Source organism: Pseudoselenomonas ruminantium, from assembly GCF_900104055.1.
Lineage (GTDB): Bacteria > Bacillota > Negativicutes > Selenomonadales > Selenomonadaceae > Selenomonas_A > Selenomonas_A ruminantium_C.
This window is the reverse complement of record NZ_FNJQ01000007.1, coordinates 1-57671: the sequence shown is the minus strand read 5'-3', so window position 1 is coordinate 57671 and position 57671 is coordinate 1. Positions and strand designations below refer to the sequence as shown.

The following is a 57671-nucleotide window of genomic DNA, read 5'->3' as shown; positions in this document are numbered from 1 at the left end:
CAGAAATGTCTAATCATAATACATGGGAAAACTAGTCATCTTGTATTAACGAGAGGAGTTGATTGCTATGCTGGTTTGGATTGAGCGTTTGGGGCGCATGGGAGCAGAGGAGCTGTTTGGCTTCGGCCTGTCTCCAGAAGCGGTTACAGGGGAAATATTGCTCGACTCATTGGGGACTGCCAGAATATGCAAGGAAAATCCTGATATGTCAAAAAGCCAGATGCTGGTGGTGCAGACCATGCTCGACGAGTGGATTCGCGACCTGGGCTACTGCCAGCTGTCCTGCATTTCCGCACCGCATTATGTGGAACCTGAGGACGAGCCTGTGCGGAAATGGCGCCCGCGGGAACTGGACCTGCGGCCATTGAACCTGCCGTTGAAGAGCAATCGTCTGGTGATGGTGCCAGAGGAAGAATGGGCCGTGGCCATATAAAAGATGGGACTGCTGAACTGCAGTCCCATTTTCTTTAGGCAGATGTTTTTTTCCCTTGCAGATAGATAAAGGCGATAAAGGCGATAAAGGCCAAAGCAAAGCCAACCGCGCTGGTGGTCTGACCGCTGGTCATAAAGCCCAGCACTTTTTCCGCATAATCGCCGCGCAGGAACTCCAGGCCAAAGCGGGCGGCGCAGTAGAGCATCACATAGAGGGCAAAGCACTGCCCTTTTGCGTGGTTTACCGTGCCGCGGAAGATCAGCAGCAGGGCGAAGATGACCATATCGAGCTGGCCTTCCCAGATCTCGGCGGGCCACAGAGGCTGCGTGCCATAGGTATGTGCGGCCAATGTGGTGGCAGGGTAGACAATGCCGAAATTGCCGCCCGTGGGGGCCCCGAAGGCATCACCGTTCAGCAGGTTGGCGCAGCGTCCCAGCGCCTGACCTAAGATAATGGCCGGTGCAAGTACGTCCATCAGGTGCAGGGTGTCCAGCTTATGATAGCGGCAGTAGGTGATGCCTGTGAGCACGCCCAGCGTTACACCGCCCTGAATGGCCATGCCGCCCTGCCAGACGTTCAATATCTCCGTCAGATGGTGGGAATAGTAATCCCAGTCGAAGAAGAACACATCCCAGAGGCGCGCGCCCAAAAGGCCTGCCAGTCCGCAGTAGATGCCGAGATCGACGATATATTTTTCGACTCCGCGCCCATCCTGTTTGACCAAGAAATAGCCAACACCAGTGGCCAGGATAATGGACAGGGAAATCACCAGCCCATAAGAACGGATGGGAAAGTCGCCGATAAAGAATAAATATTGATGCATGTGCTTCGTCTCCTAAATTCAAATCTGTCTTAAATTATAACCGAATGAAAAAATTTTTTCCATAAATTTTCCAGCTGACAAGGAAAAACACTTGACAGTCTCTTGGACCTTCGCTATAATAGCCTATGTCAAGGGGGAAACCTTGGCACCTAATTTCGAAGCAGGTGATGACCATGATGGAGCAGTTCTTATATTTGTCCACGCTTTTTGACTTGTATGGGGCACTCCTGACGGAGAAGCAACAGGAATGTTTGCGCTTGCACCTGTTTGAGGACTTTTCCTTGTCGGAAATCGGTGAGGAGCTGGGCATATCCCGGCAGGCGGTTTACGACAATATCCATCGCAGTGAGAAGGCGATGGAGTCCTACGAAAAGAAGCTGGGCCTGGCCTCGCGCTATAACAGGGAGCGTCAGGAGCTGGCAAAAATCTACGAGTCAATCAAAGGGCTAAAGCAGCCGGCCAATGCCAAGGCTGTTGATGAAGTCCTTGACCGATTGGAACCCTATATTGGACAGGGACTCGGTCAGGAGGTATCCGTTTGATATTTGAGAGTTTATCCGACCGTTTGCAGGAGACATTCAAGAAGCTTCGCGGTCATGGCAAGTTGACGGAAGATGATGTCAACGAAGCCATGCGGGAAGTGCGGATGGCACTTCTCGAAGCAGATGTCAACTTCAAGGTCGTCAAGAATTTCATCAAGACCGTCAAGGAACGGGCCATTGGTCAGGATATTTTGGAAACTCTGACGCCGGCTCAGGTGGTCGTGAAGATTGTTGATGAGGAACTTACGAACCTCATGGGCGGCACGCAGAGTCGCATCAATATGAGCCCGAATCCGCCCACCATCATCATGATGGCAGGTTTGCAGGGTGCTGGTAAGACCACTTCCGCTGGTAAGCTGGGCTTGTCCCTCAAGAAGCAGGGCAAACGGCCTTTGCTCGTTGCCTGCGATATCTACCGTCCGGCTGCTATCAAGCAGTTGCAGGTAGTAGGAAAGCAATTGGACATCCCCGTGTTCTCTATGGAGCAGGGTACGGATGCGGTGACCATTGCCAAATCCTCGATCGCTTATTCGCAAAGCCATGCCAACGATGTGATCATCATCGATACGGCAGGCCGCTTGCAGATTGACGAAGCCCTGATGCAGGAGCTTCGCGATATCAAGGCAGAAGTCAAACCACATGAGATCCTGCTCGTTGTGGATGCCATGACCGGTCAGGAATCGGTCAATGTGGCGCAGACCTTCAACGAAAGCCTTGGCTTAGACGGTGTCATCATGACCAAGCTCGACGGCGATGCCCGCGGTGGTGCGGCGCTTTCCGTCAAAGCAGTCACGAATGTTCCCATAAAGTTCGTCGGTGTGGGCGAGAAGCTGGAACCGCTCCAGCCCTTCCATCCGGACCGCATGGCTTCCCGTATCCTCGGCATGGGCGATGTACTTTCCCTCGTGGAAAAAGCCCAGCAGACCTTCGATATGGAAGAAGCCAAGAAAATGGAGAAGAAGCTCCGCAAGGATGAATTCACTCTGGATGATTTCCTCTCCCAGATGCAGCAGGTCAAGAAACTTGGCTCGCTGGAAAACATCTTAGGCATGATTCCCGGCATGGGCGGGCTCAAGAAACAGCTCGAAGGTCAGGATATTGACCTCGATGGCAAGGAGATGCGCCAGATTGAGGCCATCATCCGTTCCATGACGCCGAAGGAACGCGCTGATATTTCCATCATCAACGGCAGCCGCCGCAAGCGTATCGCCATGGGCTCCGGCACCAAGGTGCAGGACGTCAACAAGCTCTTGAAGCAGTTTGGCGAAATGAAAAAGATGATGAAGAAAATGAAAAAAATGCAGAAGGGCAAGGGCTTCCCAGGTCTCGGGGCGCTCGGAAACCTTGGTGGTTTCCCGAAGATGCCGTTCATGCGTTAAATTTTAAATCATTACACTTTCGAAAGGTGGTGAAATTTCATGGCAGTAAAGATTCGTTTGAACCGTATGGGTGCAAAGAAGAACCCCTTCTACCGCGTGGTAGTAGCTGATTCCCGTGCTCCGCGTGATGGTCGTTTCATCGAGATTCTCGGTAACTACGATCCTTCCAAGCAGCCGGCAGTTGTCAGCCTCGACGAGGAAAAGGTTCTTGATTGGATGAACAAAGGTGCTCAGCCGACCGATACCGTTAAAAATCTGTTCAGCAAGCAGGGCATTATGGCTAAGTTCGCTGAATCCAAGAAGAAGTAATTGGAGAGAAGCGACATGGAAAAACTTGTTGCAGTAATCGCCAAGTCCCTTGTGGAGCATCCAGAGTCCGTGGAGGTTTCTTCACGGCAGGAGGACGGGCAGACCGTGCTCAGCCTCCATGTGGCAGAAGATGACATGGGTAAGGTCATCGGACGCCAGGGGCGCATCGCCAAAGCTTTGCGCACCGTGGTCAAAGCCGCGGCCACTCGGGAAAATACGAAAGTCACGGTTGAGATTATTTAAATGAAAAGCGGCAGGATTACCTTTGGGTGTCTTGCCGTTTTTTTGCTGTAAAAAAGAAAGAGAAAAGAGGAACTGTCATGGATTCTATTTCACTGAAAGTGCCTGTAACCATTAAGGCAAAATTAACGGAAAAACTCAAGAACAAGATTCTCACGGACCTGACCGAGGGCATCAACCGCGCTGAGCTCGAAGTGCAGCAGCTCAATATCCAGGAAAAGCGTGTGATGCAGGAAAACCAGCCGGCAGATGCTGAGGCACCGACGGCTGAGGAAATCCAGCGTCTGCAGGCCATTCAGGCTCATTTCGGCGAAGAGCGCAACAAGCGCCTGCAGTTCCGTGAAGAGTCCCTGGCCCGCAAGGAAGAGATGGAAAAGATGGTACTGGGCGCAGAAATCGTGCAGGGCACGCTCGAACATCAGGTAGAAGTTCATGTGGGCGACGATATGCGTGAAATCATGAACGTGGAAGTGCTGGTGGAAGATGACAAAGTTATCGCCATTCGCAGCTAAGAAAAACAAGCGCGACAAGAACCGCGTGACCATCGGCAAGGTAGGCGCCCCCCATGGCATCCATGGAGAAATGCGCATCATCCCGCTGACGGACTTTGTCGAGCGTTTCGAGACCATGACGGAAGTCATGGTGGGCAGTGAAATGCTCCATATCGAGAGCTGCAAGTACCATAAGCAGTATGTGCTGATGAAGTTCAAGGAATATCCTGTCCGTGAAGCCGCTATGAGCCTGACGGGCAGATTGCTGACCGTTGACCGCAGTGAGGCTGCTCCCCTGCAGGAAGGCGAATACTATACCTTTGATATCATCGGCCTGACGGTTTATGATAGCGAAGGCAAGGAACTCGGCAAGGTGGAAAATGTCCTGCGCACGGGCAGCAATGATGTCTATCAGACTCGCCGTACGGATGGCGGAGAACTGCTGATTCCGGCCCTCAAGGCCGTGGTCAAGGAGATTGATGTACCTGGCGGCCGCATGGTTGTCGAGATGCCTGAGGAGATTTCCGATGCGCATTGATATGGTGACCATCTTCCCGGAGATGTTCTCTGGCCCATTCGGTGACAGCATCACCAAACGGGCTGTGGATAACGGCATTCTCGATATCCATTTCACCAACTTCCGGGACTTTGCCGAGGACAAGCATCATCATGTAGACGACAGCCCCTTTGGGGGTGGCGCGGGCATGGTGCTGAAGCCGGAGCCGATGTACAAGGCTGTGCGGGACGTGCTCTCCCGTACGGAAGAATACGCAGCCAACCGCCGCGTGCTGATCATGGATCCGTCCGGTCCGACCTTCAATCAGGCCAAGGCCAAGGAACTGGCAGGCTATGATCAGCTGGTCTTTATCTGCGGCCATTACGAAGGATTTGATGCCCGCATCTATAAATTGGCCGATGAAGCCATCTCCATCGGTGATTTCGTGCTGACCGGCGGCGAACTGCCGGCTATGGTCATCACGGATGCAGTATCCAGAATGCTGCCAGGCGTGCTGGGACATGAGGATTCTGCACCGACGGATTCCTTCTACGAAGGTTTGCTGGAATTTCCCCAGTATACCCGGCCCAGAGAGTTCGAAGGCATGGAAGTGCCCGAGGTACTCCTGAACGGTGACCACGCCAAGATCCGCCAGTGGCGCCGCGAGCAGTCCCTGCTTGTGACGAAGAAACACCGGCCTGACCTTCTGGACAAAGCAGAACTGTCGGATAAAGACAGGCAGTTTTTAGCAGAAAATGAATAATATTCTGTGCGTGGGAAATATTCTGAGAGAACATAATTCCTGTAATGTGTGCTGGATATATAACCTCAAAAGGCCGCCTGTTGCAGACGGCCTTTTGAGTTGGGAAAATTATAAATTCTTTTCCGTTGATGTTTGACGGATGTTTTTTCAGATTCGTGTATATTCTTATTGAAAAAATCCTGCCATAATGATAGGATAGTGTAGTGACCAGTCAATTTGACAAGTCAATTGACCGGTCAAATTTTATGGAGAGAGAAGAGATATCGATTATGCTCAAGAATATTTGTGCCGGTTTGGTGGGGGCAGCCTTGTTGACCAGTGGGATAAGTTCCTATGTAGCTGCAGAACAAGCAGATCATGTTCCTACTTTTGCGGATATGTCCGTGCAGATCAAGGAACCGACGATGGAGGAAAAAGCGGCAGCAATAGCTGCGGGACAGGCTCAGGTGGCAGCCCAGCAGCCTAAGGCAGAGCCGGAGGAAAAAGCGGCGCAGCCAGCACCTGCACCTGCTGCTGAAAATAAACAGGAAAAACCAGCTCCGGTAGAAACGGAAAAACAATCGCAGGAAAGAAAGATTTCCATTAACCTTGCAGCCCGTTCGCTGGCATTGTTTGAAGGCAACAAGAAAATCCGCCTGTATCCCATTGGACCGGGCAAGGCTTCCACGCCGACTCCGGTAGGCTATTACAAGATCGAATCCAAGGATTATAATCCCACCTGGACAGATCCTGCTACGGGCAGAAGCATCCCTTCCGGTCCGGATTGCCCGCTGGGTTACCGCTGGATGCAGATTCGGGGCAACTATGGTATCCATGGCACCAACCGTCCCAATTCCATCGGTCATTATGTATCCAACGGATGCATCCGCCTGCATGAAAAGGATATAGAAGCACTGTTTGATCTGGTGAAGATCGGCACGCCGGTAGAAATCACCTACAACCGTGTCGTGGTTGAGAAGCTCGATGATAATACCGTTGTTTACTATATCTATCCGGATGGCTATGGCTGGCAGAACCTCAATGTCGAAGATGTCAATAAGTGGCTGGCCGGTTATGGTGTAGCCAACTTCGTCAGCAACGAAGATATTGAAGCAAAAATCAATGCTTCCGATGGCGAGCCCACCTATGTGGCCAAGGTTTATCCGCTTTATGTCAATGGCGAGAAGATGAAGAACAAGGCCGTTGAACAGGATGGCGTCATGTATCTGCCGGCGATTGATTTGGCCGATGCAGCGCATGTGAACCTGGGCTGGGATGCTGCTGCGCAGAAGCTTATCAGTACGCTGGGAACAGCTCCGGGCGTAGACAAGAAGGATGTGCTCTACTGCAAGGCAGCCGATGCCAAGACGCTCTTCAAGCTCGGCGGTACTTTGGACAATAATAACTATGTCATGAAATTCGTTCCGGTGGAAACGCAGGAAACTGTAACGACCAAAACGGATGAGAAGATCGATGCAACGCAGAAAATCGATCATAGTGCTGAGCAGGCTGAAGCCAAAAACGATGCCAAAGCGGACGTGAAAAAGGAAAGCAAGGCAGAAGTCAAAGGCGAGTCGAAACAGGCTAAGGAAGAAAAGACCAAGTAATTAGCAGAAGTAATTGAATAGGAGGAATTCGCTTGAACCAGCGTTTTGTGATTTTGGACGGCAGCAGCCTGATGTATCGTGCCTTTTATGCGCTGCCTGACTTGACGGATTCCCAGGGCCATCATACCAATGCCATCTTCGGTTTTTCCAATATGCTCACGAAGCTGTTGGGAGAACTGAAGCCGGACAAATTGGTCATTGCCTTCGATAAAGGCAGGAAGACTTTCCGCACGGAACGGTATGCTGACTACAAGGGAACCCGGGACAAAACACCGGAAGAGCTCCTCGCCCAGATTCCGCTGCTGCATGAATTTGCAGCAGCTTTTGGTATCTCATTTATCGAAAAGGAACGCTATGAGGCCGATGATATCATCGGCACATTGGCGACAAAGGCGGCAGGAGCAGGTCACGATGTTTTGGTGGTGACAGGAGATAAGGATGCCCTGCAGTTGGTGCGACCTAATCTGAAGGTCCTGCTGACCAAGAAGGGCATTTCGAATCTGAAAGAATATGATGAAGCCGCTTTTCAGGAAGAATATGGCTTTGAACCCATAAAACTCATCGACTATAAAGGATTGATGGGGGATACCTCGGATAATATCCCTGGCGTGCCCAACGTAGGGCCGAAGACCGCAGGGAAACTCCTGATTGCCTATGGTTCGTTGGAGGGCGTCTATGAGCATATCAACGAAATTTCCGGCAAGAAGCTCAAGGAGAATCTGGTGAACAACCGGGAACAGGCCGTACTATCCAAGGAACTGGCTACCATTGAATGCCAAGTGCCGGATATGGAACTGGCTTGGGACAGCTATGCCATCACCCCCGACCATGAAAAGATGCGTGCCTTCTGTGATGCTTATGAACTGAAGGCCGTCTGGAAGAACTTCACTAAACTCTACGGCGAAGGGGCAGATAATCCTGTGCTGGAGTTCGTTATGCCGGAACCCGTGGCAGCTGATTTAAATTATACGCAGCTGCAGGGCGAGGAACTGCAGAAAGAATTGACAGCTGCAGACAGTCTGGCGCTTAGCGCTATCTTTGCTGCGGAGAAGCCCTTTGCCCAGGTGCAGGCGTTGCTCATCTGTACTTTGCCTGCGCAGAAATTGATCCTGGTGGATAAGGCAGAGGATATGACCTTGGTCAAGGGAATCTGTGCGCAGAAAAATACGGTGGTCTATAACCTCAAGGCCTTCTATCAGGCAGGTTTTGTCCCTGCAAAGTCCTATTTTGATGTGGAACTGGCGGCGTATCTTTTGAATCCGGAGGCCAGCAAATACGAAATGGATCGCCTGATGGCTATGTATCTGCCGCAGGAGACCAAACCGGAAAGCTTTGCCGATGAATACGAAGAAGCTGCCTGGCAGGCGCATATACTGGCAGCCTTGCAGCCTATCCTTATGACTAAGTTACAGGAATTGCAGCTGGACAAACTTTACCGTGAAATCGAACTGCCGCTCGTAGAGGTCCTGGCTGCCATTGAACAGAATGGTATCTATATCAACCGGGATGAGTTGGACAAGAAAGGGCAGGAACTGGAAATCCGGCTGAAATCCCTGCAGGAAGATATCTATGTACTGGCTGGGATGGAATTCAATATCAACTCGCCCAAACAGTTGGGGGAAGTCCTGTTTGAACGCTTGGAACTGCCGCCGGTGAAGAAGACCAAGACCGGTTATTCCACCAATGCGGAAGTGTTGGAAGCTTTGCGGGACAAGCACCCAATCGTGGAGCAGGTCCTGCATTACCGCACGCTGAGCAAGCTCAAATCCACCTATATCGATGGCCTGCGGGATTTGATTGGCCAAGAAGGACGCATCTATACGACCTTTAATCAGACCGTGACGGCTACGGGCAGGCTCTCCAGTTCGGATCCGAACCTGCAGAATATTCCCGTGCGTACGGAGGAAGGCCGAGCCATCCGTGCGCTCTTTGAACCAGGTGAAGGTTATGACTGCCTGTTATCGGCCGACTATTCCCAGATAGAACTGCGCATCCTGGCTCATGTGTCTCAAGATGAACGCTTCATAGATGCATTCCGCCAGGATCAGGATATCCATGCCCGCACGGCTTCGGAAGTATTCAATGTGCCGTTGGAAGCAGTCAGCAGCCAGCAGCGCAGCCATGCTAAGGCAGTCAACTTCGGCATTGTCTACGGTATCAGCGATTTTGGCTTGGCCAAGGATCTGCATATTGCCCGCAAGGATGCCAAGAGCTATATTGATAATTACTTTGCCCGTTATACTGGTGTTAAGAAATTTATCGACGATATTGTGGAAAAAGCGCATGCTGATGGCTATGTGACGACAATCTTTGGCCGCCGCCGGGACCTGCCGGCCATCAACAGCCGCAACTTCATGCAGCGTTCCCTGGCTGAGCGCATGGCCATGAATACCCCGATTCAGGGCGCAGCTGCGGACATCATCAAACTGGCCATGATTGCCGTCTATCATAAGCTCAAAGAAGCCAACGTCAAGAGCCGCATTCTCGTACAGGTTCACGATGAACTGGTGCTGGAGGTAATCGATGGCGAACGGGAACAGGTGGAAAAAATCCTCAAGGAAGCGATGGAGCAGGTAACGGCATTATCCGTGCCCTTGGTCATCGATATCCATGCAGGGAAGAATTGGGCGGAGGCGAAATAAGATGCCGGAAATGCCGGAAGTAGAAATCATCCGTCGCTATCTGGACAAACAGACGGCGGGCAAAAAAATCATGGATCTGGACATTCGCCTGCCGCGCATGATCAAGTGGCCGGATACAGAAGGTTTCCGGGATATGGTCACAGGCCGGACCATCAAGGGCATGAACCGTCGGGGAAAATACCTGCTGATGGAACTGGATAATGGCAATGAAGTCGTCTTTCATCTGCGCATGACCGGACGGCTGGTGTTTGAGCCGACAGGCAAAACCACCGATAGCCATGCCAGAGTTATCTTCCATCTGCAGTATGGAGCCAGTCTCGTTTACGGCGATACCCGCACCTTGGGAACCATCCATGGCATCAAGCCCGAGGAGCGGACCATGTTGAAGGGCCTGGCAGAAATGGGGCCGGAACCATTGTCGGCAGACTTTACGGCTAAGTATCTTGAGCAGGCAGTCAGCCGGCGGAAAACAGCTATCAAATCCTTCCTGCTCAATCAGAAATACATTGGCGGCATTGGCAATATCTATGCGGATGAAGCCCTGTTCTTAGCAGGCATTCATCCCCTGCGGCCGGCCAGTTCCTTGTCAGCAGGAGAATGCCAGCGGCTTTGGGAAAGTGTCAATCAGGTGATTGCCGCAGGCATCGAAGATGGCGGCACGACCTTCCGCGATTATCAGAATGGGGAAGGTGGCAAGGGCAGCCATCAGGACCATCTCTATGTCTATGCCCGCAAGGGAGAACCCTGCCGCAATTGTCAGACACCGATTGAACGCATAATTGTTGGCGGCAGAGGCACTCATTTCTGTCCCCATTGTCAGGAGGAGTGTTGATGGCAAGGATTATCGGTCTTACCGGCGGCATCGCCAGCGGCAAGAGCACCATGGCTAAATTCTTCCGCGATAAGGGCGCCGCTGTTCTCAATGTGGATGCCATTGCCCACCATCTGTCCAAGCCACGGCGCGTACTTTATAAGATTTATGTGCAGCATTTTGGTGAGGATATTCTCCAGCCTGACGGCACTCTTGACCGGCGAGCTATCGGGCAGAAGGTCTTTGCCGACAAGAATGAGCGTCAGTGGCTCAATGAGCATACGCATCCCATCCTTGAACATGTGATGCGCCAGCAGATTGCCTGTATGCAGCGAAAAAATTTTCCCGTCATAATCCTCGATGTGCCATTGCTCTTTGAGGCCGGATGGGATAAAATGACAGAAGAGAACTGTTTGGTATTTGTGGACGAAGCTGTCCAGCTTGAACGTCTGATGCGGCGCAACGGCTATACGGAGGCCGAAGCCCAAGGGCGCATTGCCGCTCAGATGCCGCTGACGGAGAAAAAGCAGCGGGCAGATACCTTTATCGATAATAATGGCAGCCTGGAGGATAGCTTTTCCCAGGCAGAAAAACTTTGGAAGGAGTGGACCCATGCAGGGATTTCGTGACAGGGTCCAGCAAAATCGGCGTATTCAGCGACGCATGGCCACCTGCTTTTGCGTTGCTTTATTTATTTTAATGGTGAGTCTCAGTGCGTTTTTGGTACTGCAGTTCGAACCAGTACAGCGCAAGTATTTTTATGTGTACCCCTATCATGATACGGTGATGAAATATGCGGAGGTCTATCATGTGGACAGTAACCTGACTGCAGCCGTCATCAAGAGCGAGAGCAAGTTCAAGCATACAGCCTTGTCTCACCGCGGAGCAGTAGGACTCATGCAGTTGATGCCGGATACGGCTGAATGGATTGCCGGGCAGCTTGGCGATAAGAACTATAGTCTGGACAATCTCCATGAGCCGGACCGCAATATCCGCTATGGCACCTGGTATCTGGCTGAACTGGAAAAAGAATTCAAGGGCAATGACGTGCTGGCGCTGGCAGCCTATAATGCCGGGCGCGGCAATGTCAAGTCGTGGATGGAGGAGAATGATTGGAACTATGAGTTCCATGATATCAATGCGATTCCGTTTAAGGAAACGCGGGATTATGTAAGACAGGTTATTGGTGACCGCAAAAAGTATAGAGAGTTGTATCCTGAATAATGCATATCCCCTTACTTTTCTTTGGCGCAAAGAAAAGTAACAAAAGAAAACGCGGACTGAAATCCCATCACGGGATTTACGTCCGCCAGCGCTCATCCTTGAGCGCTGAGCAACGATAGACCGAATATTTTTGGTGCCAGTATGAAAGGCCTCCCCCTTGAGGGGGCGACGTAGTCGCGGGAGTCCTGTGGACTCCCCGGGCAGGGGACCGCAAGGCGATGGATGAGGTGTATTTAGATTTATGCAGAAATACCGTATTGTTCCGCAACAAGAGAATATGTTTTGGCAGTTGGTGCAGGGGATGACCTTGCAGGATGAGGAAAAGACACTGCTGAAAAATGCGGTGATTCGTCATGTGGAGGTCAGCATCAAGATTAGTCTCTGGGAAATTGCCTTGACCAGTCAGACACTCATTCCGGATGCACTCTTACAGCGGGCGGCTGAGCAGATCAAGGGCAAGTGCAATCTGCAATCGGTCATCTTCTATCAGGATATCATTGATATCGAAGATGGTATCAGCAAGGTCTGGCCGCAGCTGGTTACGATTGTAGCCGAAGGCAATCCGACGGTTTTCCAGCTTTTGAAACGGTCGAAATATGTAGTTGACGGAAGCAAACTCATTATCAAGGTTCCCGGAGAGCTGGGCGGTGAGATCATGCGGGCTCATGCCGTAACTCAGCTGATGGGCAGAGCCATTAAAGATATATTGGGCTATCGCTGTCCTGTGGTTTGCGAGGCCAGTGACGAAGTCCTGCAGAATCTTTCCGTAGATGACAGCTTTGACACGCCAGAATATCAGGCAGCCGTGTACAAGGAACGCGTGGCCGAAGCGCAGGCAGACTTTACACCTGCTGCACCAGCCAAAGCGGCTCTCGCACCGAAACCAGCAGCCAGTGATAAGCCCCAAGCCGCACCTGCCCCCAAGCGGGAAGATCTTTCCCGTCCTGTGGTGGTACAGGGGGCTGGCAATACCATTTTCGGCCGCAGCATCATGGGCGAGCGGCAGCTTATTGCCGAGCTGGAAGGCGAGACGAAAAACGTCATCCTCGAAGGTTTTATCGGCGAGGGTGCTGGTTCCGGACTCAAGACCATCGAATTCAAGACCGGCACGAAGATGCTGGCCTTCTGTCTGTCCGATGAATCCGACGGCATTGCCTGCAAGAAATTCTTTAAGCCCGGCAAGGGGCGCAATGGCCAGGAAGAAGACTTCGACGAGATCATGGGCAAGCTCAAAGAAGGCATGGCCGTGCGCATCAAAGGCTCTGTGCGCTTCGATACTTATATGAATGAGTATGTAGTCTTTGTGGACGCTCTGGCCAAGAAAGAAGTCAAGAAACGCGAGGACAACGCCGAAGTCAAACGCGTGGAACTCCATGCCCATACGACCATGAGTGCCATGGACGCCGTGGTTTCGGTGAAGGACCTGATCAAGACCGCTGACAGCTGGGGCTGGCCGGCCATTGCCATCACTGACCACGGTGTGGTGCAGGCTTATCCGGATGCAGCAAAGGCGGCAGAAAAACTCAATATCAAAGTTATCTATGGCATGGAAGGTTATCTGACTGGTGATGATTTCGAACAGAAGCGGGCCAACCATATCATTTTCCTGGCCAAGAATCCCAACGGACTGCGTAATCTCTATCAGTTGGTCTCCCTGTCCCATGTCAAATATTTCCATCGCCAGCCCCGTCTGCCCAAGAGAATCATCGAGGAGTACCGGGATGGCATCATCATTGGTTCAGCCTGCGAAGCGGGCGAGCTGATGCGGGCAATCGTGGAGGGGCAGAGCGAGGAACAGCTCATTGAGATTGCCTCCTTCTATGACTATCTGGAAATCCAGCCCATCCATAACAATGACTTCCTGAAACGCAGCGATAAATTTCCGAATATCAATACGGACCAGGATTTGATTGATATCAACCTCAAGGTAGCAGAGCTGGCCAAAAAGCTGGGCAAGATGCTGGTTGCTACCTGCGATGTGCATTTCCTGAATCCCGAGGACTATATTTACCGCGCCATATTAATGAAGGGAAAAGGCTTTGATGATGCGGATATGCAGCCACCCTTATACCTTCGCACCACTGAAGAGATGCTGGCCGAGTTCGAATACCTTGGAGCCGAAGCGGCCTATGAAGCCGTCGTGACCAATCCCCGGAAGATCAATGATATGATCGAGAAGTTCAAACCGATTCCGGATGATCTCTATTCGCCTATGATTCCCGGTGCTGACGAGGAAATTCAAAGCATGTCCTATAATCGGGCCAAGGCCATGTACGGCGAAAATCTGCCGGAAATCGTGGAAGCACGGCTGCAGCAGGAGCTCAAGCCCATTATCGGCCACGGTTTTTCGGTGTTGTATCTCATTTCTCAGCGCCTCGTGAAAAAATCCAACGACGATGGCTATCTAGTAGGCTCCCGTGGTTCCGTAGGTTCATCCTTTATCGCCACGATGACGGGGATTACCGAGGTTAACCCACTGCCACCGCATTGGCGCTGCCCGCATTGCCAGTACAGCAAGTTCATAACGGATGGTTCCTATGGCTGCGGCTATGACCTGCCGGATATGGACTGCCCGGTCTGCGGCACGCCGCTTATAAAGGACGGTCACGATATACCGTTCGCCGTATTCCTGGGCTTCGATGGGGACAAGGTCCCTGATATCGACCTGAACTTCTCGGGGACTTATCAGCCTGTAGCCCATAAGTATACGGAAATCCTCTTTGGTAAGGACAACGTATACCGCGCCGGTTCCATCCAGACCGTTGCCGATAAGACAGCCTTTGGCTATGTGAAGAAGTATTTTGAAGAAAAGGGCATCAAGAAACATATCTCCTATATCGACCGTCTGGCACATGGCTGCATGGGCGTAAAGTCCACAACCGGCCAGCACCCGGCAGGCATCATGGTTGTGCCCCGAGATATGGACGTGCATTTCTTCACGCCTATACAGCATCCGGCCAATGATATGAACTGCGGCACGATCACCACCCATTTCGATTATCATTCCATCAGCAGCCGTCTGGTTAAGCTTGATATCCTGGGACACGATGATCCGACGGTGATCAAGATGCTGGAAGACCTGACCTGCCGCGATCCGAAAACCATACCGTTTGATGACGTGGCGACCATGTCGCTCTTCAACTGTACGGATGCTTTGGGCCTGACACCGGAAGAACTGGGGGCAACCTCGGGCACCTTCGGCATCCCTGAATTCCGTACGCCCTTTACCCGGCAGATGATTGACGATACCAATCCGGATGTGTTCTCGGATCTGGTGCGTATTTCCGGCTTTTCCCATGGCACGGACGTGTGGCTGGGCAACGCCCAGGACTTGATCCGCAGCGGCCAGTGTACCATCAAGAATGCCATCTCTGCCCGTGACGATATCATGATGTACCTGATCCATCATGGTATTGATCCCTTGCTGTCCTTTAAGACTATGGAAAAAGTGCGAAAGGGGAAGGGCATCGATCCAGATGTGGTGAAGAAACTGCAGGACGGGGATATTCCGCAGTGGTATATCGACTCCTGCCAGAAAATCAAATACCTGTTCCCGCGGGCACATGCAACAGCTTATGTTATGATGGCTTACCGCATTGCCTTCTGTAAGGTGCATTATCCTTTGGCTTACTATGCAGCATATTTTTCTATCCGGGCCGACGAATTCGATGCCAACGTCATTGCCAGAGGAAAAGATTTTGTTGGGGACAAGATTAAAGAATTGGAGGAGATTTCCAAGGAGAAAAAACTCGATGCCAAGCAGAACGCAACATTAATCGTATTGCAGCTGGCCTGGGAAATGTACCTCAGAGGTTATGACTGTGAGAATGTAGATATCTACACATCGGATGCCGAAAAGTTCATTATCCATGAAAAATCCTTGTTGCCGCCATTGGCCAGTTTAGGCGGTATGGGAGCCAAGGCATCGCAAAGTATTGTCGAAGCCCGCCGAGATGGTATCTTTACCAGTATTGAAGACTTGCGCCGCCGAACTGGTATTTCCAAAACCAACATCGATATCCTCAAAGACCATGGATGTTTGGATGGCATGGGAGAGACAGACCAGATTGCATTATTCTGTTAAATGCAGACAAATTGCAGATAAATTTTTATAAAGCAGGATAGTATTAAAACCAGCTGAATTTTTCTCAGGAAAAATCAGCTGGTTTTTACTTATCAACATTTTTATGTGTATAACTTCCGATAAGTATAAATTATCGGAAGTTATGAATTGAGGCATTTTTTATTGCCGTTAACAGGCTCTGTCAGCGTTTTGAAATTTACATGCTATACTTTATACCTAAAAATAAAAACGAACCCCTTAGAAACGATTCTACGAGGTCCGTTTTTTCGTATTGGAATAAATTATCCTCTTTTGTGATCAGATTCGTGCATATTCCAAATCTGAATTCTTTTCGTACATCCGTTCATAGTAATCCTGATACTCGCCGCTGATGATTTCTTCCCACCATTGACGATTATCCAGATACCACTGGATCGTTGCCTTGATGCCATCTTCGAATTTCGTTGCCGGCAGCCAGCCAAGTTCTTCGTGGATCTTGGTTGGATCGATGGCATATCTGCGGTCATGTCCCTTGCGATCCTTGACATATTCAATCATATCTTCGCCTTTGCCTAACTGCTTCAGAATTGTCTTGACAACATCGATATTGGCTTTCTCGTTATGGCCGCCGATATTATAGACTTCACCGACTTTGCCCTTCTGCAGGATCAGATTGATGGCTGCACAATGGTCTTCCACATAGAGCCAGTCACGTACATTGAGGCCGTCGCCGTATACCGGCAGTTTCTTGCCACCCAGGGCGTTGATGATCATCAATGGAATCAGCTTTTCCGGGAAATGGTACGGACCGTAGTTATTGGAGCAGCGGGAAATGGTCGTTGGCACCTTGTAAGTACGGTGATAAGCCATGACCAGCAAATCTGCAGAAGCCTTGGAGGCCGAATATGGGCTGGAAGTATGCAGATTAGTCGTTTCCGTGAAGAACAGGTCCGGTCGGTCCAAAGGCAGATCGCCATAAACCTCATCCGTAGACACCTGATGATAACGGTCGATGCCATACTTGCGGCAGGCATCCAGCAGTACGCTGGTACCAATCACATTGGTCTGCAGGAAAATCTCCGGATTTTCGATGGAACGGTCCACATGGGATTCAGCCGCAAAGTTCACGATCACATCCGGCTTTTCCGTTTCAAACATATGATAGACAGCTTTGCGGTCGGCAATGTCCCCACGGATGAACTTGAAGTTCTCATACTTCATGGCTTCATCCAACGTAGCCATATTGCCCGCATAGGTCAGCTTGTCAAAGCAAATGATCTTATCTTCCGGACGGTTCTTGAGCATGTAATAAACGAAATTAGAACCAATAAAACCGGCACCACCGGTAACAACGATATTCATAGAAAATAATCCCCTTAAGTCAATTAACCTTCATATACAAAATTCAAATCCGTGCGCTCTTTAAGCAGCGGCGCAACTCTGTCCTTGTCGGAAAGGATGACCGGCTCGATGGGCCATTCGACATTGATTTCCGGATCATCCCAGCGGATATTGCCGTCACATTCCGGTGCATAGTAATTATCTGCCTTATACTGTACTTCCACATCATCGGTCAGCGTGATGAAACCATGAGCAAAGCCACGGGGAATGAAGAGCTGCTTGTGATTTTCGGCCGACAGCTCCACACCTACCCACTGCCCATACTGGGGTGAGCCTTTGCGGATATCCACAGCCACGTCAAAGATTTTCCCGCGGGTGCAACGCAGCATCTTGGCCTGGCACATGGGATTGAGCTGATAGTGCAGGCCGCGCAAAGTCCCCTTTTGCGCAGAATAAGAGTGATTGTCCTGTACAAAATCAGCCTTGATGCCAGCTTCCGCGAGCTTCTTCTCCGACCAACTCTCCGTAAACCAACCCCGGGCATCGCCAAAGACCTGCGGTTCTACAACATAGACACCTTTCAGTTTTGTTTCTGTTACTTTCATTATATATAGTCTCTCCCATTATTCCGTTACAATCTGTTGCAGATACTGACCATATTCATTCTTGGCCAGTGGTTTTGCCAGCTCCAGTACTTGTTCCGCGCTGATGTAGCCCATGCGATAGGCAATTTCCTCGATGCAGGCAATCTTGAGTCCCTGACGGGCCTGGATCGTGCGCACGAAAGCCGCTGCATCCAGCAGGGATTCATGTGTCCCTGTATCCAGCCAGGCATAACCGCGGCGCATCTTCTCCACCTGCAGCTTGCCACGCTCCAGATAAATCTTGTTCACATCCGTGATTTCCAGTTCCCCACGAGCTGAGGGCTTGATGGACTTAGCCACATCCACGATGTCCTTATCGTAGAAATACAGGCCTGTTACCGCATAGTTAGACTTTGGCTGAGCCGGTTTTTCCTCCAGGCTTAGTGCATGACCGTCGCGATCGAACTCAACAACGCCATAACGCTCCGGATCAGATACATAGTAAGCAAAGACGGTCGCACCCTCATCCATGGCTGCAGCTCGCTGTACCGACTGGGCCAGATCCGAACCATAGTAAATGTTATCCCCAAGCACCAGAGCGCAGCCTTCGCCGTTGATGAATTCCTCACCGATGATGAAAGCCTGCGCCAAACCATCCGGGCTGGGCTGTACCGCATAACTTATGCTAATGCCCAGCTGACTGCCATCCCCCAGCAGCTTTTTGAACTGCTCGCTGTCCTGAGGCGTAGTTATGATCAGAATATCCTTGATCCCTGCCAGCATCAGCGTGCTCAGCGGATAATAGACCATGGGTTTATCGTATACAGGCATCAACTGCTTGGATACCACCCTGGTAAGCGGATACAACCGTGTTCCCGATCCACCAGCTAAAATGATTCCCTTTTTGATCAAATCAATACACCCCCGTTGTCACAATACACTCTATTATACTATATTTTCTATTGTTATACCAGTCCTAAGGAGCATGAGGTGTGATACGTATGGTGCAGCTTTTCAAGATGCCATAAAAATGTCCCTGCTGATTATTTACCAGCAGGGACGGTTTCGTAAATATAGACTCTTATAGAAATATCAGCTTAAAGTGCCGGCCGGACTTCGCCGAAAACCTGCTGGTTTTCCTGGATCTTATCCTGTCCGCCGAATACGCAGAGAACGTTCTTATCCATGCAGTCCTTCACCAGCCCGGCCAAAGCCTGTACATCTTTTTGACGGGTATTGAGAATCTCATCCCTTGCCTGCTGGCGGTCAGCTTCGGTAATCCCCCTCAGCCAGCAGGTGGCAGCGGCACTGCCTTTCATCTGCGGCGTCAGCGGCGTGTCGATATTGCTCATGGTGCCGATGATATATTTATCCATCTCGCGCTCGGAAGCCGCAAAGTTTCCAATGTAATCTGCCGTACCATTGAACACATCCAGCGTTTCCGTCAGATTTGGATCGCGATAGGAACCAAAGTACATCATGCCGTTGCGGTTGAAGCTCGTAAATGCCCCATAAGCACCGCCCTGAACGCGGATTTTCGTCCAGAAGTAATCATAGCGCAGGATGGTTTCCAGCACATGCATGGTACCCGTGAACCGATGGCCAAGCTTCAGGAAGTTGGCGCCTTTACCCACATATTGCACACGGCTGGAGGAAGTCAATCCTTCGTTAAGGGCCCGTAAATCCCAATGGTATTCCTGCGCAGGATAGACTTCCTGCCCCAAGCCCTGTTGGAATTTGCCGAATTCTGTCGCGAAACCATCGTAATACTCGGCACGGTCCGTTACACTGACAATCAGATTATGCTGGTTGAAGATCATCTTTGCCAGTTCGCTGAGTTTTGCCGCGATGGCCGGCAGGTTAGCCGGGAAATCAGCCAGCAGGCCTTTGATAAAGGGATAGAAAGGCAGACCGCCTTCATCGGCATAACGGCCGGCAGGTGTCAGATAGCCAGCCAGACGGGCGCTGACGACCTGATGGGCCGAACGCTGCAGATTGAGCTCAATCGTAGCCTGTTCCTGCTCTAATAGTTCCTTGATGCGCTTTTCATCGCTGAACTTGCTGGTCGTCAAGATTTCCTGCAAGAGTTCCAGCAGCTTAGGCAGTTTTTCCCGCAGGACCTTGGCCTTGACCTTGAATTTCGGCGTATTGGAATCCGGCTCATTGTTGCGTGTATAGGTCACGATATCATAGGTGATACCGCCGGTGTGCAGGTTCTTGCGGTTGGCTAGTTCTGCATAGGTGCTCTGCTCGGTGTCCACGTTGCCAATCAACTCGCTCAGGAGGAAGGCGTAAGGAATATCTTCCTGCGGCACTACCTGAGCATCAAAGAGCAGACTTAGGTAGACAATACCGCTGGTCTCGATATCGCTGAAGAGTACCTTGGTGCCGGCCAGCTCTTTTTCTGCCAGTGGCAGTTCATAGGGCTTACGGCGGATATCGCTAAGCTTCAGCAGCGGGATGGTCTTCAACGCTTCTTCGCTGTCCTCGCTCTGCTGGCGTTCCTTCAAGGCCTTGTTGTCGGCAATCAGCTGCTGGATATCGGCATCACTCAGCGCGGCTTTGCGCTCAGCCAGCATTGCCGTCTGTTTTTCCTCGCGTTCTGCGGCCATGGTCTTGGAAGGTTCCATGGTGATAAGCGCAGCATGCGGATTGTCCAGGAAATAGCGGCGGATCAGATCTTCGAAATAACCATTCTTAAGTCCGTCCTTCATGGCCTGGATTATCGGTTCATAGGCCAATACCTTTTCCGGTTCGCCATCATAGAGCCAGGTTTTCATGATGCGGATGCCATAGATAAGCCCCTTGGGTGCGGAACCAAAATCCGATTCGCGCAGGCGGAATTCCAGCAGGTTGATGGAAGCTTCGAGCAGGGTGCGGTCAATGCCCTCTGCCGCCAGTTTCTGCAGGGTTTCCTGCACGATGCTGTAGAATTTATCCACCCGGTCCGCTTCGGAATTGCTGATGATGATGCTGAAGAAAGGCTGCAGGATATCCTCTTCAAAGGAAGAGTCCACATCCTTGCCCAGCTGGGCATCGATCAAGGCTTTGCGCAAGGGAGCTGCCGGCGTTCTGAGCAGGGCGTGCTCGAGGATTTCCAGCCCCATCATATCCGTGAGGTTCAGGGATTCACCGACCACCCAGCTCAGGGACAGGAAGGATTTTTCCGCCGTATCTTCATCGGGGCTGGCCGGATACTGGAGGTTCTGACGCTGAAGGCTCGCAAAGGCCGGCTGTTTTTCGATATGGGAATCAATCTTAATGCGGTCAAAATGGGACAGGTATTCCGCATCCAGATAAGCCAGCTTTTCTTCGATATCCAGATCGCCATAGAGATAGATATAGCTGTTGGTGGGATGGTAATAGCGCTGATGGAAATCCTTGAACATCTCATAGCTGAGCTGCGGAATGGCCTCGGGATCGCCACCGGACTCATAGCCATAGGTATTATCCGGGTAAAGGGCAGCCATGATCCGGCTCTCCAGCAGATCATCCGGTGCCGAAAGCGCGCCCTTCATTTCATTATAAACCACACCACTATAGGTAAGCGGTGCCTTGGCATCATCGATTTCATAATGCCAGCCCTCCTGCATCAGGATCTGCGGATTTTCCAGCATGTTCGGATAAAACACGGCATCAAGATAGACATCCATCAGGTTCTGGAAATCCTTATCATTGCGGCTGGCCACAGGATACATGGTCTTATCCGGATAGGTCATGGCGTTAAGGAAGGTGTTGAGGGAACCTTTCACCAGTTCCACAAACGGTTCCTTCAGCGGATATTTGCGGCTGCCACAGAGCGTGGAATGCTCCACGATATGCGCCACGCCAGTATCGTCAAAAGGCGGCGTACGGAAGCTGATGGAAAATACCTTATTATCATCATCGTTCTGTAAGAAAAAAAGGCGGGCGCCACTTTTTTCATGTTCAAACGTCCAGGCAATGGAGCTGGTTTCCTTGCTCTCACTGCGATTTATTACTTTAAATCCATGGATATGGTCATTAACCTTCACAAAATCACTCCTACTGCAATCGGTTCTCAAAACATACTATATAGTATATCACTGTACGAGCAGACTCTCAAGTTCTTCGCGGGTAACGGCATAGGTTCCCAAACGGGTGACAACCCGGCTGGCGGCCAGATTGGCCAGATAAGCCCCCAAGGCGGGCGGAAGTCCTCCAGCCAAGGCCAGACCGAAAACAGCTGTCACGGCATCGGTAGCACCCAGAACATCAAAGAGTTCCTGCGCCTTTGTGGGAATATGCACGGTTTCATTTTCCCGCACCAGGGCCATGCCCTTTTGTGAGCGGGTGGCAATGATGTTCTTGATATGGAATTTGCGCATCAGATAATGGCAGGCCTTCTCCACTGCTGCATCTTCATTTTCAATGGGCTGCAATAGCTGCTGATTAATGCGTTTGAGGTTAGCAACCACATAATCGGCATTACGATAATTCACCCAGGAACTGGTACTCATATCTACGACTACCGGAACGCCATGATTATGGCATTTTTCGATGATCCAGCTACAGGAAGCGTCCGTGCAGGCGCCATTGGCATGGTCGGAGATAATCACACAGTCCAGGCTTTCACTGAGCTTATCACCGATATACTGTTCGTAGCGCGCCATATCCGCCAAATCGATAGCCTGCGCCGCTTCAAAATCCAGCCGGAACATCTGCTGGTTGCCGCTCATGATACGCACCTTGGTCGTGGTTGGCCGGCTCGTATAGATAAGTCCGCTGGCATCGATGCCATAATGCTGGAATTTTTCTACCAGGCTTTCACAATGGGAATCTTTTCCCACGAAACCGGCAATGCTGACCTTGCAGCCAAGCACGGCTAAGCTGTAAGCGATATTGGCACTGCCGCCCAGCTTTTCCGTAGAGGATTGTACCCGCGTGATTGGCACAGGTGCTTCACCGGATATACGGGTAACCTCCCCATAATAATATTTATCCAGCATGATATCGCCCACCACCAAAACATTGCACTGTTCCGGCTTAGCAGCCAAAAATTCCCGTAAACGCTGTCCATCCATAATGCCGCCTCCTCATATCTTGTAACATATTCGTATATTCGCGAAGGAAAAGAAAAATCCTGCTATACAACTTTACACATAAGCTCTATCAATACTGTAAATTTCATGTTATAATAAAAGACAAGGATTTATTATAAACAAACAGATAGGAGATGTTGCTTTATGATGGCCTTGAATTTTCAAGCTGCCAAGCATAAGAAAATGCTGATGGAACGCACGAAGAACTGCACCGTGCGTTTAGGGGATGTAAGCCAACTCTATCCGGAAGGCTCTATTGTCTGGATCACCACTGGCGTAAAAGGCGAGCCCAAACACAAACTCTATCCTGCTTATCTCGACAAAGTCAGGGTAAAGACCATGGGCACCTTGACCTCCAATGACTTAGGTCACCAGAATCCGGAAATCAACTCGCAGGAAGAATTGGTAGCCGATTTCGAGAAAATCTACAAACGCCGGATCCTGATGGAAGATACCGTAACAGTAATCTATTTCACGGAAGTCCACGAAGATTTATAAAATCATTCTGGCACATAAAGCAAAAAGGAACCATTACCTCAATAGGTATGGTTCCTTTTTCATGTGAATAATCAGTTCCGGATGGAAGCCAGAACGTCAGAAGCATTCAGGTTGTTAGCCGTCATGTATTCCGTCAGTTCTTTGAAATCATCCTGAGCTTTCTTGGATTTCAGATCATCCAGCTGCTTTTTCAGAGCCTTGACTTCTTCCTGCTTCTTGGCGATTTTTGCTTCAATAGCATTGATTTTCTCTTCGTAATTTGCTTTTCTTGCCATCGTTCATTTCTCCTTTATAGAAAAATATATCTGCTATCATTGTAGACAATAATAGCAGATTTGGCAAGTATTTTTTGAGAAATTTTCGGAAAAATATCAGCTTTTTGCCGCTTTGATGGCTTCCGTTAAATCCAAGGTTCCCATATAAATGGATTTACCGGCAATCACGCCCTCAATGCCAGCAGCTTCCTGTTCTTTTAACGCTTTGATATCGTCTAACGATTTTACTCCACCGGAAGCAACGATTTTTATGCCACTTTCTTTTGCGAGCTTGACCGTGGCTTCTACATTTACGCCGCTTAACGTGCCATCGCGGGAAATATCCGTATAGATGATCGTCTTGACGCCAGCTTTTTTCATTTCCTGTGCCAGTTCAATCACGCCGATATTGCCGGATTCTCCCCAGCCTTCCACAGCCACAATCCCATCTTTGGCATCAATTCCCACCACAATACGTTCGCCATATTTTGCGCAGGCTTCTTTCACCAAAGCAGGTTTTTTGACGGCAACCGACCCCAGAATGACCCGAGTAATTCCCATCGACAAAAGCTGATCAATCTGCTCCATCGTCCGAATCCCGCCACCAAGTTCCGTGGGAATATCCACAGATTTCAGTATTTCCTCAATGGCCGCCAGATTCTGCGAAGAACCAGCTAAAGCCCCATCCAAATCCACTAAATGCAGGTACTCAGCTCCCTGAGCCTGCCACTTGCGAGCCATATCCGCAGGACTATCCGAGAATACGGTTTCTTGATTGAAATCACCTTTCAACAAACGAACACATTTACCCCCACGAATATCAATCGCCGGAAAAATAATCATAGAATCCCCCTATACCCTCAAAGAGAAAAACAGCACAAACGCCTAGCGCTCAAGGATGAGCGCTCGCGGACGTAAATTCCTGGATGGAATTTCAGTCCGCTGTTTCTTTTGGTACTTTTCTTTGCGCCAAAGAAAAGTACATAATTACGCATTTACTTCAAATCGCAAAAGTTTTTTATTATATGAAGTCCTACATCTCCAGATTTCTCCGGATGAAACTGCGTAGCAATGATATTATCTTTTTGTACCGCAGCCGTAACTTCTCCGCCGTAATTTGTTAAAGCCGTGACAACAGCTTTATCTTCCGGAACCGCATGATAACTATGCACGAAATACACATATTCCTTATCCTGCTCCAGCCCCGCGAACAAATCCTTTTCCTGCCGCGGTTCAGTTAGATGCAGCCGGTTCCATCCCATATGCGGCACTTTCAGCCCCTCAGCCTGAATCCGTTTTACCTGGCCGGGAATGAACCCCAAGCCTTTCGCTTCCGGCGATTCCTCGCTGCCATCAAAAAGGATCTGCAAGCCTACGCAAATTCCCAGAAGCGGCTTGCTGGTAGCAACTTCCTCTTTGAGCAGCGGAATCAGCCCGCTGCCTTCAAGATTTTTCATGCAGTCACCAAAAGCACCTACGCCAGGCAAAACGAGCTTTTCGGCTGCTTTTATCTCATCCGGATTATTGGTAATCTTTGCCTCTGCGCCTAGCGCGGCAAAGGCCTTTTCCACACTGAATAAATTGCCTACGCCATAGTCAATTATCGCAATCATCAGCCGCCCTCCTTAGAGCATCCCTTTCGTCGATGGAACTCCCGTGACCTTTGGATCATGGCTTACGGCAATCCGCAGCGCATGTCCCAAAGCCTTGAAAATCGCTTCAATCTTATGATGGGTATTATTACCATAGAGCACTTTTACATGGAGGGTGAGTCCTGCATGCACCGCAAAAGCCCGCAGGAATTCCTCCACCAGTTCCGTATCAAAACCGCCCACCATCGGCGCCATTTCCCCGCCATCATAGACGAGGAACGGCCGCCCGCTGATATCCAGGGATACGAACGCCAATGCCTCATCCATCGGCAGATAGAAGGTACCATAACGGCAGATTCCCTTTTTATCGCCAATTGCTTCTTTAAAAGCATCGCCTAAGGCAATGCCGATATCCTCCACGCTATGATGGCCATCGACTTCCAAGTCGCCATCACAGCGCAGTTCCAGATCCATCAATCCATGGACTGTCATCAGATTCAGCATATGATCAAAAAAGCCAATGCCGGAATCCAGCAGGCTTTTCCCCGTACCATCCAGATTCAAATTTAGGGCAATCTTCGTTTCAGCAGTTTCTCTTTTTACCGCAGTTTCTCTACTCATGCCCGTCCCTCCACAAAGGCTTTCATCTCATTGTACCAGGCATCGTTTTCTTCCCGCAGCCCCATAGAAATGCGCAGGCAGTTTTCCAACCGTGGCGCCCTGCCGAAACTGCGCAGGCCAATACCTTTTTCTTCGAGATACTTGTTTAAATCCTCAGCTTTGGCATATTTTATGAGGATAAAATTCGTTTCCGAAGGATAAACCGTTACGCCGGGAAGTTTATCCAAAAGCGTCAGCATGCGTTTGCGTTCCGCAATCATCATCTGAATGCGCGGTACATATTCATGACGCATCTGATAGACGATATCGGCCGTAACCAGCGACAGGACATTCATATGATAGGGCATATAGGACTTGCCAATCATCGTCACGATTTCCTTAGAGGCCAGCATATAACCGACACGGGCCGAAGCTAATCCATAGGCTTTGGAGAAGGTCCTGGCCACGATCAGATTCGGATATTTGGCCAGCAGCCCCACTGCGGTCTGGCCGTAGAATTCCATATAGGCTTCATCGATCAATAAGGCACAATTGCTGTGAATATTGGCCGCAATATATTCCATATCAGCCAGGCTGTAACCATTGCCTGTCGGATTGTTGGGATTGCAGATAACGGCGAGTCCTGCCTTTTCCTCATTGACGACCTGAACGAATCTTTCCTTGTCCAGCGTGTAATCTTCGTTCAGATCCACGGGGATTCCCTGCGCCTGCGCCGCCTTGGCGTAGATGCCATACATGGAAAAAGAAGGTACGGGATAGACGATTTTCTTTGCCTTGGTACCGCCAAAGCAGTAAAAGAGTTTTTCAATGATTTCACTGGAACCATTGCCCAACAGGACATTTTCTTTCTGCAGATTATGATTGTCGGCAATCTGTTCGCAAAGATAATCATATTCCTCGTTTGGATAGCGGTTAAAGGCCACACGGGATAATCTGCCCATCACCCGGTCTTCGACCATCGGTGGCAGGTTCATATTGCATTCATTGGCGTTGACTTTTATCTTCCAATCCCGTTCCACCACATCATAGGACGGCATATCTTTAAGTCCGGTACGGTATTTCAACATAATTCACATCTTCCCCTTTCTCAAGCGAATTGCATTGGCATGAGCCTGCAGTCCTTCCGTTTCGGCCAGACGGATGATATCCTCACTGACCGCTTCCAAAGCGGGCTGGGTATAGGAAATCAGGCTCGTGCGTTTCATAAAGGTTTCCACATTCAATACGCTGTAGTAGCGGGCCGTGCCGCCCGTGGGCAGTACATGGTTCGGCCCGGCAAAGTAATCGCCCAGCGGCTCCGGCGAATAAGCGCCCAGGAACACGGCTCCGGCATGACGCACATAGGGCAACAGCTGGAACGGTTCGCGCGTCAGAAGTTCCAGATGCTCCGGCGCCGAAGTATTGGCAAAGCGCAGGGCCTGCTGCATATTGTCCGCAATGACAATCAGGCCATTGCGCTCGATGGAAGCCCGGGCGATTTCCTGCCGGGGCAGTTTCTGCAGCTGGTTTTCTGCTTCGATTGCCACCTGACGGGCCAATTTCTCACTGTCAGTGATCACGATGCTCGAAGCCAGGGGATCGTGTTCAGCCTGGCTCAGCATATCCGCTGCCGTATAGACCGGATCTGCACTCTCATCTGCCACGATCAAGATTTCACTGGGACCGGCCAGCATATCGATATCCACATGACCATAGACTTCCTTCTTGGCCAAGGTCACAAAGATATTGCCAGGACCTGTGATCTTATCGACACGGGGAATGGTCTCCGTGCCAAAGGCCAGGGCAGCGATGGCCTGCGCGCCGCCAATCTTGTAGATTTTCCTGACTCCGGCCAGGCGGGCGGCGATCAGCACATAGGGATTGATGGCGCCATTCTTGGGCGGCACCATCATGACGATTTCCCCTACACCAGCTACCACAGCCGGCATAGCGTTCATGATAACCGAAGACGGATAGGCCGCCGTGCCGCCGGGCACATAGATGCCGACTCGATCCAGCGGAATCAGGGACTGACCGAGCAAGGAGCCATGCTCACGGTAAGTCATCCAGGAATTCGGCTTCTGCTCCTCATGATAGCGGCGCACATTCTCTGCCGCTTTTTTCAAGGAAGCAACGACTTCCGGATCTGCCTGTTTTTCCGCCGCTGCAAATTCTTCCTCGGTTACCAGCAAATCCTTAATATCGCAATCAACCTTGTCAATCAGTTTCGTATAGCGCAGGACAGCCTTATCACCTTCGAAGCGCACATCGCGGACAATCTGGGCCACGAGCTCTGCCGCCGTCATATCCTTGCCAAAGGTTGCCTTATTGGCTTCCCGAATCTTGGGGCTCAATTCCACCTCATCAAAAGCCGGTTTCTGCAACATTTTATTGATGGCTGCCTCGCCTAATTCGCTTGCTTTGACTATCTTCATTTTGCTGCCTCCGCTTCTAAGATTTTCCGCAATTCTTCCACCAACGTATGGATCCGATCAAATTTCAATTTGAAGCTCACCCGGTTGGCAATCAGCCTGGCCGTAGCTTCCTGGATGGAGACGATTTCCTCCAGATCATTTTCTTTCAACGTGGTGCCGGTTTCCACAATATCCACAATGCTCTCGGAAAGTCCCACGATAGGCCCCAATTCGATGGAACCATTGAGCTTGATATATTCCATCTGCATCCCCTGCTGACGGAAGAATTTCTCAGCAATATGCGGGAATTTCGTGGCTACGCGCGTATGGTTGTAATCCATGAGCTTGGCTCGTTTCTCAGCCTTGGGCACGGCCATCATCAGATGACATCTGCCAAAGCCCATATCCAAAAGTTCATAGACATCTTTTTCCGCTTCGAGCAGCACATCCTTGCCGATGATGCCAATATCTGCCGCCCCATATTCCACATAGGTCGGTACATCGGCAGTCTTGGACACGATGAATTTTATCTTCTTCTCCTCATTGGTGATGATGAGTTTCCGGGATTTATCCGACAGGCCTTCCGCGGTATAGCCGATTTTTGCCAGCAGATCCGCCGACAGGCCAAAGAGCTTGCCCTTGGGCAGGGCAATGGTAAGATACTCCATTTCAGACTTCATACACGAGCCTCCAATTCTATCGCTGGATTGACCAGTCAATCTGACCGGTCAAAAGTCAATTGTCAAATATCAGTTCAATTCATCCGCCGCCCGCAATAGCACGAGTTCGAGCGGTTCATTTCCTGCAGCCGGGACATGATGATAGCGGATAATGGCCGCCTCTTCGGTCATGCCGATTGTTTCGAGTTTGAATGCGCCGATTTCCGGGTGATGGTAATAGACATACATGATATGCTCCAACCAGCCATGCTGTTGTTCGGCCAGCTGCCGCGCTTTCTGCGGGAAAAAATGTTTGACCAATACAGCCAACACCTTGCCCATAACATCCATATCTCCCTGCACACGCCCCACATCATGGAGCAGCGCTGCCCTTAGCAGCAGTGCGCTATCTACGCTAGGATGCTCTGAGGATAAATGCATGGCCGTTTTGGCTACATTCAGGGAATGATACTGGTCAGCCGGATGCATCGCATAAAACAGCTGTTGTGCATCCGCGGGCAAGCTTTCCTCCACCCATTGTCTATCCGCAGGTGTTATCCTTGCTGTCATCGCCCGGTAAAATTGCCGGATTCGCTGGATCATGCCAGATACTCTAAAGCCGCATAATTTTTAAGCTGCTGGCTTTCTTTCGCCATTGCTTCGGATTGACTGCTGACGGCCAGTTCCACAGATTTACCCTGTTCCCGCAGAGCCGCTGCCCTTTCAATGGCGGCCACTTCCTTGCCAGGAGCATAACCCACATAGACATCGCGAGGCAGGCTGTGCATTGGCAGTTTCTGCCGCTCGATGGCCAGCAGGATTCGTTCGATGCCCAATGCAAAGCCTGTAGCCGGGCAGGCCGTGCCAAAATCTGCCAGCAGATGGTCATAACGGCCGCCACCGCAGAGCGGATATCCCAGCCCCGGCGCGTAAACTTCAAAAACCATGCCCGTATAATAACTGAAGTCCCGGATAATCCCCAGGTCAAACCGTACGTATTTTTCCACTTTATAGGCTTTGAGCAGACGATAGATTTCAGCCAGGTTATCCAGCGCCCGGCGGCTCTGTTCATTGAGGGCCAGATCATAGGCATTCTTCAACAGTTCCTCGCCGCCATTGAGCAGGGGCAGATTCTTCAATACCTGTTTGGCATTTTCCGGCAGGCTCAGTTCATCCACCAGTTGATTGAGTTCTACGAGATTGCGCCGTTCCATGGCCTCTTTGAGTTCAGCCTGCTCTTGTTCACTCAGACGGTATTGATTGAGGATGCCATTCAAGAATTCTACCTGCCCAAGGCAGACGGTAAATTCCGTCAAACCGGACCGCAAGAGTCCTGTTACAGCCAGGGCCACGACTTCCGCATCGGTTGCGGGACTGCCCGGGCCCATCAGTTCGACGCCGGCCTGATAGAATTCGCACTGCCGGCCGGCCTGTGTCTGCTCATAACGGAACACGCTGCTGATATAGGAAAGCTTGAGCGGCAGGGGGCTGTCCTGCAAGCGGGTGCTCACGAGTCTGGCGATGGGAGTCGTCATTTCATGGCGCAGGGCTACGGTCTTATTTTCCCTATCAAAGAGCTTGAAAAGATGATTGCCGATACTTTTACTGCCGCCCAGGCTCAAGGTATCCAGATATTCGATGGACGGCGTCACGACCTCTTCATACCCCCATTGGGAAAAGAGCTTAGCCAACCGCGTTTCCACCACTCGTTTCCCCGCCGCTTCAGCCGGCAGGAAATCCCGGGTGCCATAAGGAATCTTCAATAAACTTCTGTCTTTTTCCATGAACACTACTCCCCTCGCAATAACTCACTCTGCCTTATCAGCAGGTATCCTGTCCAGAACAATCTTATAGCCATCTGCACCATAGTTCAGGCAGCGCTTCACCCTGCTGATAGTTGCCGTACTGGCACCGGTACGGGCCACGATATCATCATAGATATGTCCCCCTTTCAGCATCCGGGCCACTGCCAGACGCTGAGACAATGCCTTCAGTTCGCTGATCGTGCAGATATCTTCAAAGAACTGATAGCATTCCTCCATGTTTTCCAAAGATAATATCGCTTGGAACAACATATCGTTCTGCGCATCACGCAGTTTGGGATTAACCAATTCCCTCTCCTCCTTCATGCGTTTGCTTTTTATCTTTAATCCTTTAGTTTGTGAAATTATGTCACTCATTATAGCATAACCGTAAATAAAAGAAAAGCCCTGGAAAGATTTTTTCGCTTTCCAAAGCTTTTTGTTTCGTTATGTAAACCCATCAAAAACACATGCTCTTTACATACAGATTGTCGAAATCATCCTGTATTTCAGACAGAAGATAAAACGCTTATTCCGGCTCAGGGAAATATGCTGTATCCAAGGCTGTTTTTTGTTTCAGCTCATAGGGATTACATAGCGCACCAGCATGCGCACCCCCTGAAATTGCGCCCAGGATCTGTGTGAGCGGCATACATACCCCGACACCCGCCATGGCATCCGGTCCCAGCAGATTGCCCACGATGATGCTGTCCAGGATCGTGCCCACCTGCAGGGCCATGGTCGCCAGCACCGTAGGCCAGAAAAATTCCCGGAACTTCTGCGTTACCAACGCACTGGATTTCGCTAATACAGGATACAAGAAAAATCCCCCCTTGCCATGCCCTCAGCGTACTGTTGATATCTGACCGGATAATGCTTCAATGGCCGCAATATCCGCCTGGGTATAGGCCAGCCATTTGATGTCAAAGCCAGCTTCCACGCACAGGGCATGGAGTCTTGCCGCAGCGGCAATAAGCTTAGAATGGCGATTGCCTCCCGGCAAATAGGCTTTGGCATACATATAGCGCATATCTCTGGACAAGGTGATCTGACGGACCCCCAATTCCTTAGCAAATCCCACAAATCCCTGATAGTCCTCTTCTTTATCATTCATGTCCAGACAGACAATGTATTTCAATTCCAGCAGGGAGCTGCCGCCCGCACTGTCAGCATTGTATCGCCTCAAATTGGCCTTGACCTGCGCAAAATTATCAAAGCCTTTGACCTTTTTCCAGGTTTCTGCCGTACCTGCATCCAGCGAGATATTGATCCTGGCACGGGGATTCTGCCGGATAAACTCAGCGAGGTCTTCATCATACAAAAAGCCATTGGTGCAGAAAACAGCATACTGGCCGGCCAGCAATTCCAAGAACTGCGTCTTGTAAGGGTGAATGGTGATCTCCCCTGACGCAAACACCCATCGTGCCTCAGGACTGATCAGCCCCTTCCTCCTGCCGTATGCCAAAGTCTCCAGCAAGCGCTCGTAGCCGGCATGCACCTCTGCGGTATCCCGCCATACATACCAATCATGCCGTAAATCACAATAAAAGCAATTACCCTGGCAGGGTGCAGGCGAGACCGTGATATTGACGAGGGAAATATCGGCACGGCAATGCCAGGGGCGGTCATCCCGCTGGACAAACTGCTCACAGACATGGCAGTAAAATCCTTTCTTATCTTCGCTGCCCTCTTGTTCCACCGAGTTCCGTATCACCTGCTCCCGGAGCGCAAAAAAATTCCGGAAGGTCTCTGCCGGAGTTTGGCCATACTTCACTTTAGGCGGATGCATGATGCCGCCGCAGCACATTTGGATATAATTTCCAGCACCGTTTTCGCGATCCATCCTCCCCATGAAGATCATATAGGCATTTGCCTGTGGATCGCAGAATTTTCGGCAGACTGCGTTTTTTTCCTGCGCGTCCCCAACATCCCTGAATTCCTGTATCATTTATCCTGACTCCTTGTTTCCCGATAACGTGCCAAAGCGTAACCATCCAGATCGCTTTTCAGGGACAGGCAGCTTCTCTCCCCTGCAACGCGTTTGCGCGGGCAGCCGCCCAGACAGAGCGGGAAAGCCTTGCAGGCCATGCACTCCGCATCCTGCTCCGGAAATATTGTCTCAAAAAAGCGATCCATATTCTCAATGCCTTCTGCCGGCTCCTTGAAGGGACGGAAGCTCCTCACATTCCCCATGACGAACTCCTGCCGGCCTACGAGCTCCAAACATTTATACAGATCCCCCAGCTCGTCTATGGCATAGGCATGCGGATATTGGGCCATGCAGTAAAGCCCGCGAAAATGTGCCGGTGTTTTGATGTTCAGTACAGCATTGGAACTGGCCAGACGGCCATATTCGTCCAGAGACAGGGCCGCATCCCGGATGTGCTGGGGATTTTCTATGCTGCTATCCATCTTGGCAGGATAGGCCGTGATGTCCACGCCGGTTTCCCGGGCGGCAGCCTCGATCTTGGCAGCCAGCGCTCCAAAATACGGAGCGTTCTCCCGATTCATGTTGTAGCGGATGATGACATGGGGAGCTTTATCTTCCGCATAAGGACGCAGTTTTTTTATATTCTCCATGATGCGGGCAAAGCTGGAGCCGCCCCCTGCCTCACGGCGCAGATGATCGTTCGTCTCAGGCGTGGCCCCATCCAGTGTCATCTGTATGGTGGTCACTTTCGCCCGTTCCAACAGCGCCAGGTTCTCCTCTGTGAGGAACCAGCCATTGGTGAAAATACCGGCTGCATAGCTTGCCCCTAGCTTTTGGCAGATTCCCATAAGCCGGACCGAAAGATTTTCGATGATATCCGGGCAAAGCAGCGGCTCACCACCGAACCAGGTAACCGTCAAACGATGCAAGGCAAATTTTTCCATATTTTCCTGCGCAAAAGCCACGATGGCATCCTGCACCTCCGGGGTCATACGCCCGCCCCTGGCCTGTTCAAAACAGTAGGGACAGCGGAAATTGCAGGCCAGCGTCGGACAGATGGTCAACCCCAGCGCCCGGCCAGTGCCACCAGCAGAAAATATCTGCGTGCGCATATGCCGCAACTCATCATAATCGACCAGGAAACCTCCCTGCCGGAGTTTTTGGATGGCCTTAGCTGAGACCGGCAGGTCCTCAGCCTGCTCAAAAACAATCTTTTGCACGGGGGACAGGCGCGCAACTGCACCCGTACGGAAATTCACCAGGGCAAAGGCCTCCTCGTCGGGAATTCTTACTAAGTGATTGTAGCGTGAATATTTCAGCATGAAGCAGCCTCCTTATGTTTTTCCCTCAAAAAATCCCAGCGCCAATAGCGTGGCAAAGATTTCTTTCCTGCTGTTGGTCGTGCACAGTCTCTCCTGCTGGGATGCACTCAAACGAGACAAAGGCTCGGCATAAGAAAGGGTCAGTTCTTCATTTCCCCGCTTTGCCCATTCATCTGCTGCTACGCGGGCGGCTGTATAATCCCAAATCTCCCGGATATTGCCACAATGATGCCGGAAAGGATTTCCCTCTGCCTTCTTGGCCTTCATGGCACAACCGCCGCCACAGAAGAAGATATAAGGACAGCTTTGGCAGGGTTTTAGAATATCCCCGGTACGAGCATCCCACTTGGCCTTGCGGAAATTATACAGGAAGCGCCCCTCTGCCTCATCCACATAACCAATGCCTTCCCTGGCATCGTCGAGAAGATAGGCACAGGGGAAGATCTCACCATAGGGATCGATGATGGCCTTGCCTTTCACGGCATTGCAATGGCCGGCCGTAAGATAGGGCAGCTGCTTTTTCGTCATCGCCCGGCGCAAGCCCACCGCCGCATTCACATACAGGCTCTCGTGTTCCAATGCCTGCAACTCATCTTTTACCGGATCCGCTGCGATGATGGCCTGCAAGACTTCGCCTTCACTCATATGCGTGGGTAAGGTATCCGCTTCTTCCACCGCCTTGAAACTGTATTCAAACGTTCCCCAGCCCTTCGCATCTTTTCCCGGCTCCATGAGCCCCCGTGCGGCCAAGTCTTCCGGCAGTTTCTTGATCTCACCGACATTTTCCCGATTGATGTTTATGCGCAATGTAACATCTACGCCTTTTGACAGGGCTAGTGCGATATTATCCATGATGCGTGCATAGGTAGGAAGGCCATCTTTATGGCGGCGATGCCGGTCATGTGCGGCCCCTGTCCCATCTACGGCTATTTTCAAATTCCGGAAGGGATATTGTTCCAGCAGTTCCCGAAAACAATCTATCTCATAGCCATTGGTAATCGCATTCAGCGGAATCCCGAGTGCTCCCGCCCGCTGGCAGATTTTCTGCACGGCGGCGAAATTCTCTTTGAGGAAGGGCTCGCCGCCAAAGAGGGTGCAGCTTTCGATATGACGGCCCCGTTTCCGCTCATGTTCCACGGCCTGAAAAATGGCCTCGACCATCTCAGGCGCCATGGTCTTAGACAGCCATTCCGGACCATGCCGCAGGCGTTTCCTTTCAAAACAATAGGGACAGCGAAAATTGCAGTCATAGGTTGGCATGACAAAGAGAACGATGCGCGGATCGGTTACCAGCTTGGCGCTAAGGCGGGCAATCAGCAAGGCGTCGTCGCGCTCCGCTGCCGCGTCCTTATTGGTTATATGTCCGCGCCGCAGAAGCCGTTCCTGCAAGGCTGGCGCTAACGCTGCGATATCGCCGGCGGCGATCTTGCTTGCTGCCTCCTTCGGTATTACATCAAAGGCACCATAAATTCCATTGGCCAGCAGCGCATGTTCCTGACTCTCGCTGCCATTCCGGTCAATCAAAGGTAAAATGATTTCATAGGTACTTACGCGCAAATCATGCCGCCTCCCCTGCCAATTCATAGATAATAGGACTGCGCCAAAAGATATCCCTTGGCCAAATAGGCGTTCCCCTTTTTGAAACGCACCTTGATGCCATCCAATTTCACCACATCTCCTGCCAACCTTCGTTTGCCTTCGCTGTGCACGATGTGCTGCACACCATAGCAGGCACGATCCATCTGCCGCCAACGGGAATCCGCCAGCCCGATGTGTTCCAGATAACGCAGCTTTTCTCCGGCAGCCCCTCGTTCCAAAAATCCGGCAGCCTTGCGCGGGTCTACATCGTTGCTGTCAAAACTAAGCGCTACCCCCAGATTATCCCCCAGCGTTCCATCGGGATAAAGGTCAAACTGCAGATCGTATATCCAGCCTCCTGCGGCCAAAAAGCGTAAAAGCTCCCGGCCTTCCGGGGAAAATTCCCGGCCCATATAGGTTTCGATATCCAGCAGAAGCGCTTCTCGTTTTTCCGCATAATACAGGCAGTCTGCTTTCTTGATGGAAAATCCTAAGCGGGTGGGTGCGCCAGGGCGCCCTGCCATATAACCCGCGTAATGCGGCTGCCATCTAAAAGGCGCTTCAGCAAAAGCATTCATTACCTTGGGAATGAACGCCTCCCCGCCCAGAGTTTTCAGCAGGATCGGCACATAAGCTTCCGTCGGCCGGCCTAAAGGTGGCAGCAGATAGAGCCCGGGCATGGTGTCTTCTGACGCTCCGGCAGAAAGGTCAAAGGAATAGCCATAGACATAATCTGCAAAAGACGGTTCCCGGGCAAATGCATCAAAGAAATTTTGGATAAGCGGATTTACCTCTCCCACAAAATTCACCGGAGCACACAGGTTGCGGCATTCATATCCTGCCAGCAAATCCATGCGCGGCTGCCCGGTAAAGGGAAATTCAAACTCAAATATGCCCTTGCCTGCATTGGCAACCGCATATTTATCCAACACTTTGACGGCCTTTTCATAAGTCTCCTTGCCAAACAGCATCTCCTCGCGTCCCTCAGCGGCCACCCTTGCATAAAGACGTTCAAAAGCTTCTCTGGCATCCATCCTGTCCATAATCCTGCCCTCCTGATGGATAAAGAAAATGGTAAATCCCTTTGGGATAGCCAAAAGGATTTACCATTCTCAAAAGATCATGCCTGCCAGTACACTGCTATCCTGCGGTCGTTGTGGCAGCTAATGTTTTCGGCTCAATACGTGGAGGGGCTATGGCAGACTTCCCAGCACAATTCGCCGCCGGCCACTTTTTCCATAGCTTCATCGGAGAGATTCACATCAAAATTTTCCAGATTGTCGAAAAGCTTCTTGGCCTCTTCTGCGGTCAATTCGACACCATTTTCCTTTGCCAGCGCGCTGATGGCTTCCGGCGTCTCACAGGCCATAGCCTTAGCCAGCATTTCCTTGGTCATGAGTTTCGGATCGATCTTGCTTTCCATAAGAAAACCTCCTTAAATTCGTGAACGAAAAAGATATGTTAAGCATCATATGCATTATGCATAAATGCCTGACATCAAACCGGCAGGTAACATTTCCCGGCCACAACCGGGCAGGGCAGACAGCGCCGTTCATAGGCACAGCCTGCGCAGGAAGGGCGGGCATGCTGTGCATCACGGGTGCGAAGGTCCTGCAAGCGATCTGCGCTTTCCCAGTATTCAGCCAAAGAGGCCTCTTCCCCATCAAGATCCAGATATGCACAGGGGGTAAGCCTGCCGCCGGCATTCACACAGAAATGGTCCCGGCCTGCACCGCAGCCCCGCGCAATGCCGCGATTGCCGTTTTTCGTGGAATCCCTGCCGCCTAAAACGGCACGGAGTGCCGAAAAGCATGGATCCACCGTGATCTGCATCTGTTCTTTGCCGTCCCTTCCCGCTGTGGCTTGCTTTTTATATTCCCACAGGAAAGCGGCAATTTTCGCCAACTCCCTATGGCTGAAAACACCATCTGCACCTGGCCGCATGCCCGTCAGGATAAGCTCTTTTACGCCAACATCCTCAGCAAAAAGATGGCTGATTTCCTGCAGACGGTCTGCCATTTCCGGGGCCATACGCCACCTTACCCGCACATCCGGGAATTGCAATTCCCGCAGGATTTTCACGGTTGGCAACCATGTCTCCACGGTATCTGCTTCAATCAGGAAGGCTGCGACTCCTGCCCGGATGTTTTTTTCCAGCCAGGTTCTGTTTTCTTCTCCTGTAAGCAATACTTCTGCTTCAATCCCCAGCGCCCTGCATGCCGCCAGGAGCCTGCCCAGCGGTTCATAGGTACGGCTTCCTATGAATTGCACCTTGCGCACCCGATTGTCTGCGCATTCCTCAAGCCATCTAAGCGCCTCGCCTGCAGGCAGGGTGTTCGTTTGGTCTTGCAGTTGTATCTGTGCGTAAACAGGACGATCATAAGCATCAAAATAATGATGCAGCAGACAGGGCGTCTGCGCTAAATACGCTTTGGCTCCTGTGATCTTTCCCGCTTTGTAATTCAATTTGAAATACACGATGGAGGGCTGAATCACCGGATTGCCATCCGGACGAATCCGGATCCACTGCCGCAGAGCCTGGCCTTTTTCCGGCAGGCAAAGCTTTACCGCCTCCAGCCAGGCAATCAGCTTATCCACCAGCAGAGGATGACGCCAGGAGAAGAATAATTCGACGCCGATTTTGGGCAAAATGCCCTGTTCCCCTAAATCCAGATTGATGGCGATTCCTTCCATATCCTGCCAGGGCTGAAGCGCAGCTTGCAGGGCTTCACGATCCCCCGGCCAGCCCAACGCCTTTACCCCGGGGAAAACACTTTCCCACGAGGGGAACCAGATGACCAGACGCATGATGTCAAGCTCGCCGCGACTATTCATCGTGCCCATCTGTTTGATATAGGCGCCCTCAGGCAATGCTGCCATCACCTGCTCAAGGGGCTGGCGAAGTTTTTCGGCCCGCCGCTTCCCGAGGAAGGCTGGCAGCATCTGTTCCCAAAGCACCTCCTGCTTGCCGCCATCCGCAAAGAAGTGGCTGGTATTGGCAAACAGACAGGGCTCCAGGCTGCCGCCTTTGGCAAATTCCTCATAGTCCAGCTCATACCAGAGTTCTTCCACGGCGGGGATATTTGTATCATTGATTTTCAGGATGTAATCCACATGCCGCACCGCTTCGGTAAGCCTTACTTCCAGCCCCGTCAGTTCAGCAGGCATTTTCCCATACTGCTTTTCGATATTCGACATTGCCGCCAGGCACTCCGTTGAAAGGATTGCCGGCAAGGGATGGCGGCGAAGATGTGCCAGGTATTCCGCGACCGTAAGTTCCTGTCTTTCCATGTTCCGCCTCCATCCATCCCCTAAAGCGCTAAGCCTCAATAGCCGATAAACAGGCAACGGGAGTCTTTTTTGCCACCTGCCACCTGCATAAGTGTCTCCTCATCCAGTTCCCGGTCTTCCTTCTCAGCCATGAAGGCTTCAGCCTCCTCCTGGCTGATCTCGATGCCCTCAGATTTTGCTGCCTCTAACAGCTCTTCCACAGTCTGGCAGGCCAAAGCCTTCTCAATCTGTTCCTTGGTGAACTCATTTGACATTTTGAAAAACCTCCTCATGGTAAAGAAGTGAACACTTGCGTTTTAGGGCCGCCGCCCGCAATTGCCTTGGGGAAGATCATGTGCCGATAAGGCCCACCCTTTTGCCTATCGCCAACATCTCCTGCCAGCTTTGCGATTGCTGCATGCACTGGCGCTCTGCCTCCGTGAGACGGGACAGCGGACCATGCAACGACAGGGAAAGTTCCTCTTCCTTATGTTTCAGCCACCACTCCCCGGCAAGGATTGGTGCCAAAAGCTCGAAATCCGCCCTTGTCTCGCCGCAATGTTCACGGAAGTAACTGCCATGTTCCTGAAAGGCGTGGCAGGCACAGCCTCCGCGGCAGATAAAGACATAGGGACAGGATTGGCAGGCTGGCAGCAGATCCGCGGTGCGAGTGCGCCACTTAGCTTTGGCAAGACTCAGCTTGAATTTTCCGGCCTCCACATCCGTAAAGCCCACCGCCGTGCCGTCCAAGGCCACCACATCCCAACAAGGATAAACATTGCCGAAAGGATCTGCTACGATCATCCCCTGCTCCGCACCGCAAAAAGCCGGTGAGAACGATGGCATATCCTTCTTTTGAAAGATTTTTCGGAGCGTCTCGGCGAGATTCTGATATTGGAGCTGGTGCTCCAATGCCTCCTCAGGCTTAAAGCCAATGTGCAGCAGTTCCTCCATGATGGCCTGCCCGGTGACGTTCTTTTCGGGATGCCGATCATCCGTAGCAGCCCTGAAATAATAACGGAACTTTCCTCGCTTGTTTTTTCCCCCCTGAGCATTTTCTTGGGGAATCAATCCCCGGGACTGGAAATCTGCCACCATCGCTCCGATATGGGAAAGGTTTTCCCTGCCCACATTCACGCGCAGGAGCACGCCGATCCCCCGCTGAAGAGCCAACTCGATGTTATGGAGGATGCGTTCGTAGGTCGGCTGCCCGTCTTTATGGACCCTGCGGCGGTCATTCATTTTTCCCACGCCATCCAGCGACACCTGCAGCCATTCACAGCCATATTCAGCCAGGGCATCCAGATGGCTTTCCAGCTCATAGCCATTAGTGATGGCATTCACGTTCAAGCCCAAGTCCCGGCAATGCACCAAGATATCCCGCACGATGGCTGCATTTTTTGCCAGCAACGGCTCGCCACCATATAAGGTGCACTCGCTCAGCGCGTAACCACGCTTCTTGTAGTCCTTCACAGCAGCAAAGATCGCGGCAGCCATTTCCTCATTCATGGTATGTTCCAGCCATGCCTGTCCTTTTTTCAGACGATGCTGCTCATAGCAATAGGGACAGCGGAAATTGCAGTCATAGGTAGGGATGATGGTAAGCCCGGCCACAGTCCGCCCCTGAACCATCCGGTAGAGGCGGCCCAGCAGCTTCAGGTCGGCCAGCTCCTCCGCCTCGCTCTTGACGGTCAGATGCCCTCTGCGCAGAAGCCGTTCCTGAAGATCAGCGGAAAGCCCATCCAAGTTCCCGGCTGCGATTTTTGCAGCCTCCGGCTTGGTCACCACATCATAGGCTCCATAGAGACCATTTACCAAAAGCGCTCGCTCTTCGATTTCCTCGCTGCCATCCATAAGGGGCAGAACGATTTCATAGGTGCTGATTCGCAAAATTGCATTGATCTGCTGGAATAACAGACAAATTTATCTACTATTCCAGCAGTTTTCTCCTTTCAGATTTTTCTTTGATATTTTTATAGTATTCGTCCTTTATTTGGGATATCCTTCTTTCCACTTTGATTTTATGCGGTCTGACGCTTCACAAAGGAAGCAAAAATGCCATTTCTGGCCACCAGCTCCTCAAAACTGCCGCTTTCTGCGATATGCCCCTTATCCAGCACGATGATCCTGTCCGCATGACGGATGGTAGACAGCCGATGCGCCACAATGATACGGGTGGCATGAAGCTTGGCCAGGCTTTTGGTCACAATGGCCTGCGTGCGGTTATCCAGCGCGCTGGTGGCCTCATCACAGACGATGATGGACGGCTTCAGGGCCAGCGCCCTGGCAATCAGGATACGTTGGCGCTGTCCGCCGGAAATATTGGTGCTGCCCTCGCTGACCATGGTGTTCATCTGCATGGGCATCTGACGGATATCCTCGGCAATGCCCGCCGCTTCGGCGGCTTCCCAGGCATCCTCCAAGGTCAGATTGTTGGTGCCAATGATATTGTGCAGGATGTCGCCACTCATAAGCTGCCCATTCTGCAGCACGACACCCATCTGGGCACGCACGGAGGGCAGCGAAAGCTCGGATAGATCCTGTCCATCATAATAGATGGCACCTTTGCCGGGATTTTCAAATCCCAGCAACAGACGGATCAGAGTAGACTTGCCACAGCCGGATCTGCCCACGATGGCCACCTGCTCCCCGGCAGCAATGCGTAAGCTCACATCATCCAGCACGGTGCTTCCCGGCAAATAACCAAAAGTGATGTTCCTCACTTCGATGGCTCCGGAAAGCACACCGGCTTCCTTTCTCTCCTCGGAGGTCTCCGGCTCGGCCTCCAATATCGGCAGGAGATTATCGAAGTAAGGCTTGATGACCGACAAGTTTTCCAAAATGGGCATGATTGCCACCAAGGAAGTGTTGAATGCTGTGAAGGCGGCCTGAAAGGCAATGAAGGTCGCCACGGTCATGGGCTTGGCCGCCAGCCCGAGTGCCTCAGCAGCAGTAGTGTCGCCACTTTTGGCTGTAACCAGCTCCATGAGCCCATTGTAGTAAAGGATCAACATCAAAAGCAACGGCTGCATGGCCGCCAGGACCGTGCCGATATTCTTCAGCCTGCGCACCCGGATATTCTGACTGAGTTCCAGGGCGAACTGTTCCCCCCATAGATGGTAGGCCTGTTCCTCTGTACCCTTCGTGCGAAACTTGGCCAGTCCCGTGAAGATTTGTGCCAGGACGCCAGAGGTCCTGTTCCGGGCCGCCGTCATCTCCTTCTGCGCCTTTGTCAACCGATAGAGCAGGAAAGCAAAGATGGACAGGTAGATCAGCCAGACTAGCAGGGCAATGCCTGTAAGCTTCATGCTATAATAGCACATCAGCCCTAAGCTCCAGAAAGAACAGACGAAGGACAGCAGCGCTCCCACCGATTCATTGTTGAGCAGCATGACCGAGCGATCCAGCGCCTGCATCCGCTCCGCTAGCTCTCCCGACTGAAAGCGGCGGAAAAAAACCGGCGGCAGCTTCAGCAGCCTGCCAAAGAGAGCGGCCTGTCCCCGAAGTGTCCCCAGGGAGGTCAGGCGCAGCACGGCCAAAGAGCGCACCGTGGCCAGAGCTGCCGTGGTAAAGCCCGCCACCAGCACCACCTGCGTGACGGTGGCCAGCCCCTTGCGATCCAGGATGGGAATGAGGTCCTGGAACATGGTCTCCGTGACAATGGGCGTGAGCAAGGGAATAAGCCCCATGACCAGCCCCGCCAGAAGAATTGATTTCCAATCCGTCTGCCAGGTATGGCGCACCATGAAGCGCAGGAAATCCCAGCGCCCCATTTTCGCATCCGGCAATCCCGGATAGATGAGAAAGGCATCCCCCACGAAAACCTGCGCTATTTCACGAGTGACGGGCACGCCTGCCATATTTTCCCGGGTCAGCAGCTTATAGCTGGAAGCCGAAGTGGGCAGCAAAGCTGCCAGCTGTTTCTTTTCGCCGAAATAACCCAGCATGGCCCCGCAATCACATGCTTCCCAGCCTTTTTCCAGCCGGATCAGGCGCATTTCCATGCCTCCCTTGGCCACCAGGCGCCGCAGCACCCCCAAGGAATCCAGCTTTTCTGCGGTCTCCTTGTTCAGGGCAATCTCTTCCTCAGCCATGCCCAAATGATGGGCCACGGCACGCACCAGGAAAACCGCCTCTTCCAATTTGGCGCTGTCCTGGCCACTGCCGGATACCGATACCCAATCCTCGCCCAAAAGATGGGCCATGGTCTCAGCCAGCAGGCGGTGTTTGTGGCGCATGCGCCCCCTGATGCGATTGGAAAGTCTTTCATCCTGAGCAGCAAAGCGCACCCCGGCCAGCATGGCGAAAATGCTCTGATTCTCCGTGAAATCCTCCCGCAATTTTTCCGGCTCCTGCTTTACCTGCCCCAGCACAGAACCATCTACCCAGGTTCTCAATATCTCATCGCCCCGGTCGGCCATAAGCCGCAGCCAGGGCAGGCGGATAAGCTCCTGAAACCAATGGCGCATCAGGGGCAGCAGTTCATCTGCCTGCATTTCTGCCAAGAGCTGTTCCTCAAGCTCCACATCCCCCAGAGCATACACCTCTATGGTAATCTCCTCAAATTCATCTGCGGAATGAAAGGCCGCTTCCCCGGCGGCCAGCTCCATGAGGAAGAGACGATGACCGTTCTCCTCCATCAAGGCATAGACTTCGGCCCTGCCCTGTTTTACCAAAACAACCGTTCCAGCTTCGCTGAGCTTCATTCTTTGACCGGCTAAAAGCCTCATATCCTTCACTCCTAGTCCAGAACATCTGCATCCTCTTCCGTTTCCCGCTCTTCTACCAGACGGCGGTAAGGGCCATCCTTGCCGATAAGCTCCCGATGGCTGCCCCGCTGCACGATTTTTCCGCACTCCAGGACAATGATCTCGTCTGCTTCGCGAATGGTCGAAAGGCGATGGGCCACCAACAGGCAGACACAGCCCCTGCGGCGGATATTTTTCAGGATGACCTGCTCCGTCAGGGGATCAATGGCACTGGTAGCCTCATCCAGGATCAACAGGGAGGGATTGCCGGCCAGAGCACGGGCGATTTCCAGTCTCTGCCGCTGACCGCCCGAAAAATTCATGCCGCCTTCGGCCACCTGGGCCTCATAACCTCCGGGCAGTTTCAGGATATCCTCATGGATACAGGCATCCTGCGCCGCCCGGATGATATCTTCCTTCGGCAGGGATTTATCAAAAAAAGAGATATTCTCGGCCACAGTTCCCGTCATCTGGAACACATCCTGATCGACGATGGCCACCGAGCTGACAATAACCTCCCGGGGGATGTCGCGACGCTTTTGTCCGTCCAGCAGGATATCCCCCGACCATTCCTCGTAGAGTCCCGCTACGACCTTGGCCAGGGTGGATTTGCCGCTGCCGGAGGAACCGACTACCGCCGCCCACTGCCCGGGCGCCAGCGTCAGGTCAAAATGCTCCAAAAGCGGCGGTTCCAGGAGATTGTAGCCAAAGCTCAGATCCTTCAGTTCCAGCTGGCCGGTCAGACGGAATTTGCCGTCCTTAGCCTGGAGCGGCGTTTCCGGATAGTTCAAGCGGTCAATCCCATAGCGCCAGACATCATCCAGCCGGCGCATCTGCATTTCCATATTCTGCAGGAGATTGCCGAAAGCCAGCAGCTTGTTCATGGGCTCCTGAAACTTGGGCAGAAGACCGGAGACGGCGGTATACATGCCGGCGGTCATGACCCCTTCCATGACGGAAAAGCCACCCACGGCCATGATCATCGCACTGGTGAGTCCCGACAGCAGGGTGGGCAGCAGCTTTAACTTCAGTGCCCAAAGCTGCATCTTCTGCATGGCCATCAGCCCTTTGGCCTGATACCCGGCCCACTTGGCAAAGAAGTCCCCTTCCGTGCCACTGGCCTTGATGCTCTCAATCATCATCAGCCCCGCCATGAGCGTGCCATATTCCTTGCCCTTTTCCTGCTGCATATGCATCATGATATCCGTCATATGGCGTCGCATGTAGAAAAAAACAAAGACATTCACCACACTGATGAATATGCCGACCAAGGTCAGAGGCACACTATAGGACAGCAGCAACGCCAGATAGAAAAGAGCAATCAGACAATCCAACAGGGAGGTTGCCGCCTGATCCGAGAGCACATCGGCATTGCTCTCATTGAACTGGATGCGGGAGGCAATCTCTCCGGCAAAGCGTTGCTGGAAAAACGTAATGGGCAGCCTGAGCACATGCCAAAAAAAGGCGGAAGAGTCCACCAGCGTCAGTTTTTTCTGCCAGGACAGCAGGGTCGAACAGCGCATAGCGGTCATAATGCCATTCATGATGATGGTCCCGCCCATGGCCAGCAGCAAATACTGCGTCCAGTCCGGATGCTTCATAGAAAAGATATCGTCAAAAAAGATCTGGCTGAAGACAGGTTCTGCCAGGCCCGGCAACACCATGCAGAGCCCCAGCAGCAAAAGGAACAGCACCGCCCACTTGTCCTGCATGAGCTTGGCGGACACAGCCCTGACAATGCTATAGGGCCGCCCCTCCCGTCTGAATTCGGGGCCGGGGACGATCTTCAGGTAAACGCCCGTATAGGAAGACAGGAATTCCTGCCATTCCATGCTGCGCCTGCCCATAGCCGGATCATTCAGAAAGACTGTATTTCCCCGGAAGCCCTCCATGACCACAAAATGATTGAATTCCCAAAAAAGGATCAGGGGAAAGTCCTGTTTGAACAGTGCCTGAGGACGCCCCGCCCGGCCCTGGGCCTCGCAGCCCAGCCTGCGGGCCGCCTTGATGATATTGGCTGCGTTGCTGCCGTCACGGGTAACCCCGCACTCCTGACGCAGCCGTTCCAAAGGCAGCCACTTGCCATGATAGGCCAGCACCATGGCCAGAGACGCTGCCCCACACTCCACAGCCTCCATCTGCAGCACAGTGGGTGTCTTTACCCGGCGGGTTTCAGGGAAATATTTGTTTTTCAGCTTGCTTAATGCTTCCCAGGTCTTCATCCCCATATCAAACTCCATTCCGCCGCTGTCACTTTGGCATAGCTTACCTGCTCCTCAACCACTGGCTGATCTTGTAAAAAACCTTCTCGATGGGCATCTGTCGCTCAATGACCACCGCTCCCGTACAATAACTCCCCGGCGTGATGGGCGCGTGCTTACCCACCACAGAAGTCCAGAGATAGCCGGAAGCCGAAGAAGCATCCTTTACGAGGCTGAACCGCACCTCCACGGCGGCCCCGCCGTCTTTGGAAAGCACATACTGGGCCAGCTGTGCATTGCCCAATCCCTTTTCGATGCCGGCGGCAGACATGGGATATTGGGAAACACTTTCCACGATTCCCAAAAGGCTGCCGGTCTGGCTCACATCCACACCGTTAGGCGCCAGCTGGATGGTCATCCCCGGTACCACCCGCTTGCCCTTGTCCACGGGAATGTATAGCACCCCCGAAAGGTCCTTGCGCTCCTCTGTCAGACGCACGGTACAGAGCGGAACCCCTGCCTGCAGGATCTGCCCTTCTGACGCCATCACCTCATCCACGATACCATCATACTCGCAGTAGATATCCTCTTTGGCCGTCTGCTGCTGCCGTTTGGCATCGTATTGATAGATCTTGGACTGCACGTCCCGGTCATTTGCTGCCAGCCCCGTGCCATACTGAGCCATGCGGGTATCTGCCGATTGCTCGGGATGTTCCATATGGGCGATAAGCTGCCCTGCATGCACCTGGCTGCCAGTCTTCACATAGATATCCGTAATCCGCCCGGTAGCCGCATGGGAAACATTTCTCACCCCGGATACATCCATGATGAGTCCCATGCCCTCTGCCTTTTCCGTAAAAGAACCATAAATGGACCAGAGGACAACGGAGAAACACAGGATGCAGACAGCTGCCAGTCCCATCCAGCCCATGGGGCCTGTAATGCGCACCATGGTATCCAGTTTTTCCGGGGAACGCAGCTTGTCAATGGCTTCCTGATTGAAAAAACTTCCCACGTTCTGGCTTTTTCCCTTATCTGCCATCCTGCTCCCCCCTAAGCGTCACATTGGCCTTCATGCCATCCTGTAAATGATCTGTGCCGGAGATGATGACGATTTCCCCCGGTTCCAGACCGCTCAAAACCTCAATATACTCCCCATCATCCCTGCCGGTTGTAACTGCTTTTCTTTCCAGCTGACCATCGCGATAGACAAAGACCGCCTGGCGTGTCTTATCGGTCATGGCCGAGAGCGGCACGCAGAGGGCATCGGCCCGGACGCCCAGCCTCAGATAGGCAGTGCCATAGGTCTGGGGCGTGAGCAGCCCCAAAGGATTGTCCAGCTTCCATAGCAGGGTGCGGGCGGCTCCCGGCTCGGAAAGCGGCGGGGATATCTCCATCAATACCGCATGAAAGACCTGATCCGGGGCACTCTCCCCGGCCATATTCTCCAAGTTCTTGAACTCCTTGCCGGGGAAGACAAATTCCGCCTCCTGCCCTTGCTGCAATCTCTGCACCCTGTTATCGCTGACCTGATGTGAAAAATACATCTCATTGTAATTGCCGATAAGGGCCAGGGATGTCCCGCTGGGCACATAGGTTCCTGGCTGCCGGTAGATGATGCGCACGGTACCGTCGATAGGGGAACGAACCTCACAGCGCGCCTTGTTCACCAGCAGCATATCCCGCTTGGCCACCGCTGCCTTGAGCTTCCCCTGCGCTGCTACATAGGCAGCCTTGGCTTCGTCATACTGCTGCGGGGAGGCGGCCTCTGCCATCCGCAGCTTGCTGTAACGGTCAAAGTTATTGGTAGCGCGAGCCAGTTCTGCTTCAGCGCTCAGGATTCCTGCTTCCGCTTCCTGGATGGACAGGGCAATATTATCATTTTCCAGCCGGAACAGCAGGTCTCCCTTGTGAACGTACCCATTGACAGCGGCATAAGCCTCTATGATCCGCCCTTCCGTCAGGGCCACAGCATCCGCCACACGGTTCGCATAGAGATTGACTGCCGAGAACTTTATCAGCGGATGCAGTTCCCTCCGGTCAGCCTTCACACCTACCAGTTCTACCCGCCGCTCCTCCATGCGCAAAGTTATCTGGCTCTCCCCGCGATCATTCAGATAAGCACCATAGGCAATGACCATCAAAGCCAGGACCAGTACCAATGCCAGGCCCACAAAAAAATATTTTCTCATATATCGTTTCCCCTCCTTGCCCTGAGGATTCTTGGTCCATATCTCGTCCCCAAGGCAGTGGCAATCAAGCCCGGCCTCTATAGGCAAGGGCCAGCATGGTGATGTCATCGGATTGCTCCGCATCGCCGGCAAAGCTGCTCACATCCGCCTTCACGCCAGCCAGTATTTTCTGCACACTGCTCTCACAGCAGGCATTCAGCCGTTCCAGCAAGCGCCCTTCTGAGTACATTGCCCCGGAAGCATCCATCGCCTCCGTCACACCGTCCGTATAGAGAAATATCTTGTCTCCCGGAACCAGGGTCAGACGATACGCATGATAGCGTTCCTCCTCTATGACACCGAGCATATTGCTTTTCTTTTCCATGCGCAGATAAGCAAATTTCCCATCATGGCACCAAAGGGGAGGATTGTGTCCGCCATTCACATAGATGAACTCGCCCGTGTCCATATCCAACACCCCAAAGAACACCGTCACGAACATCAGTTCATCGTTATTTTCGCAAAGCTTGCGGTTAGCCCGCTCCATGACCTGGCTCCAGTCAGTCTCTGCGCCTGCTGCCTCCCCCATGGCCACCAGCGCCTCGTTCTTGAGGATCGTCTTGGAAATGACCATGAACAAGGACGCAGGCACCCCCTTGCCGGACACATCCGCAATCGTGACGGCCAGATGGCGATTATCCAGCAGATAGAAATCATAGAAATCGCCGCCCACCTCCCTGGCCGGATACATGGCTGCGTAAAGGTCGATCTCCCCGCGTTCAGGATAGGCGGGAAAAATATTGGGCAGCATGCTGGCCTGGATCTTTCTGGCACCGTCCAGTTCCTTTTCGATGCGTTCGGCTTCCTGCGCCAGATGCTGCTTCTGCCGTACGATGGTCGAAATGAAATAGGCCATCAGCTTCAAGGTTTCGGCAATGGCCTTGATTTTCTCCGGTGGCGGATTATCCACGCCAAAAAAGCCGATATACTTGCCATCGATAGCCAAAGGAGCCGTGACCAGTGAGTGGATGCCCTGCGGTTTCAGCACCTGATACATGCCCTCGCTGATACAGCGGTATTCCTCCAAATCATAGATGATGACACAACCACTTTTCTGATACTCCTCATACCATACATCCACAACCCCCTCATAGGGAAGATGCTGCAGATTATCGATTTCCGATGTTATATCTTCGTCGCACCATTCGTAAGTATTAGCAAAATGGTGGTCCCTGAGTTCCTCAAAGATGTAGGTCCGTTCAGCCTCCAGTTCATGGCCCAGATATTCCATCATTTGTTTCAAAACTTTATCAGGGTTCTCGCCGGACATGGAATACTTCAGCAGCTTGTTGACGAAACGATCTCGCTCCGCCAATGCCATGCTGGCAGCCAGACGTTCCTTTTCCGCAGCAGATCTGGCCAGATTCTCTATGTAGGTTTTGAGATCCCTGGACATGCTGTTGACGGTATCGGCCAGTTCTTCAATCTCATCGCCGGTCCTGACTTCAATGTGCTTGTCCAGATTTCCCTTGGCGATTTCCCGGACCCCTTCTGTCAGGGCCAGGATGGGCTGCACGAATTTCTGCGCGGCCTTGCTGCTGAGCAGGACCAGCAAGCCGAAAATGACCAGCAACAGGGCGCCCATGCGCAGGATATTCTGCCGGAAAAGCTTCGACATGGCAGCTGCGAATTCCGCACTGCTTTGGTCTACGGTAGCTTTTATGTCACGGACCGGGGCCACTACCGCTTCTTGTTCCGTAAGGGTGCCAAAACTCCACCCCATGCTCGGGATTGGCACATAGGCAAGATAAAATTTCTCACCATCCACGGTAACCAGGGCCGTCCCACTCTTTCCTGCCGTCATTTCCACAGCAGCCTGAGCCAGATCCGCCTCCGCCGTCTGACGCAGATCCAGTGGTTTATTCGAAACGGATAACATCCCATTCCGCTGGGAGGACATAATCACCTGTCCTTCTTTATCCAATACAAAATTGATGTCCTTGTCATCCGCTTCTCGATTGTGCACGAATTCATGCAAGGCATCCAGGGTTATCGTTATGCCCGCCACCCCAGCAAAATTCCCGTTCTCATAGTAGGGAGCGACACAGCTTATCTCCGAGGAACCGTTCATAGAGCCATATAAATCCGAAACTACAGGTTTTCCAGCCTGCTTCCCCTTGATATACCAGGGCCGCGCCTTGAAATCATAACGGCGTTCCAGGATTGGCTGGTCACAGACGACCATTTCCTGTCCTGCGGACAGGCCATCCGCACGTATGAAGCAGCCATCTTCCGCTGCCAGATAGCACACCGAGCCGCTGGGATAAAAATTGGATAAGAATTCAATGGTATCCCTTATATTGGAAAGCAGCGCAAATCTTTCTTGCAGGGCAGGCTCTGCCGCCAGCCGTTCACGCACGCCGGGATTATAATAGATATATGCCTTATGGGCAAAAAGGTATGGATCTGTGGGCTCATCCAAGTATTTCGGCAAATAGCTTTCCCGGTTGTTCAGAAATTTTTCTGCCATTTTGGCGATGTTTTTGGCATCATCCAAAACAAAATTGAATTTCTGTTCCATCCGGAGCGCAGTTTCCTGTGCCCGCGAAAAGAGCTGCTCATTGGTTGCACGTACCGCATAATCCTCGGAAAACTTGCCGACGGTCACGCCCATTTCATTCCCTTTTTCGATGGCATCGTTTTCCGCCTGCAGCATCCCCATAAAGGATAATGCCCCCAAAATCAGGAAATAGATGATTCCTGTCCCAATCACCAGAAGCAGGATTTTCCGTTGTATGGTCATTTTTCCTCTCCCACTTCCTTCTTGCCGGCCTCACGAGCTGCGTCCCTCATAAATCATCCAGGGATTCACGCAGATTCAGCAGCGTGTCCATATTGCTATCGACCAAGACCATCTTCACGGGTCCAGTGGCCCCCACCACCGTGAACTCCTTGCCCTCCTTCTTTGCTTTCTTCAGCAAGCGCAGGAGCACACGCAGCCCGGCACTGGAAATATAATCCACACGGCTCATATCCATAACGGTCTTCGCTTCCCGATTGACAATTTCCTCACCGCTTTGGTAAATCGAATCCGAGGTCGCAACATCGATACGGCCTTCAATACTCCACGCCAGCCAGCCGTTAGCCAATCTTGTTTCCTTTTGTATGACTTCACTTGCCATGATAGCAACCTCCCCATAATTCCAACGCACAATTTTATGATGCATATATTGAAACTATATTTCTAATTTCTATAAATGTCATAAAATTCCTTCTTGTGCATGTGCGGCGAGTTGTTATCTACGCAGCTGTGGCACCATTGCTGCCACCAATATATCCACGCCCAAAAGTGCAGCCAGGACCAGGAACGCGCCTGAAAAACCGAAATGCTCATGCAGGAAGCCAAAGGAAGCAGAGATGACCGTAGCCCCCACACCGGTTGCCACCGTGATAGCCGCCGTAACCGTGGCCGTACGTCCCCCTGCAAAATCTGCCACATAGGTCAGCACATTGGGATAAACGCCGCCGCAGAAGAAGCCGCAGGCAAACACCACGACAAAAGCCAGCAGCTCCTGCGTCAGCAAGGTCAAAAGCGCGAGTGTCAAAGCCGCGCCCAGCGGTGCGATGTAGATGAGCCGGCTGTGGTAGTCGGCAAAGAAACCACAGAGAAACCGCGACGGTATCATGGCCAGCCAGAAAAGCGACAGGGCCAGATAGCCACGCGAGGAATTCATGGTATCCTGCATGAAGCTGTTGAGGAAAAAGCACAAGCCGTTTTCCACCCCTACATAGATGAACATGATCACGCAGAGCAGAGCTGCACCCTTGTAATAGATGCCGCCTTCTGCCTGAGCAAGTTCCACAGGCGAGGCTTCCTCACGCGGTGCAAAACTCGTCTTGGCCAGGGCAATGGTAAGAAGCAGGAAGATAAACGCGCTTAGGGCAAAGAAGGCCCGCCAGCCCCAGGGCGTTTCCAGAGAAAAACCAACGACCAGCGGCGCAATGACGGCCCCCAGCGCAAACATGGCCGTGATATAACCCATGCGCCGGTTGCGCGTGAGCGGATACGCATCCTGCATGCCCGCAATGGCCACATATTGCACGATACTGCAGGCAAAGCCCAGCACAAAAATCCCCACCGCAAAAATCATCGAATTGGTGGCCAGCAAAATGAAGGCCGCAGAAAGCAACCGACTGGCTGTGAACACCACCAGCATGATTTTCTTGCCAATCTTATCCGCTAGTGGTCCCAGCAGCAAAGGGGCAATCATTGTCGCAAACAATTGCACTGCAGCCAAGAGTCCCTGCTGCCCGATTGACAGGTCATACTCCTGGCCGATATAAAGCAGTGATGCCTGATAGCCGCCCGTCTCAAAACCATTCATGAAGATCGATAACAGGAATAACACGGATAAATCATTTTTTGCCCAAAAACTCATTCGCTCCATTTCTCTCACCCTCTTATCAGTCAAATTTCTCAGCGGCTGATACCTATTTGTATAATTTGTCAAAAATATCTTTATTCCTGTCAATCCTATAAAATTTATTGCCGCTATAACAGAACAAGCGGCAGAAATCATACGAAATCTGTCGCTCGTTTATGTATTATGGACTTTAATCACTCAGCGGGAAAGTTATTTTCCCCTGCATGCCCGATTTGATGACAAATGACGGGTCAGCAGGCAGGGAGATTTTGACTGTCGTCAGCGAATTTGACTGGTCAGAATCTGACTCGTCAAACTCCGGCGTGGCAATTTCCTGCACAGTTCCCTGCAGTTTATGACCGTCAATTTCATAATTGACGAATTCTCCCAGGCGTACTTTAGCCGTCTGACCTTCGGTCAGTTTGGCTTCGAGCCAAGCATCATTGCTGGCCTGAATCCTGGCCACTTCCTGATCGGTCTTGAGTTCGCTGTCCGCGGCGATGCCATCTGCCAGGCTGACCACGCCGGTGGCGGTGGCTACGATTTCCTTGACCTGCTGGTCACTCTTGGCATTGGCCAGAGCGGCTTCGGCCTGCTTGACCTGCAGTTCGGCCTGCTTGAGCACTTCCGGGCTGGTGGGAATCACAGTCGTTTGGGCAGGGGCTGGAGCGGCGGCAGGCGCCGAGCTGGCGGCCGCTTTGGCCGCGGCATAGGCGGCTGCTGCTTCATCGCGTTTGGCCGCGCTGATGGCGCCCATATTGAAGAGCTCATTCATCCGCTGCAACCGGGCATAGGCATCGGCAGCCCGGCGCTGTGCGCCGCTATCGACCGACACAGCTACCGGAACCTGAGGCTGTGCCACAGTAGTCCCCTTTTGCAACTGAGCATAGCTTTGCTGGGCCAGCTGGACATTCTGCTCAAGCTGAGCAATGTCCTCTGGCGTGATCTTGGACTCCACGCGGGCAATCACAGCGCCTTCTTCCACATAGTCGCCGTCCTGCACCAGCACTTCCGTGATCTTGCCTTCGCCCTTGGCGGTGATAACGGATTCATTCCCTACCACCAATGCATCACTGACCGTGAAACTGCGCTGACTATGCTGATAGAGATACAAGCCGCCGCCAGCTAAGGCTGCCAAGGCTATCAGTCCAAGCAAGCCAAAGCGGATAAAGTTCTTCGCTTTCTCTGTAATATCTACTTCCATATTTCTCCCCCCTTGGGATTTTGTACGATATGCAGTAACTGCCCAAAAGCCCGGCGTAATCTTTTCGCTAAAGATTATGCCGGGCTTAGAACAGCCTATCTTAGTATTTCATTCAGCCCAGCTGAGCTTTGATTACTTCCACAGCCTTATCAAATGCCTGGGGCAGAGCCTCAGCATTCTTGCCGCCGGCCTGAGCCATGTCCGGACGGCCGCCGCCGCCACCGCCGACAATGGCCGCAGCTTCCTTGATGATCTTGCCGGCATGGATGCCTTTGGCATTGGCTTCTTTCGTTGCCTTGACCACGAGGTTCACCTTGCCGTCGTTAGCGCAGGCCAGTACCACGACGCTCGGCGTGTCCAGCTTGGAGCTGGTCATATCAGCCACTTCGCGCAGCTCGTCCATGCTGCCGGCATTGGTCTTGCCGCATACCACATTGACGCCATTCACTTCCTGCAGGCCAGCGATGAGTTTTGCCGCATCAGCCTTATCGCGCATAGCAGCCACTTCGTCAAGCTGTTTCTGCATGGCCTTCATCTCGCCCTGTACCTTCTCGATCTGAGCCGGTACTTCCTCTTCCTTGGTCTTGAGCTTAGCTGCAGCTTCAGCGAGGACAGCCATCTTATTGTTAGCATAATCCAGTGCAGCCTTGCCCGTGATGGCTTCGATACGGCGCACGCCGGAAGCTACACCGCTTTCGCTGACGATCTTGAACATGCCAATCTGGCCGACATTAGCCACATGGGAGCCACCGCAGAGTTCCATGGAGAATTCCGGAACCTTGACCACGCGCACCACGTCACCGTATTTTTCGGAGAACAAGGCCATAGCGCCGGCTTCTTTTGCTTCCTCCAGGCTCATATGGGAGATTTCCACATCTTGGCCCTTAAGGATTTCATTGTTCACCAGTTCTTCCACATCAGCCAGCTGCTGAGCCGTCACCGGTTCGAAGTTCGTGAAGTCGAAGCGCAAACGTTCCGGCGTAACGGAGGAACCAGCCTGGCTGATCTGGTCGCCCACGACCTTCTTGAGGGCAGCCTGCAGCAGATGGGTAGCCGTATGGTTGCGGGCAGAAGCCAGTTTCTGTGCCTTGTTGACAGCAATCTGCACTTCGTCGCCAACCTTGAGCTGGCCTTCTTCCACATAGGCCACATGGTAAACGGTGCCATCCGGCAGTTTCTTGGCGTTGCTGACGCTGATATGGCCCAGTTCGGAGGTCAGGATACCTTCGTCGCCAACCTGCCCGCCGCCTTCTGCATAGAACGGCGTAGTCGTGAGGATAACACCGGCTTCCTGACCGTCGGTAATCTCATCCACCAGCTTGCCATCCTGCCAGATAGCCACGACTTTGCCTGCCGTTGCCTTTTCATCCACCGTCAGCTTGCTGACATCAATGGAGGAAAGGTCAGGCACGGCCACGCGGGTATTTTCAGCACGGGCGTTGCGGGCGCGGGTGCGCTGCTCGTCCATAGCCTTGTCAAAGCCTTCTTTATCCAGTTCCAAACCATTTTCATGGAGGATTTCTTCCGTGAGTTCCCAGGGGAAACCGAAGGTATCATAGAGACGGAAGGTAACTTCGCCATCCAGAGCCGTCTTGCCGGCAGCCTTGACTTTTTCGATCTCAGCGCCCAGCAGTTCCATGCCCTGATTGAGGGTAGCAGCAAAACGGTCTTCTTCGAGGCTGATGACCTTCTTGATGTAATCTGCCTTGTTGACGAGTTCTTCGAAGTCCTTGGCACCGCGGAAGATTTCCACAGCGGCATTGACTGCACCTTCGAGGAACTTATCCTTGATGCCCAGCATGCGGCCATGGCGAATGGCACGGCGCAGGATGCGGCGCAGCACATAGCCGCGGCCTTCGTTGGAGGGCAGGATGCCGTCCATGATCATGATGGACATGGAACGGGCATGGTCAGCGATAACCTTCAGGGAGATATCCTTTTCGGCATCTTCACCATAGGTCACGCCGGCAACGCCAGCAGCGTATTCGATAATCGGGAACAGCAGGTCCGTCTCGAAGTTGGTCTTCTTTTCCTGTACAACGGAAGCCAGGCGCTCCAGGCCGCAACCCGTATCGATGTTCTTATGGGCCAGGTTCTTGTAGGAACCATCTTCCTGCTTGTCGTACTGGGTGAACACGAGGTTCCAGATTTCGAGGTATCTGTCGCAGTCACAGCCGACAGCGCAGTCCGGGCTGCCGCAGCCGCGTTCTTCGCCCAGGTCGATGTAGATTTCAGAGTCCGGACCGCAGGGGCCAGGGCCGATTTCCCAGAAATTGTCTTCCATCTTGACGATATGGTCCTGCGGGAATCCCGGCTGGGATTTCCAGATTTCGATGGCTTCATCATCGTCCGGGTAAACCGTAACCCAGAGTTTATCCTTCGGCAGCTCCACGACTTCCGTCAGGAATTCCCAAGCCCAGGGAATAGCTTCGCCCTTGAAGTAATCGCCAAAGGAGAAGTTGCCCAGCATTTCGAAGAAAGTCTGATGGCGGGCAGTGCGGCCTACGTTCTCGATATCGCCGGTACGCACGCAGCGCTGGCTCGTGGTCACACGCGTACGGGGCGGTTTCATCTTGCCCGTGAAGAACGGCTTCAGCGGCGCCATACCGGCACCAATCAAAAGCAGCGTCGGATCATCCTGTGGAATCAGGGAGAAACTGGGCAGGCGTAAATGCCCCTTCTTTTCTGCAAAGAACTGCAAATAAGCTTCGCGCAGTTCATTACCACTCATATACTTCAAACAAATCTACCCCCATTAGGTATATTTTTGCAGCAGAATGAGAAATCTGCCGTAATTTACAAACTTAACGTTCCTATTTTAGCACAAAAAGCCAGAATGGTAAAATAATAATATTACTATACCTCAAAAATTTTCTTTCCCCCTGTCTCTATGTAGGTTCACGCCCATTCTATATGTTTTTTCGTTCAGACTGTATTTTATCGTATCTCAAGGTAAAACCGTGTTTTCGTTGACAAACCGTTGACAGTGCAGAAAGGTCTGTGTTTATGTATCGCGTACATTTTATAAAAGATTAGCCCATACCGGTGTTGTGCTGGCATGGGCTTTTAGTTTGTCGTTCGTCATGTACTATTCGCAAAATAAACTAAGGCGGGAATCTCGTACCCTGCGCATGGTAGTCAACGATCCCCGCCCTGCAAAAGCCTTCAAATGCTTTTCACTGTAATTCTAGTATAGCATATGCAAGGAAATAAGCAAGGCCCTGCTGACTTACATCAGTACAAGCCTTGCTTAATTTTACTTCGCCGGTTCTGCGCCAAAGACGCGCGTCATGCCTTCCACAGTAATCAGCCAAACTTTTCCTGATTGGCGGAACTCGCCCTCCTTAAACCTTGGCGGGGCTCCTTTGTAGCCAGTGCATGCCTGCCGCACTGTTCTATCAGCCTTTCCCCATCGTTCTGCCGCCTCTGTTGCCGTCATCACAGACTGTAACAAATCTTTCTCTGTCATAGTTTCAGCTCCTTCAACGTGGTATAGATCGTTGCTATTCCCATGGTGCCTAGAATAACGGCCATAGCAATTTCTGTAGAGAATATGCAGTCAGCCAGGAATATTCCTCCCGTAATAACCGCCAGTAATTTTGACTTTTCCATATTGCTCGCAGATGATATAATGGTGGTATCAGCAGGAGGCTTTCGCCTCCCGCTTTCCCTTACTTGTCCAAGCTTTCTATCAGCTTAGCTATCGATGCTATCACGGCCGCAATCCCTGCTAGCAGTTTCGCTATTGCTGTTATTAGCTTGGACATTTTATTTATGTTCCATCTTTTCTTCATCTGCTTCCTCCTTTCCTCATTTCTTGATTATATTATACACCGTTTTCGGCGTATTGTCAACCGTTTTCGGCGTGTTTATTTTTCTTTGGAATATTTTCCCCCGATTTTGTGGAATATTTTTTGCATAAAAACAAAAGCCCTATACCAGCATTGCGCCGGTATGATATGCTCCCTATTAGGTAGACAGAAGAAATAATAAAACTGTCTGCTTGATAGGGAGCATTTTATGTACAAGAAGAGATTATCACCCGAAGAGAAAATCCACTTCATTGAAAAGTATAAACGTGGAGAGGGCAGTTATGCCTCCATAGCCGCGGATGCAGGCGTTGACAGCAGATCCTTCAGGCAATGGGTTCGTAACTATGATGCTTGCGGCCCGGATGTATTCTTCAAACGACATCATCAGCGCTATTCTGTTGAGTT

General features: G+C 51.9%; 52 protein-coding genes. 16 read left to right on the top strand and 36 right to left on the bottom strand.

The window, feature by feature from the left end:
• Nucleotides 1-67: 67 nt before the first annotated feature.
• Nucleotides 68-433 carry a hypothetical protein gene (locus BLQ59_RS04715; RefSeq protein WP_074571773.1) on the top strand — a complete coding sequence of 122 codons (366 nt, stop codon included), beginning with the start codon at nucleotides 68-70 and terminating at the stop codon, nucleotides 431-433.
• 34 nt (nucleotides 434-467) lie between these two features.
• On the opposite strand, the gene lgt is transcribed toward BLQ59_RS04715, so the two are convergent.
• Entirely contained in the window at nucleotides 468-1256 is a 789-nt protein-coding gene (gene lgt, locus BLQ59_RS04710; protein WP_074571772.1) for a prolipoprotein diacylglyceryl transferase, read from the bottom strand.
• A gap of 173 nt (nucleotides 1257-1429) precedes the next feature.
• Here lgt and ylxM point away from each other — a divergent pair, with 173 nt between their 5' ends.
• The 13 genes from ylxM (at nucleotide 1430) to BLQ59_RS04645 (ending at nucleotide 15823) form a co-directional block, all read left to right on the top strand.
• Nucleotides 1430-1798 carry a YlxM family DNA-binding protein gene (gene ylxM / locus BLQ59_RS04705; protein ID WP_014424634.1) on the top strand — a complete coding sequence of 123 codons (369 nt, stop codon included), beginning with the start codon at nucleotides 1430-1432 and terminating at the stop codon, nucleotides 1796-1798.
• On the top strand, nucleotides 1795-3177 hold the full coding sequence (gene ffh / locus BLQ59_RS04700; RefSeq protein ID WP_074571771.1) for a signal recognition particle protein: 1383 nt from the start codon (nucleotides 1795-1797) through the stop codon (nucleotides 3175-3177). The genes ylxM and ffh overlap by 4 nt, the downstream gene beginning before the upstream one ends.
• A gap of 39 nt (nucleotides 3178-3216) precedes the next feature.
• On the top strand, nucleotides 3217-3486 hold the full coding sequence (rpsP, locus tag BLQ59_RS04695; RefSeq protein WP_074571770.1) for a 30S ribosomal protein S16: 270 nt from the start codon (nucleotides 3217-3219) through the stop codon (nucleotides 3484-3486).
• 15 nt (nucleotides 3487-3501) lie between these two features.
• A complete protein-coding gene (locus tag BLQ59_RS04690; protein WP_014424637.1) occupies nucleotides 3502-3729 on the top strand; it encodes a KH domain-containing protein in 228 nt (75 codons plus the stop codon).
• Between the two features lie 77 nt (nucleotides 3730-3806).
• The gene (locus BLQ59_RS04685; protein ID WP_074571769.1) at nucleotides 3807-4238 is read left to right on the top strand and encodes a YlqD family protein; all 432 of its coding nucleotides are present in this window, start codon (nucleotides 3807-3809) and stop codon (nucleotides 4236-4238) included.
• On the top strand, nucleotides 4210-4755 hold the full coding sequence (gene rimM, locus BLQ59_RS04680; RefSeq protein ID WP_074571768.1) for a ribosome maturation factor RimM: 546 nt from the start codon (nucleotides 4210-4212) through the stop codon (nucleotides 4753-4755). The genes BLQ59_RS04685 and rimM overlap by 29 nt, the downstream gene beginning before the upstream one ends.
• On the top strand, nucleotides 4745-5476 hold the full coding sequence (trmD, locus tag BLQ59_RS04675; RefSeq protein WP_074571767.1) for a tRNA (guanosine(37)-N1)-methyltransferase TrmD: 732 nt from the start codon (nucleotides 4745-4747) through the stop codon (nucleotides 5474-5476). Before rimM ends, trmD begins: the two co-directional genes overlap by 11 nt.
• A gap of 269 nt (nucleotides 5477-5745) precedes the next feature.
• Nucleotides 5746-7062 carry a L,D-transpeptidase gene (locus tag BLQ59_RS04670; protein ID WP_074571766.1) on the top strand — a complete coding sequence of 439 codons (1317 nt, stop codon included), beginning with the start codon at nucleotides 5746-5748 and terminating at the stop codon, nucleotides 7060-7062.
• 32 nt (nucleotides 7063-7094) lie between these two features.
• On the top strand, nucleotides 7095-9704 hold the full coding sequence (gene polA, locus BLQ59_RS04665) for a DNA polymerase I (RefSeq protein ID WP_074571765.1): 2610 nt from the start codon (nucleotides 7095-7097) through the stop codon (nucleotides 9702-9704).
• Between the two features lie 10 nt (nucleotides 9705-9714).
• Nucleotides 9715-10536, top strand: a complete 822-nt coding sequence (gene mutM, locus BLQ59_RS16165; protein WP_371118270.1) for a DNA-formamidopyrimidine glycosylase — start codon at nucleotides 9715-9717, stop codon at nucleotides 10534-10536.
• Nucleotides 10536-11144: a dephospho-CoA kinase gene (coaE, locus tag BLQ59_RS16160; RefSeq protein WP_074571763.1), complete on the top strand. Its 609-nt coding sequence runs from the start codon at nucleotides 10536-10538 to the stop codon at nucleotides 11142-11144. Before mutM ends, coaE begins: the two co-directional genes overlap by 1 nt.
• Before the next feature lie 70 nt (nucleotides 11145-11214).
• The gene (locus tag BLQ59_RS04650) at nucleotides 11215-11739 is read left to right on the top strand and encodes a lytic transglycosylase domain-containing protein (RefSeq protein WP_256324607.1); all 525 of its coding nucleotides are present in this window, start codon (nucleotides 11215-11217) and stop codon (nucleotides 11737-11739) included.
• 241 nt (nucleotides 11740-11980) lie between these two features.
• Complete coding sequence (locus BLQ59_RS04645) at nucleotides 11981-15823, top strand: PolC-type DNA polymerase III (protein ID WP_074571762.1); 3843 nt, start codon at nucleotides 11981-11983, stop codon at nucleotides 15821-15823.
• A 297-nt stretch (nucleotides 15824-16120) separates the two neighbouring features.
• Here BLQ59_RS04645 and rfbB read toward each other — a convergent pair whose 3' ends face one another.
• The 5 genes from rfbB to BLQ59_RS04620 form a co-directional block, all read right to left on the bottom strand.
• A complete protein-coding gene (rfbB, locus tag BLQ59_RS04640) occupies nucleotides 16121-17164 on the bottom strand; it encodes a dTDP-glucose 4,6-dehydratase (RefSeq protein WP_074571761.1) in 1044 nt (347 codons plus the stop codon).
• A 23-nt stretch (nucleotides 17165-17187) separates the two neighbouring features.
• On the bottom strand, nucleotides 17188-17748 hold the full coding sequence (gene rfbC / locus BLQ59_RS04635; protein WP_074571760.1) for a dTDP-4-dehydrorhamnose 3,5-epimerase: 561 nt from the start codon (nucleotides 17746-17748) through the stop codon (nucleotides 17188-17190).
• A gap of 18 nt (nucleotides 17749-17766) precedes the next feature.
• Nucleotides 17767-18639 (bottom strand): glucose-1-phosphate thymidylyltransferase RfbA, encoded by an 873-nt coding sequence (gene rfbA, locus BLQ59_RS04630; RefSeq protein WP_074571759.1) that lies wholly within the window; start codon nucleotides 18637-18639, stop codon nucleotides 17767-17769.
• Nucleotides 18640-18824: 185 nt separating this feature from the next.
• Nucleotides 18825-21740 (bottom strand): insulinase family protein, encoded by a 2916-nt coding sequence (locus BLQ59_RS04625; protein WP_074571758.1) that lies wholly within the window; start codon nucleotides 21738-21740, stop codon nucleotides 18825-18827.
• A gap of 48 nt (nucleotides 21741-21788) precedes the next feature.
• Nucleotides 21789-22769, bottom strand: coding sequence for a bifunctional heptose 7-phosphate kinase/heptose 1-phosphate adenyltransferase (locus tag BLQ59_RS04620; RefSeq protein WP_074571757.1), 981 nt, complete (start codon nucleotides 22767-22769; stop codon nucleotides 21789-21791).
• A gap of 162 nt (nucleotides 22770-22931) precedes the next feature.
• On the opposite strand from BLQ59_RS04620, the gene BLQ59_RS04615 reads away from it, so the two are divergent.
• Nucleotides 22932-23285 (top strand): ASCH domain-containing protein, encoded by a 354-nt coding sequence (locus BLQ59_RS04615; protein WP_014424653.1) that lies wholly within the window; start codon nucleotides 22932-22934, stop codon nucleotides 23283-23285.
• Nucleotides 23286-23356: 71 nt separating this feature from the next.
• On the opposite strand, the gene BLQ59_RS04610 is transcribed toward BLQ59_RS04615, so the two are convergent.
• The 30 genes from BLQ59_RS04610 to BLQ59_RS16350 form a co-directional block, all read right to left on the bottom strand.
• Entirely contained in the window at nucleotides 23357-23560 is a 204-nt protein-coding gene (locus BLQ59_RS04610; protein ID WP_074571756.1) for a protein kinase, read from the bottom strand.
• 96 nt (nucleotides 23561-23656) lie between these two features.
• On the bottom strand, nucleotides 23657-24382 hold the full coding sequence (hisA, locus tag BLQ59_RS04605; protein WP_074571755.1) for a 1-(5-phosphoribosyl)-5-[(5-phosphoribosylamino)methylideneamino]imidazole-4-carboxamide isomerase: 726 nt from the start codon (nucleotides 24380-24382) through the stop codon (nucleotides 23657-23659).
• A 152-nt stretch (nucleotides 24383-24534) separates the two neighbouring features.
• Entirely contained in the window at nucleotides 24535-25152 is a 618-nt protein-coding gene (hisH, locus tag BLQ59_RS04600) for an imidazole glycerol phosphate synthase subunit HisH (RefSeq protein ID WP_074571754.1), read from the bottom strand.
• 12 nt (nucleotides 25153-25164) lie between these two features.
• Nucleotides 25165-25752 (bottom strand): imidazoleglycerol-phosphate dehydratase HisB, encoded by a 588-nt coding sequence (hisB, locus tag BLQ59_RS04595; protein WP_074571753.1) that lies wholly within the window; start codon nucleotides 25750-25752, stop codon nucleotides 25165-25167.
• A complete protein-coding gene (gene hisC / locus BLQ59_RS04590; RefSeq protein ID WP_074571752.1) occupies nucleotides 25749-26819 on the bottom strand; it encodes a histidinol-phosphate transaminase in 1071 nt (356 codons plus the stop codon). The genes hisB and hisC overlap by 4 nt, the downstream gene beginning before the upstream one ends.
• Before the next feature lie 3 nt (nucleotides 26820-26822).
• Nucleotides 26823-28166, bottom strand: a complete 1344-nt coding sequence (gene hisD, locus BLQ59_RS04585; protein ID WP_074571751.1) for a histidinol dehydrogenase — start codon at nucleotides 28164-28166, stop codon at nucleotides 26823-26825.
• Nucleotides 28163-28825 carry an ATP phosphoribosyltransferase gene (gene hisG, locus BLQ59_RS04580; protein ID WP_074571750.1) on the bottom strand — a complete coding sequence of 221 codons (663 nt, stop codon included), beginning with the start codon at nucleotides 28823-28825 and terminating at the stop codon, nucleotides 28163-28165. The genes hisD and hisG overlap by 4 nt, the downstream gene beginning before the upstream one ends.
• Nucleotides 28826-28894: 69 nt before the next feature.
• On the bottom strand, nucleotides 28895-29407 hold the full coding sequence (locus tag BLQ59_RS04575; RefSeq protein ID WP_074571749.1) for an HD domain-containing protein: 513 nt from the start codon (nucleotides 29405-29407) through the stop codon (nucleotides 28895-28897).
• Nucleotides 29404-30588: an ATP phosphoribosyltransferase regulatory subunit gene (hisZ, locus tag BLQ59_RS04570; protein WP_074571748.1), complete on the bottom strand. Its 1185-nt coding sequence runs from the start codon at nucleotides 30586-30588 to the stop codon at nucleotides 29404-29406. The genes BLQ59_RS04575 and hisZ overlap by 4 nt, the downstream gene beginning before the upstream one ends.
• 24 nt (nucleotides 30589-30612) lie before the next feature.
• On the bottom strand, nucleotides 30613-30915 hold the full coding sequence (locus tag BLQ59_RS04565; protein ID WP_074571747.1) for a YerC/YecD family TrpR-related protein: 303 nt from the start codon (nucleotides 30913-30915) through the stop codon (nucleotides 30613-30615).
• A gap of 220 nt (nucleotides 30916-31135) precedes the next feature.
• Nucleotides 31136-31426 (bottom strand): MATE family efflux transporter, encoded by a 291-nt coding sequence (locus BLQ59_RS04560; protein WP_074571746.1) that lies wholly within the window; start codon nucleotides 31424-31426, stop codon nucleotides 31136-31138.
• A gap of 24 nt (nucleotides 31427-31450) precedes the next feature.
• Nucleotides 31451-32554 carry a radical SAM family protein gene (locus BLQ59_RS04555; RefSeq protein WP_074571745.1) on the bottom strand — a complete coding sequence of 368 codons (1104 nt, stop codon included), beginning with the start codon at nucleotides 32552-32554 and terminating at the stop codon, nucleotides 31451-31453.
• Complete coding sequence (locus BLQ59_RS04550) at nucleotides 32551-33858, bottom strand: radical SAM/SPASM domain-containing protein (RefSeq protein ID WP_074571744.1); 1308 nt, start codon at nucleotides 33856-33858, stop codon at nucleotides 32551-32553. The genes BLQ59_RS04555 and BLQ59_RS04550 overlap by 4 nt, the downstream gene beginning before the upstream one ends.
• A 12-nt stretch (nucleotides 33859-33870) precedes the next feature.
• Nucleotides 33871-35415, bottom strand: coding sequence for a radical SAM/SPASM domain-containing protein (locus tag BLQ59_RS04545; protein WP_074571743.1), 1545 nt, complete (start codon nucleotides 35413-35415; stop codon nucleotides 33871-33873).
• 23 nt (nucleotides 35416-35438) lie between these two features.
• Complete coding sequence (locus BLQ59_RS04540; RefSeq protein WP_074571742.1) at nucleotides 35439-36479, bottom strand: hypothetical protein; 1041 nt, start codon at nucleotides 36477-36479, stop codon at nucleotides 35439-35441.
• 134 nt (nucleotides 36480-36613) lie between these two features.
• Nucleotides 36614-36859, bottom strand: a complete 246-nt coding sequence (locus BLQ59_RS04535) for a Nif11-like leader peptide family RiPP precursor (protein WP_074571741.1) — start codon at nucleotides 36857-36859, stop codon at nucleotides 36614-36616.
• Nucleotides 36860-36933: 74 nt separating this feature from the next.
• Nucleotides 36934-38727 (bottom strand): SPASM domain-containing protein, encoded by a 1794-nt coding sequence (locus BLQ59_RS04530; protein WP_074571740.1) that lies wholly within the window; start codon nucleotides 38725-38727, stop codon nucleotides 36934-36936.
• A 35-nt stretch (nucleotides 38728-38762) separates the two neighbouring features.
• Nucleotides 38763-38981 (bottom strand): hypothetical protein, encoded by a 219-nt coding sequence (locus tag BLQ59_RS04525; protein ID WP_074571739.1) that lies wholly within the window; start codon nucleotides 38979-38981, stop codon nucleotides 38763-38765.
• Nucleotides 38982-39057: 76 nt separating this feature from the next.
• Nucleotides 39058-40596, bottom strand: coding sequence for a radical SAM/SPASM domain-containing protein (locus BLQ59_RS04520; protein ID WP_074571738.1), 1539 nt, complete (start codon nucleotides 40594-40596; stop codon nucleotides 39058-39060).
• 131 nt (nucleotides 40597-40727) lie between these two features.
• Nucleotides 40728-43436, bottom strand: coding sequence for an NHLP bacteriocin export ABC transporter permease/ATPase subunit (locus tag BLQ59_RS04515; protein WP_081342456.1), 2709 nt, complete (start codon nucleotides 43434-43436; stop codon nucleotides 40728-40730).
• Between the two features lie 11 nt (nucleotides 43437-43447).
• Nucleotides 43448-45694, bottom strand: coding sequence for an NHLP family bacteriocin export ABC transporter peptidase/permease/ATPase subunit (locus BLQ59_RS04510; RefSeq protein ID WP_081342455.1), 2247 nt, complete (start codon nucleotides 45692-45694; stop codon nucleotides 43448-43450).
• Between the two features lie 25 nt (nucleotides 45695-45719).
• Nucleotides 45720-46697 carry a biotin/lipoyl-binding protein gene (locus tag BLQ59_RS04505; RefSeq protein ID WP_074571736.1) on the bottom strand — a complete coding sequence of 326 codons (978 nt, stop codon included), beginning with the start codon at nucleotides 46695-46697 and terminating at the stop codon, nucleotides 45720-45722.
• The gene (locus BLQ59_RS04500) at nucleotides 46687-47847 is read right to left on the bottom strand and encodes an efflux RND transporter periplasmic adaptor subunit (protein ID WP_074571735.1); all 1161 of its coding nucleotides are present in this window, start codon (nucleotides 47845-47847) and stop codon (nucleotides 46687-46689) included. Before BLQ59_RS04500 ends, BLQ59_RS04505 begins: the two co-directional genes overlap by 11 nt.
• 64 nt (nucleotides 47848-47911) lie before the next feature.
• Nucleotides 47912-50629 carry a SpoIIE family protein phosphatase gene (locus BLQ59_RS04495; protein WP_074571734.1) on the bottom strand — a complete coding sequence of 906 codons (2718 nt, stop codon included), beginning with the start codon at nucleotides 50627-50629 and terminating at the stop codon, nucleotides 47912-47914.
• A 46-nt stretch (nucleotides 50630-50675) separates the two neighbouring features.
• Nucleotides 50676-51008 (bottom strand): STAS domain-containing protein, encoded by a 333-nt coding sequence (locus tag BLQ59_RS04490; protein ID WP_074571733.1) that lies wholly within the window; start codon nucleotides 51006-51008, stop codon nucleotides 50676-50678.
• Between the two features lie 114 nt (nucleotides 51009-51122).
• A complete protein-coding gene (locus BLQ59_RS04485) occupies nucleotides 51123-52265 on the bottom strand; it encodes an MFS transporter (RefSeq protein WP_218122868.1) in 1143 nt (380 codons plus the stop codon).
• A gap of 175 nt (nucleotides 52266-52440) precedes the next feature.
• On the bottom strand, nucleotides 52441-53454 hold the full coding sequence (locus BLQ59_RS04480) for an HlyD family secretion protein (RefSeq protein ID WP_074571731.1): 1014 nt from the start codon (nucleotides 53452-53454) through the stop codon (nucleotides 52441-52443).
• Nucleotides 53455-53566: 112 nt separating this feature from the next.
• Nucleotides 53567-56194 (bottom strand): alanine--tRNA ligase, encoded by a 2628-nt coding sequence (gene alaS, locus BLQ59_RS04475; protein WP_074571730.1) that lies wholly within the window; start codon nucleotides 56192-56194, stop codon nucleotides 53567-53569.
• Nucleotides 56195-56710: 516 nt separating this feature from the next.
• Complete coding sequence (locus BLQ59_RS04470) at nucleotides 56711-56923, bottom strand: helix-turn-helix domain-containing protein (RefSeq protein ID WP_074571729.1); 213 nt, start codon at nucleotides 56921-56923, stop codon at nucleotides 56711-56713.
• 202 nt (nucleotides 56924-57125) lie between these two features.
• A complete protein-coding gene (locus BLQ59_RS16350) occupies nucleotides 57126-57248 on the bottom strand; it encodes a hypothetical protein (protein ID WP_256324606.1) in 123 nt (40 codons plus the stop codon).
• 226 nt (nucleotides 57249-57474) lie between these two features.
• Here BLQ59_RS16350 and BLQ59_RS04465 point away from each other — a divergent pair.
• Nucleotides 57475-57671 (top strand): helix-turn-helix domain-containing protein (locus BLQ59_RS04465; protein WP_143005283.1); only part of this gene is annotated, 197 nt, incomplete at its 3' end.

Bases quoted from the DNA above. Each gene is read 5' to 3' on its own strand.
- BLQ59_RS04555 (WP_074571745.1), bottom strand. From the start codon at position 32,554: ATGATACAGGAATTCAGGGATGTTGGGGACGCGCAGGAAAAAAACGCA.
- BLQ59_RS04645 (WP_074571762.1), top strand. From the start codon at position 11,981: ATGCAGAAATACCGTATTGTTCCGCAACAAGAGAATATGTTTTGGCAG.
- BLQ59_RS04690 (WP_014424637.1), top strand. From the start codon at position 3,502: ATGGAAAAACTTGTTGCAGTAATCGCCAAGTCCCTTGTGGAGCATCCA.
- BLQ59_RS04495 (WP_074571734.1), bottom strand. From the start codon at position 50,629: ATGACCATACAACGGAAAATCCTGCTTCTGGTGATTGGGACAGGAATC.
- BLQ59_RS04615 (WP_014424653.1), top strand. From the start codon at position 22,932: ATGATGGCCTTGAATTTTCAAGCTGCCAAGCATAAGAAAATGCTGATG.
- BLQ59_RS04515 (WP_081342456.1), bottom strand. From the start codon at position 43,436: ATGAGGCTTTTAGCCGGTCAAAGAATGAAGCTCAGCGAAGCTGGAACG.
- ylxM (WP_014424634.1), top strand. From the start codon at position 1,430: ATGATGGAGCAGTTCTTATATTTGTCCACGCTTTTTGACTTGTATGGG.
- rfbC (WP_074571760.1), bottom strand. From the start codon at position 17,748: ATGAAAGTAACAGAAACAAAACTGAAAGGTGTCTATGTTGTAGAACCG.
- BLQ59_RS04505 (WP_074571736.1), bottom strand. From the start codon at position 46,697: ATGGCAGATAAGGGAAAAAGCCAGAACGTGGGAAGTTTTTTCAATCAG.
- BLQ59_RS04670 (WP_074571766.1), top strand. From the start codon at position 5,746: ATGCTCAAGAATATTTGTGCCGGTTTGGTGGGGGCAGCCTTGTTGACC.
- BLQ59_RS04650 (WP_256324607.1), top strand. From the start codon at position 11,215: ATGGTGAGTCTCAGTGCGTTTTTGGTACTGCAGTTCGAACCAGTACAG.
- BLQ59_RS04485 (WP_218122868.1), bottom strand. From the start codon at position 52,265: ATGAGTTTTTGGGCAAAAAATGATTTATCCGTGTTATTCCTGTTATCG.
- hisZ (WP_074571748.1), bottom strand. From the start codon at position 30,588: ATGGAAAAAGACAGAAGTTTATTGAAGATTCCTTATGGCACCCGGGAT.
- rpsP (WP_074571770.1), top strand. From the start codon at position 3,217: ATGGCAGTAAAGATTCGTTTGAACCGTATGGGTGCAAAGAAGAACCCC.
- BLQ59_RS04510 (WP_081342455.1), bottom strand. From the start codon at position 45,694: ATGGAGTTTGATATGGGGATGAAGACCTGGGAAGCATTAAGCAAGCTG.
- BLQ59_RS16350 (WP_256324606.1), bottom strand. From the start codon at position 57,248: ATGAAGAAAAGATGGAACATAAATAAAATGTCCAAGCTAATAACAGCA.
- BLQ59_RS04535 (WP_074571741.1), bottom strand. From the start codon at position 36,859: ATGGAAAGCAAGATCGATCCGAAACTCATGACCAAGGAAATGCTGGCT.
- hisA (WP_074571755.1), bottom strand. From the start codon at position 24,382: ATGATTATTTTTCCGGCGATTGATATTCGTGGGGGTAAATGTGTTCGT.
- BLQ59_RS04715 (WP_074571773.1), top strand. From the start codon at position 68: ATGCTGGTTTGGATTGAGCGTTTGGGGCGCATGGGAGCAGAGGAGCTG.
- BLQ59_RS04685 (WP_074571769.1), top strand. From the start codon at position 3,807: ATGGATTCTATTTCACTGAAAGTGCCTGTAACCATTAAGGCAAAATTA.
- BLQ59_RS04550 (WP_074571744.1), bottom strand. From the start codon at position 33,858: ATGCTGAAATATTCACGCTACAATCACTTAGTAAGAATTCCCGACGAG.
- hisH (WP_074571754.1), bottom strand. From the start codon at position 25,152: ATGATTGCGATAATTGACTATGGCGTAGGCAATTTATTCAGTGTGGAA.
- hisB (WP_074571753.1), bottom strand. From the start codon at position 25,752: ATGAGTAGAGAAACTGCGGTAAAAAGAGAAACTGCTGAAACGAAGATT.
- BLQ59_RS04525 (WP_074571739.1), bottom strand. From the start codon at position 38,981: ATGTCAAATGAGTTCACCAAGGAACAGATTGAGAAGGCTTTGGCCTGC.
- hisG (WP_074571750.1), bottom strand. From the start codon at position 28,825: ATGAAGTCTGAAATGGAGTATCTTACCATTGCCCTGCCCAAGGGCAAG.
- trmD (WP_074571767.1), top strand. From the start codon at position 4,745: ATGCGCATTGATATGGTGACCATCTTCCCGGAGATGTTCTCTGGCCCA.
- hisD (WP_074571751.1), bottom strand. From the start codon at position 28,166: ATGAAGATAGTCAAAGCAAGCGAATTAGGCGAGGCAGCCATCAATAAA.
- BLQ59_RS04500 (WP_074571735.1), bottom strand. From the start codon at position 47,847: ATGAGAAAATATTTTTTTGTGGGCCTGGCATTGGTACTGGTCCTGGCT.
- BLQ59_RS04575 (WP_074571749.1), bottom strand. From the start codon at position 29,407: ATGATCCAGCGAATCCGGCAATTTTACCGGGCGATGACAGCAAGGATA.
- mutM (WP_371118270.1), top strand. From the start codon at position 9,715: ATGCCGGAAGTAGAAATCATCCGTCGCTATCTGGACAAACAGACGGCG.
- BLQ59_RS04470 (WP_074571729.1), bottom strand. From the start codon at position 56,923: ATGACAGAGAAAGATTTGTTACAGTCTGTGATGACGGCAACAGAGGCG.
- coaE (WP_074571763.1), top strand. From the start codon at position 10,536: ATGGCAAGGATTATCGGTCTTACCGGCGGCATCGCCAGCGGCAAGAGC.
- hisC (WP_074571752.1), bottom strand. From the start codon at position 26,819: ATGTTGAAATACCGTACCGGACTTAAAGATATGCCGTCCTATGATGTG.
- BLQ59_RS04530 (WP_074571740.1), bottom strand. From the start codon at position 38,727: ATGGAAAGACAGGAACTTACGGTCGCGGAATACCTGGCACATCTTCGC.
- BLQ59_RS04610 (WP_074571756.1), bottom strand. From the start codon at position 23,560: ATGGCAAGAAAAGCAAATTACGAAGAGAAAATCAATGCTATTGAAGCA.
- BLQ59_RS04620 (WP_074571757.1), bottom strand. From the start codon at position 22,769: ATGGATGGACAGCGTTTACGGGAATTTTTGGCTGCTAAGCCGGAACAG.
- rfbB (WP_074571761.1), bottom strand. From the start codon at position 17,164: ATGAATATCGTTGTTACCGGTGGTGCCGGTTTTATTGGTTCTAATTTC.
- BLQ59_RS04480 (WP_074571731.1), bottom strand. From the start codon at position 53,454: ATGGAAGTAGATATTACAGAGAAAGCGAAGAACTTTATCCGCTTTGGC.
- BLQ59_RS04490 (WP_074571733.1), bottom strand. From the start codon at position 51,008: ATGGCAAGTGAAGTCATACAAAAGGAAACAAGATTGGCTAACGGCTGG.
- lgt (WP_074571772.1), bottom strand. From the start codon at position 1,256: ATGCATCAATATTTATTCTTTATCGGCGACTTTCCCATCCGTTCTTAT.
- BLQ59_RS04540 (WP_074571742.1), bottom strand. From the start codon at position 36,479: ATGGACAGGATGGATGCCAGAGAAGCTTTTGAACGTCTTTATGCAAGG.
- rimM (WP_074571768.1), top strand. From the start codon at position 4,210: ATGACAAAGTTATCGCCATTCGCAGCTAAGAAAAACAAGCGCGACAAG.